We start from the raw sequence: 57671 nt of genomic DNA, 5'->3' as shown, positions 1-57671 counted from the left end.
CATGCCACAAGGCCGTTGTATTCTTCTAGTACCGCTTGACCTGTTAGGATGTCGCTCATGTGAATATCAGTTGCTTCGAAGCCTGCACGGTCGAATGCTGCTGCCATTTCAACGTGAGAGTTAACACCCTGCTCACGTAGAATCGCCATCTTAGGCTTAGCACCTGTGTTGATGAACGGTGCTGCGATGTCTTCGTTTACGTCAAAGCTCAGTTTCACGTTCAGACCTGGGTCCGAGTTGTCTTTCTTCGCTTCGTGTTCTTGGTCAGCACATACTGGGTTATCACGCAGACCTTGCATCTTGTGCGTTGTCTCAGCCCAGATAGTACGTAGTTCAGTACGGTTACGTTCAATCACTACAGACTCGCCAGACTTAATCACTAGTTCATCTGATGCTTCCCCTTCACCAACAACGCTGCCAATCACATGAGAACATGCTTCTAGACCGTTAGCTGCAAGAGTAGAAAGTACTGCGTCTAGGTCGTCGTTACGGACTTGGATTACTGCACCTAGCTCTTCGTTGAACAGTGCTGCTAGCGTGTCTTCACCTAACGCTTCAATGTTTGCATTAACACCACAGTGACCTGCGAATGCCATTTCTGCTAGCGTTACGAATAGACCACCATCGCCTTTATCGTGGTAAGCGACAACTTGGTCGTTCGCTACAAGTGCTTGAACGCCTTCGTAGAAACCTTTTAGTTGCGCTGCGTTGTCTACGTCTGCTGGCTTGTCACCAAGCTGCTTGTAAACCTGTGCAAGTGCTGTTGCACCCATACGGTTTTTGCCGTTACCTAGGTCGATAAGAACTAGGCTTGTATTACCTTTGTCAGTGCGAAGCTGAGGAGTAATCGTCTTACGAACATCTTCAACACGTGCAAACGCAGTGATAACAAGAGATAGCGGAGACGTTACTTCTTTCTGCTCGCCATTCTCTTCCCACTTAGTCTTCATCGACATTGAGTCTTTACCCACTGGGATAGTTAGACCCAGAGCTGGACATAGTTCTTCACCAACCGCTTTAACCGCTTCGTAAAGACCTGCATCTTCACCTGGGTGACCTGCTGGAGACATCCAGTTAGCCGACAGTTTAATGTGTTTGATATCGCCGATGTTGGTCGCTGCGATGTTAGTAATTGCTTCACCAACCGCTAGACGAGCCGATGCGCCGAAGTCTAGAAGTGCCACTGGCGTACGCTCACCAAGAGACATAGCCTCACCGTGGTAAGAGTCGTAGCTTGCCGCTGTTACTGCGCAGTTAGCAACAGGAACCTGCCATGGACCAACCATTTGGTCACGAGCTACAAGGCCTGTTACCGAGCGGTCACCGATGGTGATAAGGAATGTTTTCTCAGCGACTGTTGGCAAGCGAAGAACACGGTCAACCGCTTCGTTCATCTCGATGCCAGAACGGTCAATCGCAGGGTTGTTAGCTTTTAGCGTTTTCGCGTCACGGTGCATCTTAGGTGTTTTACCTAATAGGATGTCCATTGGCATGTCGATTGGCGTGTTGTCGAAGTGTGAATCTTCTAATTTCAGATCACGTTCTTCAGTTGCTTTACCAACCACTGCGTACGGTGCACGTTCACGCTTACAAATCGCGTCGAACGTTGCCATGTCTTTATCAGCAACCGCCATTACATAACGCTCTTGAGATTCGTTACACCAGATCTCAAGTGGGCTCATGCCCGGCTCATCGTTTGGCACGTCACGTAGATTAAAGATACCGCCACGCTCGCCATCGTCGACTAGCTCAGGAAGAGCATTCGAGATACCGCCCGCGCCCACATCGTGGATAAATGCGATTGGGTTCGCATCACCAAGCTGCCAACAACGGTCGATAACTTCCTGACAACGACGCTCCATCTCTGGGTTTTCACGTTGTACAGAAGCGAAATCAAGATCTTCAGAAGAAGAACCAGAATCCATTGAAGATGCCGCACCGCCGCCAAGGCCGATGTTCATCGCAGGACCACCTAGAACGATTAGGCTTGCACCTACCGGGATCTCTTTCTTCTGAACGTGCTCATCACGGATGTTGCCAAGACCACCAGCTAGCATGATTGGTTTGTGGTAACCACGCACTTCTTCACCTGCGTGAGAGTTTACTTTCTCTTCGTAAGTACGGAAGTAGCCAAGTAGGTTTGGACGACCAAATTCGTTGTTGAATGCCGCGCCACCAAGAGGACCTTCAAGCATGATATCCAGAGCAGTAACGATACGGCTTGGCTTACCAAAGTCAGTTTCCCAAGGTTGAACGAAGTTCGGGATCTTAAGGTTAGATACAGAGAAAGCAACAAGACCCGCTTTTGGCTTACCACCAATACCGGTTGCCCCTTCATCACGGATTTCACCGCCTGAACCTGTCGATGCGCCTGGCCACGGTGAGATTGCCGTTGGGTGGTTGTGCGTTTCAACTTTCATCAAGATGTGTGTTTTTTCTTGGTGGTAGCTGTACTGGCGAGTTTCTGGATCTGGGAAGAAACGACCAACTTCAGAACCTGTCATTACCGCTGCGTTATCTTTATAAGCAGACAGAACATGTTCTGGTGTCGTTTCAAAGGTGTTCTTAATCATCTTGAACAATGATTTTTCTTGCTTAACGCCATCGATAGTCCAATCAGCGTTAAAGATCTTATGACGACAGTGCTCTGAGTTCGCTTGTGCAAACATCATTAGTTCGATGTCCGTCGGGTTACGACCTAGCTTCTCAGTGAAGCTTTCAAGAAGGTAATCAATCTCATCTTCTGCAAGTGCAAGACCTAGGGTAACGTTTGCTTTTTCAAGCGCTTTACGTCCACCAGTTAGTAGGTCAACTTCCGCATAAGGAGCAGGCTCAGCAACGGTAAATAGTGCCGCCGCTGATTCGAAGTCAGTGAAAACCACTTCCATCATACGGTCGTGCAGGATTGCTTTCAGCTCAACAAGTTGAAGTTCAGAAAGTTCAGCAGAGGTTTCAATGTAGAAAGCAGTACCGCGCTCTAGACGTGACACTTTAGCCAGTCCGCAGTTGTGTGCGATATCTGTTGATTTTGAAGACCAAGGCGAGATAGTGCCTGGGCGTGGCGTTGCAAGCAGCAGTAAACCTTCAGGTTCATGCTCTTCAATCGTTGGACCGTAAGTCAGTAGCTTTTCTAGCTTCTCAACTTCAGACTCATCTAGGTCTGCCGTTAGATCAGCAAAGTGGGCAAACTCAGCGTAAATACCTGTTACAGGTAAGCTTAATTCACGACAAAGCTCTAAAAGCTTGTTAACACGAAACTCAGATAGAGCTGGGGAGCCACGCAAAATTCTCATGTGCTTACGTCTCTTATGCAGTTGATTAAGGTAGTATTGGAATAAATTCAGTGGGTTAAAGGAAAAACCTAACTGTTTTCTTCGAAGCTATTCCCGAAGGTTTAAAAACCTATGCCGATCCCACCTCTTCAATGCGAGAGCATTATAAAGCATTTCTTTTTGTGACGTAACACCAAAAGCAACCGTTTGCGTGATTTTTTTTATCTTTCTGCGTAAATGGTACTTTTGCTGCATTTATCACCACTTTTACAACTGTTTAATTAAACCTGCTTTGCCAGCCTTGCGGGGTTTGGTATAAAGGAGCTTCCACTTTTCGAGATTTCATTTTGATGCCTAAATTTACGCTCATCTTTTCGTCTAAGTTCCTTCTGCTCGCCATCGCCCTATTTGGGTTGGCTGGATGCCAGATTGAATCTGAACCTAAAAGTGTCCTTGAGCAGATACGAGATCGTGGCGTTCTTCGTGTCGGCACCCTAAATAACCAACTCTCTTATTACATCGGTCCTGATGGTCCTGCTGGCTTGGATTACGAATTAGCTCGTGAATTTGCGCAGGAGCTTGGTGTAAAGCTTGAGGTTAAACCCGCTTACCGTTTGTCTGGCTTGTTCCCTGCACTGCAGAAAGGCGAAATCGATCTTATCGCGACCGGCTTAACGCAAAACAACAAACTGACACGAGCTTATCGCGCCGCACCTGCTTATTACTACGTAAGCCAACAGGTCGTATACAAAAAAGGCCAGTGGCGACCGAGAAACCTTGAACAACTGATCAATTTCGAGAATGAGCGTCAGGTTGACTTTGTTAAAGCACAAACTGAATCAGAAGAGGCGGCGTCTACTGACACATTAACGCCATCTTTGGTTGTGGTGAAAGACTCACACTTTGAGCCAACACTAAAGCAGCTGCAGAAAACGCACGATGACTTCATCTATGACGCGGTTGGCAATGCAGACATCAATGACCTGCTAAAAGAAGTATCAACAGGCGAACGTTTATTCACAGTAGCCGACTCTATCGAGCTATCACTGGCGCAACGTTTGTACCCAGATGTTGCCTTGGCATTTGAGCTGACAGAAGACCAACCTATTTCTTGGTACCTAAATAGATCGGAAGATGAAAGCCTGTATGCTTTGCTGATTGAGTTCTTCGGTAACCTAAAACAGTCTGGTGAACTGGCTTCACTAGAAGAGAAATACATCGGCCACATCGGCACTTTTGACTACGTTGATACTCGTGCCTTTATCCGCGCTCTGGACAGCAAGTTGCCAAAATGGTCGCCGCTATTTCAAAGGTACTCTCAAGAATTTGATTGGCGCTTGATTGCCGCTTTGGCCTACCAAGAATCACACTGGAACCCTGTTGCGCGCTCACCAACGGGTGTTCGTGGCATGATGATGTTGACACTGCCCACCGCGAAGAGTGTTGGGGTAACCAACCGTCTCGACCCGAACCAGTCGGTACAAGGCGGTGTTGAGTACCTGCGTCGTATCGTGAACCGAGTACCAGATTCAATCACTCAACACGAAAAGATCTGGTTTGCACTTGCTTCATACAATGTCGGTTACGGGCACATGATGGACGCGCGTCGCCTCACGAAGGCACAAGGAGGAGATCCTGATGCTTGGGGCGATGTGAAAGACAGATTACCTCTGTTAAGACAGAAGAAGTACTACAGCCAAACTCGATATGGGTATGCGCGTGGTGATGAAGCGAGAAACTACGTTGAAAACATTCGCCGTTATTACCAAAGCATTATTGGCCATGTAAATAAGCGCAATAAAGAACAAGAAGCGACCCTTGAAGGTTTGGTGGTGATCCCACCTTTAGAAACCTCAGGTGCTGAATCGAGTATCAGCGCAGCTCAGTCGACAGTAAGCAGTTCTGAGCCTTCACAGTAAAACCCAAAAGAGCAATGCCATCTAGCATTGCTCTTTTTTATTGTCTTTTTTCGACTCTTCTTTCGTCACTAAGGGATAAGGGAAGCAGGCAAGAAAATGATGATGAGATCTAGAGCGTCATATTGCAGTAACAATCGAACCTTATAACGGCACACCACAATCAAGATTATGCTCTGTTGCACTGCAATGCTGGCTTTAGACTAGAACTGCTCTTCTATTTAAGCCAAGCGTGCGACAGGCCAAACAAACGAATAACACTATAATTAAATCGTTAGTCCAAACTAAAAAGTCAGACGACAAATAGGAAATCATTGAAATGATGAAGAAACTGAAATCGAAACGCCTTGATAAGACCGTTGCTGCAAACCGTCGTAAGCGTATGCTTTCAAATAATAAGAAGAAGATCATTTGGCGCAATCGCGCTTTCATGCAGATGATTGCTGAGTAAATGTAGTTACTCAGTCAGTTTGCTTGGCACTCTTGCGATAGAGAGTGCCGAAAGTACGCTGCTATTTCTTATTGCCAGCCTTCATCTCTGCTTCTAAACGCTGCTCTTCCAACAGACGTTCTTGCTTTCGCTTCTCTTTTATCTCTTTTCTACGACGCTTGAAAAACGCTTGTAATTGCTCACGGCACTCTTCCTCTAACAAACCATGTTCAACGTCGGCATAGTGGTATGAGGCTTGGCTTTCAAACAAGTTCAATACTGTACCTGCAGCGCCCGCTTTTAAGTCTGGAGCACCAAACACAATGCGCTTTACTCGGCTGTGTAGCAACGCGCCTGCGCACATTGGGCAAGGCTCTAGCGTGACATATAAAGTGGTATCGAGTAGCCGATAGTTTTCTAAGGTTTGACCGGCTTTACGCAAGGTTTCAATTTCTGCGTGTGCCGTTGCATCGTGGCTGCCAATCGAACGGTTCCATCCTTCAGAGATAATCTGCCCATCTTTCACTAATACCGCACCCACTGGAACCTCTCCCTCGCTCTCTGCTTGCTTAGCTACCTCAATGGCGCGTCGCATGAAGATTTCATCTTGAGGGGTGAATTGATGGTCTGACAAAGGGAACTCCAGAAAACAAAGGATAAAAACGAAAATAGGTATGCGGTGAAGCATACCTAATCTTCGTGATAATGAACAATAAAGAGGTTAAGACAACAAGAGACAATGAACCATTGCCGCTTGCTGGTTGGTCGAACTGTTAGCTATTAGCGTCTTCTGTGTCACCGGCTATTGGCGTCGCTTTGATGCTCACAATACGGTTATTCTCAACAGAGATAATTTCAAACTGCCACTGCTGGTATTGAACAACTTCGCCTGCATCCGGTAAGCGCCCTATTAACCAAGTCACAAGGCCATTCAACGTTTGGAAGCTCTCGCTTTCGCCCTCAAAATCCGATAGCTCTAAACGGTTCTTCAGTTCACTGATCGGAATCAGTCCATCCACCAACAAACCGTCTTCCACTTGCTCGGTCCAAAGATCGTTCGGATTATTCGATAGCTCGCCAGCAATCGCCTCAAGAATATCGTAATGAGTCACAAGACCTTGAACATCGCCATACTCGTCGACAATGAATGCCATCTCGGTGCCCGACTCTTTAAAGTAGCCAAGTAGACGCAGAGCTTTCATCGATTCTGGAACATAGATCGGCGAGCGAGACAGCCCCATGATCACTTGAATGCTTAGATTGCCCGCCTGATTCAGCAAGGCTTTGGCTGACACTGTACCCACCACTTTATTGAGGTGATCTTGGCACAATGGAAACACACTGTGTTTTGATGAACGCAGTTTCTTTAATATCTGCTCAACGGGTTGGTCGACATCCAGAAAGTCGATGTCTCGACGCGGAGTCATCAATGAGCTCACAAGACGATCATCAAGCTGCAAGATATTACGAATCATCTCTTGTTCGCCGCGTTCAATCACACCCGATTCTGAGCCCTCTTTCACAAGTGCATGGATATCATCTTCGGTAACGCTATCTTCTTCACCGCCTCGGCCCATCAACTTAAGAATACCTTCCGTTGAAGCCGACAACGCAAACACAAACGGCGTCGCGATTTTAGATAACCAGAAGATTGGCAGCGCGACTAACACAGCAATGTTTTCAGCTTGAGACTGAGCAAAACGCTTTGGTACCAACTCACCGACAACGATAGCGAAATAAGTAATACCTACCACCACAACCGCAGTAGACAAGATGTTCGCTTGTGTTGGGTCTAGTCCCCACAGTTCAAGTTGAACGGCTAGTGGAGCCGATAGCGTCGCCTCACCCACAATCCCGCTGAGTAGGCCGATTACCGTGATACCGATTTGGATTGTAGAGAGGAAGCGGGTTGGGTTTTCTTTGAGATCAAGAGCAACCTGAGCGGAGCGGTGTTTTTCGGCTAAGCGTTTCAGCCGACTATTTTTTGCTGCTACCAATGCAATCTCAGACATGGCAAACAGACCATTTAAAACAATTAACCCTACTAAAAGCAGAATTTTCATGTGGCTTGGATTTCCTAAATTTACCGGCCAACAATTAGCCGTAATCCGGAGTATAAGCTGAGTGCCTTTATTTGGGATATAGAAAGTTTTGAATATAAAAATTTTTGGATATAGAAAGTTTTGGATATAAAAACCTTGGATATAAAAAACGGAAAAAATAGCGAAAAAAAGCCCGCACATTTCGGTGCGGGCTTAGCAATGAATAAAGCTTAGTTTTGCTTAGTTCAATCTTACATTGTGTAAGTGTAAGGTGCTTGGATACCTAGTGGGATACCAAGAGCCCAGTAAGCTAGCAAGAAGATAGACCAACCGATTAACATCGCAATCGAGAATGGCATCATTAGAGAAGCTAGAGTACCGATACCTGTCGACTTAACATAGCGCTGACAGTAAACAACAACCAGTGGGAAGAACACCATTAGTGGAGAGATGATGTTAGACACTGAGTCACCTACACGGTAAGCCGCTTGAGATAGCTCAGGAGAGATACCCACAACCATTAGCATTGGAACTAGGATAGGACCAATCAGTGCCCACTTAGCTGAAGCAGAACCAACAAGAAGGTTAACTGCAGCCGTTAGTAGAATCATACCAACAACCGTTGCTTCACCTGGAAGGTCCATCGCTTTCAAGCCTTCAGCACCGTAAAGTGCCAGCATAGTACCGATGTTTGATTGAGCGAATGCAGATAGGAACTGAGCACAGAAGAACGACATTACAATGTATGCGCCCATCGTTGCCATCGTCTCAGACATTGCTTTGATAACATCATTACTATTCTTGAATGTACCCGCTACACGGCCGTAGACGATACCCGGAATAATAAACAGGATGAAGATCAGAGGAACGATAGACTTCATTACTGGTGCTGAGAACGCCGTTAATTCGCCTTCAGGTGAACGAAGTGCTGAGTTTTCAGGCATTAGAGCCGCGATAAGCAGACCAATACCGGCAACCATTGCCCAACCAGCGAATTTGAATGCTTTAGATTCAATGGCTGTGAACGTACCTAGATCAGGTGCTTGTTCTGCATCTTCATCTACAGGCGTATTAGCAAGACGAGGCTCGATAATTTTCTCTGTAACGTACCAACCAATTGCCACAATTAGAATTGAAGACAAACCAGTAAAGAAGATGTTCGCTAGAGGGTTGATCACATATGCAGGGTCAAGAACGTTTGCCGCTGTTTGAGTGAAACCAGCTAGTAGCGGATCAATACCTGAAGGGATAAAGTTCGCTGAGAAACCACCTGATACACCAGCAAACGCTGCTGCAATACCCGCTAGAGGGTGACGACCCGCAGCGTGGAAGATGATACCGCCAAGAGGGATTACTAGAACGTAACCTGCATCAGCTGCTGTGTGAGACACGATAGCAACAAGAATTAGCATTGGCGTTAGTAGCTTAGCTGGCGTGAAGTTAAGCATCTTCTTAAGGCCAGTCGTAATGAAGCCTGAAGAATCTGCAACGCCAACACCTAGCATAGCAACAAGTACGATGCCTAGAGGTGCGAAGCCTGTGAACGTGGTAACCATATTCGCTAGGAAGCTAGCAAGCGCTTCACCAGTTAGTAGGTTGTTTACTTCTAGAGCAGCACCCGTTTGAGGGTTGATAAGGTCGAATGAAAGGTTCGACAAAAGTGCAGATGCTACCCATACAATAACTAGAGCCCAGAAGAACAGGATTGCTGGATCTGGAATTTTGTTGCCGGCGCGTTCAATGAAGTTTAGAAAGCGGTCCATACCACTGATCTTCTCAGTCGATGGTGCTTTTTTTACGGCTTGGTTACTCATTGTAACTCCATATGTGATGTTGTTTTGTTTAGGCCTAATATAAGTTTTGACCACGGCCTATTGGTACAGCACATATTCTATTAAAGTCGTTGTTAAAAAGCACAAGATTCCACCTAATTTTCCATAAATGGAGACATATTTTGCAAAAATACCATACAACCACAACAATATAAAAACATAAAAAACACCATTCCATATACAGAGTTTTAACTAGCACGTAAACAATGTCCGAGGAGTGAAAATTATCAGTAAAAGGGGTAGCATGAGCCTTGGCATGCAGTAAACGTTTGCTTGAGGGTCAATCAAACTCACTGTATTTGGAAATCATAGTATGTAATTCGATAACTCGATTACTACCAAACCGGTCTTCCCATGAGCTTGTTATCTGAACGGTCTTCAGCGCTCCAGATAAACTGTTCGTCACTGTCCAATTAAGTTGATATTTAACATGCGAATGATCCATACCATCAACAATATCCGTAGCAAAATCCGCAGGCGTTATACTCGATAAAGCGGCAGATGCACCACGAGTTCTAAACCATTCCAGCTTATTTTCAGCCAAATGCAGAGCTTCTACACTATGAATAGCAAAGTCAGATTTTTGCTCAACATACGTTTGTAATTTAATTAGCCCTAGAGAACCAACACCGATCAACAAAAACGAAATAAGCACTTCGATTAGGCTAAAACCTTTCTGTTTACAAATCATTCCATGAACCTTTTTGCCATTGAATTTGCGTAAATTCTTTTCTTGAATTATCGACCACATCTTTATTAAATCTAAAATCCAGTGAATCAAAGAACACAGCGGCTTGGTTCGGTGCATCAAAGTACTGTCCGCCAGATACCGTAAATGCACCGTGTTGATAGTAAGAGGTGATAGTTCGGTAGCTTTCTTCAATAACACTCGGGACATGATTCAGATGAATATTGGCATCATAAGACACCCAATCGGCAGGGGTAGGTGAATAATCAACATTAAGGTGAAATAGTACACCTTTAAGATGATTTGAAGTCGCCCCTGTAGAAGGTTTTCCCATAACAGACATCAGCCCATCATGAATTAAAATTGTAACTCCATTAGTTGAGGCTGTAGCATCAACTAAATCATTGTATTGCGCTTTAGTGATTTCACAGCCTCCTTCAACCCATAAATGATGATTGCCTGCATTAATCAGTGTTGCCAGAACTTGCCCACAATTAGCTAGTATTTTGGGTGTCCCACTCCCATTAATCACCGAAAATGTCCCTTCATCTCTTATATCGTTATGCTTTTCAACTGGAACACCGAAAAAAGACTCAAAAGGTTGTACGCTTGAATCTAAGACAAAATCATTGCCATCTCCATTGGACAAATGATCATTACCTGTAACATTAGAGCAATCAGCCCCTGATGGATTTTGAAAACCGGCATATGGAGGTACACCATGTACCACCCCTTTATTATCCATAGATGAATAGTGATAGCGGCTACGATATCGAAGCGCAACACACTCCCAACCATCACTACTTAAAACACCAGGATCTGGTGTTGAAAATGTGGTACTTGAATGAAAATAAACATCGGCACTCGACTGTATAGCACCAGAACTAAGTGAACCTCCAAATACGATATTTTTCTTCAAATGAGAATGCCCACTCGCAGACGATATTTGATAACCTGTTAGAATTGCATTGAAAACAGGGGTGACTTGATTCTTCATTGAGCACACTGTAATTGTAGGAGGAAGATTCCCTTCATTTTTAAACTGAGTGAAACCACACTCTAGACCACCTTCAGCCTCCCATTGCTGCTTGCGCGCTTCGACCTCATTTTGAGATCTTTTTATTTGATAAAAAACTGAACGATAACTACCAAAAGTCAACATTAACGCCGTAACTAGTAATACACTTGTTGTAAGTAAAACAACCGCACCTTGTTGATTTTTATTCATCGCCAATTCCTATTTTTTACAATCACACTTGATGAATAATTAACGGACGTATCTCCTACTAATTCAGCAGAAATAGTAATGGTTGCCATGCCTGAACTAACACCTTGAGCTTCAACACTTGATTGATTGACATTGAAATCAATCACTCGTATTTGATTCGGCTCAAAAATTGAAGAACATCCACTAGTAGCCGCTGATACCGTTTTTACGATACTGGAGGGACTATCACAAACTTTGACTAAGCCGGAATCAAATACAAAAGCAACATTTCGAATCTCTGATTGATGAGCATATGCAAATGCGACCATTTTGGAGTCTGGTGATATATATAAGGTATTTGTGGCTCCTGATAATTTTAGAGACACACCAGTCCCTCCATCGTAGCCTGCTCGCTGGATATCCTCTTTAAAGTATTGAAGAGTGCCTGAAACTTGTTGTAATAATAGTAATTCTTTACTTCTCTCGGATGCGATGTTTTGTCCCGATATAAATACCGCCCCCACACTTCCAATAACTACAATTCCCAAAATAGAAGAGATCATTAATTCAACTAATGTTGCACCGAATTGCTGCCTCTTAAGTGCAGGTCTGATAACCATAAAAGTCTCCTCCCACACCACAGATTCTCATTCTTCCAGAAGTACTATATGTTATAAGCTTTAAAGGCTTAGAGTTCATATCAAATAAGAGATGCCCATCTTTAGCTTTACCGTTTACTCCACTAAATTTAATTTGTTCAGAACTGTAGTTAACGGTGAAATCTATGTTTCGAAATGAAACTCCTTCCATTGTAAGGATTGCCGTACCGGTATTCGGAACATCGAATTCAGTCAATTCAATTTTCCAATCACCGGTGTCATTTGAGTTACCATTCATTAGAAAATGAGCCCAAAGATCAGTATTTCTCATAACTGCCTCAGATTTCGCCTGCATCATAAAACCATTCAGCTCGGTAGCTAGCCGTTGCATTTTCACTGTTTCCGAGACCGAACTAAAACTCGGGGCAGCCGCAGCTATCAGTATCGACAGCACCGATACCGTTACTAACAGCTCTAATAAAGTAAACCCGCGAGTCATTTCCCAAATTCCTATGTAACTCAATGCGCAACTGCATTTAATCTTGCACCGATGCTACCACCAGAGAAAAATGGGCAGAGATATGAAAGGAAACTACTCGCGATGATTCGAAGAAATATATGCAACAACAACAACTTAAGCATTAGAGGAATGACATTGATCGAATTATTGATCGCTGTCGCCATCGTGGGGATACTCGGCGCCATTGCGTATCCAAGTTATACCAACCATGTTATCAAGGCACATCGAGTTACAGCGATGGCCGACTTAACCAAGATGCAACTGGAGATAGAAACTCTATACACAGGGAACTATGCGTCGGCAGCGGAGAATATTATTTCAGGAGGGACATGCTTGTTTTGCGATACCGATACTAGCCGATACACGCTAACGATCTCTGCGAGTAGCACCACCTATTCAATTCAAGCGGAACCGCTTTCGCAGCAAGTAAATGATGAATGTTTTGACTCGAATACCGATAAGTTGGAATTGCACCACTCGGGCATTTCGGAGCCAGAAACGTGTTGGAAGTAACAAGAGCAACCACCAAAGGGCTCTAGAATTTATCTGATAAATCTCGACTTTTTCTTCTCGAGCTTCTTTTTCCCTGATCTACAGATACAAAAAAGCCTGCTAAACGAGCAGGCTTTTCCAACTTTATCAATAACTTAAATCATTAAAAACTCAAGGCATCAATAACCTAAGACATCAATAAATTGATTACTTAGTTAGGTCATCGAAGAAGTTTTTAACGCCGCTAAAGAAACCTTCAGACTTTGGCTTATGCTTGCTTGCCGCTTCACCACCACAGGTTTCTTCGAATTCACGCAGTAATTCTTTCTGGCGAGCGCTTAGCTTAACTGGAGTCTCAACCACTAGCTTAACGATTAGATCACCCACACCGCCACCACGAACGCCTTTCACGCCCTTGCCACGCATACGGAACATACGGCCCGTTTGTGTCTCTTCTGGTACCTTAAGGTTTACACGACCATCCAGTGTTGGAACTTCAACTTCACCGCCTAGAGCAGCCATAGAGAAGCTTACTGGTACTTCGCAGTAAAGGTTGTTGCCGTCACGTTCGAAGATGTTGTGCTCTTTTACGTGTACTTGTACGTACAGATCGCCAGCTGGAGCGCCTTGCTCTCCCGCTTCGCCTTCGCCTGATAGACGAATACGATCGCCAGTATCAACACCAGCAGGGATCTTAACGTTAAGTGTTTTCGTCTTCTGTTTGCGACCTTGACCATGACATGAGTTACATGGGTCTTTGATGATCTTGCCTTTACCGTTACAAGTAGGACAAGTCTGTTGAACCGCAAAGAAACCTTGGCGCATTTGTACTTGGCCGTGGCCATGACAAGTGCCACACGTTTGTGCAGAAGAACCCGCTTTCGCGCCGCTGCCGTCACAAGTATCACACTCTACAAGTGTTGGTACTTCGATTTCTTTAGAAACACCACGAACCGCTTCTTCTAGAGAAAGTTCCATGTTGTAACGTAGATCTGAACCACGTTGTGCACGCTGTTGACCGCCACCACGACGACCGCCGCCGAAGATGTCGCCAAATACGTCACCGAAGATATCGCCGAAGTCACCTTGGCCACCGCCGCCGAAACCACCGCCGCCGCCCATGCCACCTTGTTCAAAGGCTGCATGACCGTATTGGTCGTAAGCTGCTTTCTTTTGAGAATCGGTTAGGATCTCGTACGCTACTTTTACTTCTTTAAACTTATCTGCTGCGGTCTCATCACCCTGGTTACGGTCCGGGTGGAATTTCATCGCTAAGCGTTTGTACGCTTTTTTAATATCGCGCTCTGATGCATCGCGGCTTACGCCTAATACTTCGTAAAAATCACGTTTTGACATGTTCTAGGTCACCAAAATAATTGCTACTACCGAATGATCACTTCAGTAGTCTGTGTATCAATCTAGATAAAAGTTCTGCCGGCTGAAATGCCGAATAAAGCTATTATCTAGATCGACAAGTCTAAATACAAATTTACGGGCGTGAGAGTTACCTCTGACGCCCGCAATAATAAGTCTTTGAGACAAATTTCTAAGCAGATAGCTTGAGTCCTAAGTGGAAGCGCGGAGCCTACGTTAGTAGGTGGACACTTCCGATAACGAAATCAGGCTACTCTGCGACGAAATTATTTTTTGTCTTCTTTAACTTCTTCAAACTCAGCGTCTACAACATCGTCGTCTTGCTTAGGTTGTTCACCAGCGTCAGCACCAGCTTGTTCAGCTTGAGCTTTCTGTTGAGCAATTTCCATTAGCTTTTGAGCTGCTTGCATCAGTTCTTGAACTTTAGCGTCGATAGCTTCTTTATCGTTACCAGACTTAACTTCTTCTAGTGCAGTGATAGCCGCTTCGATTTTAGCTTTCTCGTCTGCAGGTAGAGCTTCACCAGCTTCTTCTACTTGCTTCTTAGTGCCGTGAATCATTTGGTCAGCTTGGTTACGTGCAGTTACTAGCTCTTCGAACTTTTTGTCCGCTTCTTTGTTAGCTTCTGCTTCTTGTACCATTGCTTCGATCTCTTCCTCAGACAGGCCGCCTGATGCTTGGATAGTGATCTTCTGCTCTTTACCTGTTGCTTTATCTTTAGCAGATACGTTCAGGATACCATCAGCATCTAGGTCGAATGTTACTTCGATTTGTGGCATGCCACGTGGTGCTGGTTGGATACCTTCTAGGTTAAACTGACCAAGAGACTTGTTGTAAGTCGCTTGCTTACGCTCACCTTGAAGAACGTGGATAGTTACTGCGTTTTGGTTGTCTTCAGCTGTAGAGAACACTTGATCCGCTTTAGTAGGGATAGTTGTGTTTTTCTCGATAAGCTTAGTCATCACGCCGCCCATCGTTTCGATACCGAAAGATAGAGGAGTAACGTCTAGTAGTAGAACGTCTTTAACGTCACCCGCTAGTACACCACCTTGAACAGCAGCACCCATTGCAACAGCTTCGTCAGGGTTCACGTCTTTACGTGGCTCTTTACCGAAGAATTCAGTTACTTTAGCTTGAACCATAGGCATACGAGTTTGACCACCAACTAGGATAACGTCAGTGATTTCGCCTACAGATAGGTCAGCATCCGCTAGAGCAACTTTTAGTGGCTCAAGAGAACGTTGAACTAGGTCTTCAACTAGAGACTCAAGCTTCGCACGAGTCACTTTGATGTTCATGTGCTTAGGACCAGTCGCATCAGCAGTAACGTAAGGTAGGTTTACGTCAGTTTGAGTAGTAGAAGAAAGCTCGATTTTCGCTTTTTCTGCTGCTTCTTTAACACGCTGCATTGCTAGTGGATCAGCTTTAAGGTCGATACCTTGCTCTTTCTTGAACTCATCTACTAGGTAGTTGATCATGCGGTTATCGAAATCTTCACCACCAAGGTGAGTGTCACCGTTAGTTGAAAGAACTTCGAAAGTCTTCTCGCCTTCTACTTCATCGATTTCGATGATAGAGATATCGAATGTACCACCACCAAGGTCGTATACAGCGATAGTGCGATCACCACCTTGCTTGTCTAGGCCGTAAGCTAGAGCAGCAGCAGTTGGTTCGTTGATGATACGTTTAACATCTAGACCAGCGATACGGCCAGCATCTTTCGTTGCTTGACGTTGAGCATCGTTGAAGTAAGCAGGAACAGTTACTACTGCGCCAGTTACTTCTTCGCCTAGGAAGTCTTCAGCTGTTTTCTTCATTTTCTTAAGAACTTCAGCAGATACTTGAGGAGCAGCCATTTTTTGGCCTTGCGCTTCAACCCATGCATCACCGTTGTCAGCCTTAACAATGTTGAAAGGCATGATTTCGATATCGCGTTGAACTTCTTCATCTTCAAAACGACGACCGATTAGACGCTTAATTGCGTATAGCGTGTTTTGAGGGTTAGTAACTGCTTGACGTTTCGCAGGTTGACCAACTAGCGTCTCGCCGTCAGTGTATGCGATTACCGATGCTGTTGTGCGTTCGCCTTCAGCATTTTCTAGTACGCGTGGTTTGTCGCCGTCTAAAACAGCAACACAAGAGTTAGTAGTACCTAAATCAATACCAATGATTCGACCCATCAGGCTATCTCCGAAATATAATCTATATTAGTTTTTTGCTATACCCACATATGTGGGGGGCGGTAATCAGGGATTCAACCCTAATACACAAAATTAAAGTGCAAATGTAATTTGCTTTCGTATGCACCATAGATAAGGGCTGCAAACTGGTTTTCAAGGGAATAAGTAAAAAAAATCTATTTTTTCCCGTATCTTTTTACATAAAGGTAAAAAGTGACCGATCCCTTGCCAATTAAGGCTCCAATATTGAGAAACTCTCGCATTTGTCGCCACATTGAAACCTCAACCCTATTCCAGATGCCATAAAAAAAGACCTTCATGTGGAAGGTCTTTTTCAAATAGATATTAATCAGTTAAATATTGTTCAAATGGTGACTGATTCAGCCATATTATTGGTTGAGCACTAACTGGTAGAAGCTCGCTTGAGTGTAATCACCCGCTTCCATACCACGCCATTCACAGGCTGAGCTCGACTTCTTAGTGTTGCATTGATTGTATGCGCCCGCCTTGAAGTACATCCAGTCCTGTCCATAACCAAGGTCGATATCATGCCCCTGATACTTACCCTTAGCCAAATCAACATCATACGTCTTCACAATAGGATCGGCTGAGTTTGGATTCTTAGTAAAGGTTAAGTGCATGATGTTATCTTTGATATTCACATCGTATGAGAACACTTCACCTAGCTTGATGCCATCAGCAGGGTCCGAGCTGCCTTTTTTCAGATTGTATTGACCAAATACATCATGGCGAATGTCTTTACGAAGTTTCTTTCCGTTTTCATCCTTCGCGTTTTTCATCTCTGTCGGCGGGTTTAACTCATAGTTCCACGTTAACGAACCATGCTCATGTTCTGGCAACTTGCGGTAAACAATTTTCAGAGGTTCATTATCCGACCCATGGATTTGACCAATAACCACAGAGAATGCACCGGTTTTCTTATAGTTACCGCTGGTGCTCACCTGATCAACAGAAAGTGTTGCCGTCATCTGGCCACCGATAGAGCCAAACTCTTCCGCGTTCTTATGGCTTGAAATCGCGAAGTTGTTGCTCGGCGCAGAGTAGCTATCCGCTAGCATCGCTCTTAGCTCACTACGCGTGTTTTTACTGTTTGGCGTCGTTGGAGCTGTATTCGGAGCCACAAACACCATCGCACCAGACTCGGCATCCGTGTAGAACCATTTAGGGTGAACGTAAGGCGTGTCTACATTCGACAGTTCCTTTTTACCAATCTCCAGCGTTTTACCTTTTCTAGACCCTTCAGTCGTCAGCTCCGGTAAGTTAATTTTCCATTTAGATAAATCGAAGTTTTGTGCTGGTGCTTTTGCAGGGTCAAGATTGAACTGTTGACCAATATCGTGATTAGAAGCAAGAGCGGGAGCGGCTAAAAGGCTGGCAGTCAGTAGGCTAAGGTAAGACAGCTTCATTATTGGGTTTCCTTTATGTCGTCATAATGTAGGTTGTCAGAACAATATAATAATATTGTATTATTATATGTGATCTATATTAAAGATTGAAAACTGATGACCCATTCAGCGCGAGTAAAAAGAAAAAATGAGACTTAACACCAATCAAAGATCTTTTTAGCTAAGTTATCAGATAGCCCAAAGCACTTATCATCAGAAACAAAAAAGCCCCGCTCTCATTGAGCGGGGCTTCTAATTATCGAATCTTAATTAAGAATTATGCTTCTGCTTTCTTTAGCTCAGCTTCTTCGTTAGCTTCAACGCCAATTTCGTTTTCAGATTTAGCAACGATAGTGTTCACCGCTGTGTCACCCACTACGTTTGAAGAAGTACAGAACATGTCACAGATACGGTCAACAGCAGCAACAATCGCTAGACCTTCTGGTGGTAAACCTAGTTGGTGCAATAGAACACCTACCATCACAACACCGCCACCAGGAACACCACCAGCACCGATAGACAGTAGCAGGATAGTTATACCAAGAGTGAAGATATCAGCAGTATTGATTGGCTGACCAAACGCGTTTGCTACGAACATAGTTGCGAGTGCAATGTAGATAGATACACCAGACATGTTCATTGTTGCACCCAGTGGTACACCGAAACCTGCTACTGACTTAGATACGTTTAGTTTGTCAGTAAGAGTACGCATTGTTACTGGGATTGTTGCGTTCGAACTTGCTGTAGATAGTGAGAATAGAACTTGCTCACGAGTTGCACGTAGGAACTGCTTTGGAGAAATACCAGTGAATGAACCAACCATCATTGGATAGAAGAAGAAAATCCAGAACACAAGCATTGCAACCACAAGCGCCACATAGCCAGCAACTGACATTAGCGTGTCTGCATCCAGTGTTGCGCCCAGTTGAATCATCAGAGCAAATACACCGTAAGGCGCCAAGCTCATTACTAGGCCGATAAGCTTCATCATGATTTCGTTAGCCATCTTGAATGTCTTGATAGCTGGGCCACCACGAGAATCAAGCGCTTGAATAGCAAGACCTGTCAAAATTGCCATGAAGATGATTTGTAGCATGTCGCCGCTTGCGAACGCTTCTACAGGGTTGCTAGGAACGATGTTAACAACAAGAGAGAAGATGTCTGGTGTTTCAGTTGTTGTAAGCGCAATTGTCTCAGAAACCGTACCCGCAAGGTTCGCACCTGCACCTGGTTGGAAAATAAGACCAATCGTTAGCGCTGCTGAAATCGCGATGATGGTGTTAATAATGTAAAGACCAAAGGTTTTACCACCAAGACGACCAAATGAACGAATATCTTTTAGCTCAACGATACCGCAAACAATAGATACGTATACAAGAGGTACTACAAGCAACTTGATAAGTGATACGAACATACCACCAGCACCTTCAGCTGCGCCGAGTAGGTACGTATCAAAAATAGCAATGCCGCTGAATAGGTACTGAATAGCAGTACCAATAATAAGGCCGGCAAACAAGCCTACAAAAATCTTACTTGAGAGCGATTTATCCATCGTTCTTCTCCAGTTTGTTGTGTTTAAAAATTGTACTTTTATAGTTATATATGCGACCCAAATCGCTATATTGCAGTGGATTTTACATACAAAGGTAACAATTAAAAGCATTTATTTACAAAAACATTACAAGTGTGACATCAAAACATTTCTTCATTAACAACCAGTTTCATAATATAAAACTCTAAATTACTGTTCTGGATAAAATAAAAAGAACGACATTCTTAATGCGATTTTGGTGACTATTCACGTGGACTCTCAGGCTATAGACATAAAAAAAGAGAGGCATATGCCTCTCTTTTCATTTCACGTAAACCAGTGATTTATTTTGCCGCCACGACTTATTCAGTCAATGCGCCAGTCAATCAGTTGGTAACGTAATAAGTCATTACTTAGCAACCATAACCATCGCTGGGCGAACCACACGACCGTTTAGTTCGTAGCCTTTTTGCATCACAAACATAACCGTGTTTGACTCGTGGTCTGGGCTTTCTTGGATAGACATTGCTTGGTGGAATTCAGGGTTGAACGCTTCACCTTCAGGGTTGATCTCTTTAAGACCAAACTTAGCAACTGTATCTACGAACGTCTTGTGCGTTAGCTCAACACCTTCAAACAGTGGCTTAACCACCTCGTTTTCAGCGTCTGCCGCTTGCATTGCACGCTCTAGGTTGTCGATTACAGGAAGCAGACCTTCAGCAAACTTGTTCAAAGCGAATTTACGCGCTTTATCAATTTCTTGTTCGCTACGGCGACGCATGTTTTCAACTTCAGCTTTCGCGCGAAGAACAGAATCTTGCTGCTCTTTCACTTTAGATTCGCTAGAAAGCAGGGCAGCTTCCAGTTGAGCGATTTTTGCTTCCTGCTCATCAGCAGCGTCTTCATTCAGCTCAGCTTCTTCAACTTTCTCAGCTTCAGCGATGATCTGATCTAGCTCTTCTTCGGTTACTTTGTTTTCTTCGTTGCTCATGATATCTCCAGAATTCGTTTTCAATGCAAGTGACAGGCGTGTTTGCGCCCCAAATTGATATAAAACACTCGCATAGACGTTCAACTTGCCTTTATTATGGGGATGAAGAATTTTGATTCAAGCCTAATTCGTTTGGAAACGTTATGAAAAAGCCATTTGAAGTCATCGCCATTATTGGTAAACCTCGAGATCAGCAAGCAATTCAGACTCATAGAGAGCTCTATCAGTGGTTAAGTGCTGAGGGTTATCAAGTGTTTGTTGATGACAGACTCGCCACTATTTTAGACGACATCCCAAAAGAACATTTTTCTAGCCTGATTGAATTAGGTAAACGCGCCGATCTCGCCATTGTGGTCGGCGGCGACGGAAATATGCTCGGTGCCGCTCGAATCTTGTCACGTTTCGACATTTCAGTGATTGGTGTTAACCGAGGCAACCTTGGTTTCCTAACCGATCTCAACCCTGAAAACTTCCAGAGCGCGTTGACTGATGTTCTCAAAGGCGAGTTCATGGAAGAAGAGCGCTTCTTACTTGAAACGGAAATTCATCGTCACGGCCAGATAAAAAGCCACAATGCGGCACTTAATGAGGCAGTACTGCACCCCGGACAAGTGGCGCACATGATCGAGTTCGAAGTGTATATCGATGATAGCTTCGCCTTCTCACAGCGCTCTGATGGCTTAATCGTCTCAACACCGACAGGTTCTACCGCTTATTCGCTTTCTGGCGGCGGCCCTATCCTGTCATCAAGCCTAAATGCTATCTCACTAGTGCCAATGTTCCCGCACACCCTTTCAAGCCGCCCACTTGTGGTGGATGGAAAGCGTCGTATCAAGCTTATCGTATCGCCTGATAACCGCGGTACACAGGAAGTCAGCTGCGATGGCCAAATCTCGCTACCGGTTTCTCCTGGCGATGAGATCCATATTTACCAAAGCCCGAATGTACTCAAGCTGATCCACCCTAAAGACTACAACTACTACCATGTTCTACGTAACAAACTAGGCTGGTCGAGTAAGCTGTTCTAAAAGAATAAACGCTCCAGTGGTAACCGAAAATTTGAAAGGCTGACGACATTCGTCAGCCTTTTTCATTACCAGTAAAAAGCCCGCCAACTCTCTCTTCGTCTCAATGATTCACACCGTCATTCCCAAGAAGGAGGAACGACTGAGTTGGGAATCTATAGCGGTTTCAGTGATCTACGAACAACCTCAATTCTGATAACAGTCACAAAAAAATTTCACCCACCGACTTTACTGTATAAAGAAACAGTATATACTGAGCTTATATACAGTATTGTTCAGTTATACAGGTAAATAAAAATGCTGGCTCATCTAAGTGTTAATAATTTCGCTATTGTTAAGTCTTTACAGCTAGAACTCTCTAAAGGCATGACAACAATCACCGGAGAAACTGGTGCGGGTAAATCTATCGCTATCGATGCTTTAGGCTTATGTCTTGGGGGAAGATCCGATGCAGGAATGGTTCGACAAGGTGAAGAAAAAACCGAAGTCAGTGCCGCTTTTTTACTTGAGAACAATCTGCATGCTACCCGCTGGTTAGAAGACAACGAGCTGCTTGATGGCGGTGAATGCATATTACGTAGAACCATCTCTAAAGAAGGTCGTTCTCGCGCATTCATTAACGGCAGTCCTGTCCCTCTTTCACAGTTGAAATCGCTTGGGCAGCTGTTGATCAACATTCATGGTCAACATGCGCATCATCAGTTGATGAAGAGCGATTACCAAATGGCCATGCTTGATCAATACGCAGGCCACTTGAACCTGTTGAAATCGACACGTAATGCTTACCAAGCCTGGCGACAAGCCGATAACCACTTGAAAGAGTTACGTGAAAATAGCCAGCAAAATCAAGCTCAAAAACAACTTCTTGAATACCAAATCAAAGAGTTAAATGAGCTGTCTATTGGGGAGGAAGAATATGAAGACCTCGAACAAGAGCATAAGCGCCTCTCCAATAGCGGAGAACTGGCCACAACCTGTCAGCAAGCTATCGAGCTTATTTATGAAGGCGAAGAAGTTAATGCGCTTGGTATTCTGCAATCGGCCAATAACTCCTTAATTCAGCTAGCTGAGCTAGATGAAAGATTAGCCGAGTTACCAAACTTGCTTTCCGAAGCCATTATTCAGATTGAAGAAACCAACAACGAGTTAAGAACATACCTAGACAGCATTGATGTTGATCCCGGTCGTATGGCTTACGTTGAGGAGCGTTTCTCTAAAGTGATGTCGATGTCTCGTAAACACCACGTGTTACCTGAAGAGCTGTATAAGCACCATCAAGACTTACTACAACAAGTTGAAGCGCTTGATTGCTCTGATGAAAAATTAGAAGAACTGGCAAACGAGGTGGAAAACCAATACCAATCGTTCGTTGCTAAATCAGAGAAGCTTCATAAATCTCGAACTCGTTACGCAAAAGAGCTCAACAAGCTGATCACGCAAAGCATGCACGAACTGAGCATGGAAAAAGCGCAGTTTGCCATTGAAGTGAACAACACCAACACACACCCTTCTCCATTGGGTATGGATAACGTGACCTTCATTGTTTCGACCAACCCAGGCCAACCGATGCAGCCGATTGCGAAAGTGGCCTCTGGTGGTGAGTTATCACGAATCTCATTAGCGATTCAGGTGATCACAGCGCAAAAAGTGGATACACCAAGCCTGATTTTCGATGAAGTCGATGTGGGTATCAGTGGACCAACCGCTGCGGTTGTCGGAAAAATGCTACGTAAGCTGGGCGAATCGACACAAGTTATGTGCGTGACTCACTTACCTCAAGTTGCCGGTTGCGGTCACCAACAACTTTTTGTAGCGAAGAACACTAAATCAGGTAAAACCGAGACTCAAATGCACACGCTTGATGAGCAACAACGCGTTTCAGAGCTTGCTCGACTGCTTGGTGGCAGCCAGATTACCGAATCGACGCTTGCCAACGCAAAAGAGTTATTAATCGCAGCTTAGGTTACATATTCGGCAACTTTCTGATAATTTACCGAAAATTCTTGGCAATTTTGCAACTTAATTCAAAATTGCCAGTCATAACAAGCTCAAAGCGCAAGGAGCTTTTTACTTCTTGCTGGAGCTTGTTTATTATCAGGCAGTATTTTAGCGAAGAAAGATCTCAAACTATGCGAATTAAAAAGTGGTTAGTTGCAGTTCCACTTGCACTAACAATGTTGACCGGTTGCTCTCTATTAGAGAAGTTGGTTTATCGAATTGACATCAATCAGGGTAACTATGTTGAACAGGAAGCTGTCGATCAGCTCAAGTTTGGCATGACAAAAACACAAGTTCGTTACGTTATGGGCTCACCTATGCTTATCGAAAATGGCTACCCAGATACGTGGTACTACATTTACCACCACACAAAAGGCCATGAAGACTCGATTCAAAAAAATCTTGTTGTTAACTTTGATGCAACAGGCACCTTAGTGACGATCAATGGTGATTTTGAAGCCAGTGATGAATTCTTCGAAAGCCTTCGCTAGCTTTCAACTAACAAAGCTTTCCAGTCAAAAGCAAGAATCGCAAAAGCCTGCTCATATGAGCAGGCTTTTTAATATCTGCTAACAAATGAGACTGTAGACTGTATTGTCTAACAAACAGATGAAAAAAAGCTCGCTAATGCGAGCTTCTTTATCATTCAAATTTGTTTGGTATTACGATTTAGCCGCCGCTTTCGCTTGTTCAGCACGCTTACGGCGAATTTCTTTTGGATCGGCTAACAGTGCTCGATAAATTTCGATACGATCTTTATCTCGAACGGTTGCATCTAACTTAACGTTGCGGCTGTATACGCCAACTTTATTTTTCGCCAAGTCGATTTCTGGATACAACTCTAAAACACCAGACTGCGCAATAATCTCTTCAACGGTCGCGTTCTTATTTACCACTAAGGTAAATACACGCTGCTCATGTGGAAGCGCAAACACAACTTCTACGTGGATCATATCTGATTCAATAGTCATGGCTTAGTAAACCTGTTTCGCTCGTTGAGTAAAAGCACTGACCATATTGCTTGTCAGTTCATTGAAAATCTTGCCAAATGCCATTTCAATCATTCGACTAGAAAATTCAAACTCTAGTTTAAGTTCAACCTTACATGCTTGGTCGTCTAGAGGAGTGAAATACCAGCCCCCCTCCAGCTTCTTAAACGGGCCATCTACCAGCTCCATTAGAATTTCAGCACCATCCGCCATTCGATTCGACGTAGTGAATGTTTTACTGATACCAGCTTTAGAGACATCAACCGAAGCCACCATCGCGGAATCTGAAGATTCGATCACACGAGAACCAGAACATCCTGGCAAAAACTCAGGATAACGAGCAACATCATTGACCAAGCTGAACATCTGGTCGGCACTAAAAGACACTAATGCTGAACGAGTAACCTTTGGCATATAGACTCCTGTTAAAGACAGCGTTACATTAACACAAACTGCAATTTTAATTGTATTGGGCCAGAGCGCAAATAAAAAGGATTCCCCATCTAGGGCGCATTCCGTATAATGAGGCCATTATGGCAAAGAATAAATCAAAATCAAAAGCCGGTAGTAATACCATTGCGCTTAATAAGAAAGCTCGCCACGAATATTTCATCGATGATGAGATAGAAGCGGGGCTTGAGCTACAAGGCTGGGAAGTAAAATCCCTACGTGAAGGCAAAACCAATATCGCAGAAAGCTACGTATACATCCGAGATGGCGAAGCATTCATCAGTGGTATGACGATTACTCCGCTAACTCAAGCGAGTACTCATATCGTGGCGAACCCAACACGTATCCGTAAACTATTAATGTCGAGAAAAGAACTCGACAACCTTATCGGTCGTATTAACCGTGAAGGCATGACGCTTGTCGCAACCGCACTTTACTGGTCTCGCTCTTGGGCGAAGATTAAAGTTGGCGTAGCGAAAGGTAAAAAGCTGCACGATAAACGTACTGATATGAAAGAAAAAGATTGGGCGAGAGATAAAGCACGAATTATGAAGAGTAATTTGCGTTAATTTTAAGCACTTAAACGCACAGTGCTAGACAGGGTAAGCTTTTCTGGTACTATGCAAATAACACTTGGGGCTGATTTAGGATTCGACAGGAATTTTGAAGTCTGAGGTGCATGCCGTGGGGCGGTTGGCCACGTTAAAAGCCGCAAAAAAATAGTCGCAAACGACGAAAACTACGCACTAGCAGCTTAATAACCTGCTCAGAGCTCTCTTACCCTAGCTTCCGCTCGTAAGACGGGGACCAATAAGAGATCAAACCCAAACTAGCTAGCGTGGCTTCTCCCACCTGAGAGGAAAAGCGCGAATTATAATTCAGGTTAGCCTTTAACTAGCGTGTCGGTTCGCAGGTTGCTGGTGAAATTAAAGATCGACTAAGCATGTAGTACCAATGATGAATGATTTTTGGACGCGGGTTCAACTCCCGCCAGCTCCACCAAACGTTTGGAAACAGCGTATTTTCAATGGGTTAACGCCTTTTGGGAATGCGCTGTTTTTGTATTAGTGCCTCACAAAAATGCCACAGGTTATTTTAACTAATAGTCTTCATCCACTCCTTCGCTACATCAATTTGCTCTAACAATGGTTGCATCAACCAATCAATACTCGAAAAATAAGTAGTTCGAACAAGACCTGATTGAAAAAGTGCGGTAATAACTAGTATCACCGTAAGTCTCCTCATCCAAACAGCATTACTCTCAGCTCTGTCTTCTCGTGCTTTTTCTTCCTTTAGATGCTCTAACGTTACTAGTAACTTGCCTTTAGCAATAAAATTAAAGCTATCTTTAGCCCTCAACTCCCCAGACTCTACAAGCGATTCAAGTATACGTTGGATTCTATCGACCCTGACCTTACGCTTACTGTTAAAGATAGACATGTATCCGTACAACTCATCACTAACTGCTCGAGCTGATAGTTCTTTATGTGGGTTGTCTTCTGTCATTCTATCAAGCGTTTCAAGTACCTTGATTCTATTCGGTCTTTTCAGCGGTTTCTTACTATGGAAAAACTTAGGGACACGGTACTTAGCTAGTGCATAGAATGATGCTAACTTGTAATACCTAGTACATTCATACCATAAGAACTCTCGCTTCGTGTAATAAGTATGGTCAACCAAACCATGGTAATGCTTAATCTCAAACACAAGAGAACTCAGTTCATCCAGACTAAACTCAACTGGTACGTTGTACTCTTGGTCTTCCTCACTCCACGCTAATACATGTAAGGAATTATCATCAACACTATCCCCAATGTAATTAACTTCCCCTTGCTTTATACGAACAGAGTAACAGTCTACCTCTGCTCCCTCACTGCCGCTTCTCGGTACTAGCCTAAGTTTTGGTACTTCAAGCACGCTCTTGAGCTTTGTGATAAACAACTTGTCCAGCATTGAACTATCCCTAGTCTTTGATACTCAAGGCATTATACCATCATTGCCCATCAAGTAATCTATACAGCGTAGCCCTACCTATCCCTAATTCTTTAGCTGCCTGAGCTTTAGGTACACCGTTATCCAATAGCTTCTGCACATCCTCTTTCGTCACCTGTGCTTTCGGTCTACCTATGTGTTTACCAGCTGCCTTCGCTGCTGCTATCCCCTCAGCCTGACGCTCTTTAATCAATTCCCTTTCCATCTGTGCCACTGCTGCGAGTATCCCTAGTACACCTTTCTGCGCTGCACTCATTACACCATCGAATCTCATTCCTTCCTTGTGGAACTGTACCGATACACCTTTCTGGTTCATCTGCTCCACCAGCCCTACAGCATCACCTGCACCGCTACGACAGATACGGTCTAGGCTGTGAACATGCAGCACATCACCATCCCTGACATAATCCAAGCACGCCTGTAGCTGTGGTCTGTCTACTGTCTTAGCTGATACCTTTTCCTCGAACACCTTATCCAGTTTCACATCTGCTAACTGTCTGCTGGTGGACTGCTCTGCTGTACTAACTCGAATGTAACCTACGTTCGCCATGCTTACTCCTAGTGTCTCAAAACCTCTTAACACTTACAGGATTACATGTATCAAAACTCTAAGTCAATGCTTTTGAGACAACCTTAGATACAGTCTCATAAAGTATAGTTTTTTATATATCCAGAGTCGCTCTATGAAACTTACCGCACTGCTTAAAAAGCACCTGAGCTAGGACTTTTTACCTCTAAATAAAACCAGGCAATAACAAGTTAAAAATAAAAACCATCATGCCACGCAAAAACAAGAACATAACACCACCAAACAAGCCAAAAACCAACTTAAAATTGACATTATATGCTTAATTAGTGATATTTTATGCCAATCTTAATTATAGCTAAAAACTGACAATGAGCACGACAACCACAACATCGGATACCATCCAAAATAAGACATGGAAAATGCCAGATACTCTGGTGCTAATTTTCTTTATCGCGTTGCTTGCGACTGCAATGACATATGTCATACCTGCAGGCATGTTTGAAACACAAGACATCAGCTATGTTTCTGATGGTGCAGAGAAAACTCGTACCGTTCTAGATCCAGCTTCATTTGCCTATCACACCGACCCCCAAGGCAACCCGATTTACAATACTGTCGGACTATTCGCCAGCGGTGGTGATATCGGCTTAATGAACTTCGTATTTGAAGGTTTAGTGTCTGGATCTAAGTGGGGTTCAGCAATCGGCGTTATCATGTTTATGCTTGTGATTGGCGGTGCTTTCGGCATTGTGATGCGCACAGGTACTATTGATAACGGTATCTTGCGTCTCATAGACAAAACCAAGGGCAGTCAATCTCTTTTCATTCCAGTATTATTTGCACTGTTCTCGCTCGGTGGGGCTGTATTTGGTATGGGTGAAGAAGCCGTCGCCTTTGCCATTATTATCGTGCCGCTAATGGTACGTATTGGCTATGATGGTATTACTACGGTAATGGTGACGTACGTAGCGACTCAGATTGGTTTTGCTGCTTCTTGGATGAACCCATTTTCTGTTGCTGTTGCCCAAGGCATTGCTGGTGTACCTGTCTTATCTGGGGCATCGGTGCGTATCGCTCTATGGGTTTTCTTCACCGCGCTCGGCATCGCTTTTACGATGTGGTATGCGAATTCGGTAAAGAAAGACCCTTCGAAATCTTACAGTAAAGCTGGTGATGTTTACTTCAAGAAGCAACAAGGAGACTTGACTCAATCACGTTGGAATATCGGCGATACGTTGGTGATTCTCACCGTGATAGCGAGCATGACCTGGGTTATTTGGGGTGTAGTGGTTCACGCATGGTACATTCCTGAAATTGCCTCTCAGTTTTTCACTATGGGATTTGTTGCTGGCTTAATCGGTGTTATTTTCCGATTAAATGATATGACCATCAACGACATGGCCGATTCATTTAAGGAAGGCGCAAGTGTGATGCTAGCGCCCGCTATTCTTGTGGGTAGTGCTAAAGGTATCTTGCTGATTTTAGGCGGCGGCAGCGATGCAACCGAGCCAAGCGTACTGAATTCAATCTTAAGCAGTGCGGGCGGTGTGATTAGTGCATTGCCAGAAGCGATGGCTGCTTGGCTGATGTTCGCCTTCCAAGCTATTTTCAACTTCTTTGTAACGTCAGGATCAGGGCAGGCAGCTCTAACGATGCCATTAATGGCGCCACTCGCCGATTTAGCAGGTGTGACTCGTCAAGTCGCGGTTTTAGCATTCCAGCTAGGTGATGGCTTTACCAATATCATCGTCCCAACATCAGCTTCTTTGATGGCAACACTAGGTGTATGCCGCATTGACTGGGGTGATTGGGCAAAATTCTGCTGGCGCTTTATCGTGCTGCTATTCTGCTTGTCGAGCGTTATTATTGTTGCGGCTCACCTGCTGGGTTTTGCATAACAGCGCCTTTCAATATTTACGTGTATCTCAATGGGCAGTTTACTGCCCATTTTTAATCACAGCTTTCAATAACAATCATCCAACACAGACTCAGAATAGATTGTGAACCAGAGACAAAGGAAACTAGTGTGAGAAAAACTACTTATACCAATGATGTTCTAAATGGACACCCTGTAATATCTCAACTCAATGTTGATGACTTACCGATGGGATGCCATCGTTTCTGGTTTGAGGCACAAACTAACGGTGTTGGTCAAAATCATCATTTACCTGTGGTCGTCTATCGCGGTGAGCAAAGTCAAAATGCTCGCAAAATAATGGTAACGGCAGGCGTTCATGGTGATGAATTAAATGGAGTTATTACCGCACAGAAGGTCATTCAAAAGCTCGTAAACGAGGAGATACACGGCACAGTCATCATTATTCCGATGATTAATGTGTCAGGTATGTTGATGCACAGCCGAGATTTTATTTCATCGGATCCGGATGCATCCCCAGCAAACCTTAACCGTATATTCCCTGGAAACCCGAACGGTGATGCCTCACAACGTTTTACACATTCAATTTGGCAGAACCTACTCAGCCATAATGCGGATCTTGCTATCGATCTGCATACTCAAACTCGCGGAGCAGAGTATCCTTTGTATGTCTTTGCCGATTATCGAATCCCCGCAGCAATCAAAATGGCTCGATTGATCAATCCTGACTGTATTTTTGATGATCCAGGTGATGATGGCGTTTTAGAAACGCAGCTCAATAAAAGTGGTACGCCCGCTATCACCGTCGAGGTTGGTTCTGGAAAGGTTTTACAACCCGACCTCATTGAGCGTTCAGTGAATGGCGTGATGAATATCCTGCACTCGGAAAATATCATCTCTACAAAGATAGATCAGCCTCACTATGCCTGCTTTGAAGGCAAAGAAACGGTGACCATTAGAGCCAATGTCGGTGGTTTCGCTCTCCCTCAAGTTAAGGTCAGTGAATCAGTACAATCAAAACAATTGATTTCAATTCAATATGATAGTTTTGGTTCTGAGAAACAACGTTATTACGCCCCTGCTGATGGCTATGTACTCAGTGTCAATCAAGATCCGATGCGTGAACCGGGCGCTTTGTTAGTCAGACTATTGAAGTAACACGTCACTTCATCAAATGGCTCTTTACTGATGGCATTTGAGTCGTTAACCCATATTGTGAAAAGGGGATAACTCGGCAGAGCTATCCCCTTATTATTACTTATAAATATTAATCACTTACTGTGATCGGTATGACTATGATTAGTATTACTGCTGAGAAAGCCCAGTACCACTGCGCCAACCATGACTGCACAAACAATGGCAAATAGACGTGTCATTTGTGCCGAGAGGGACGCAGATCCTGGGTGGCTGATGATCTGATAAGCCAAGGTCGTAAAATTAGTAAACAAGAGCTGATAAATCGTCAGATTCGCCTGCCGCCTGATAGCAAAACACGCAAGTTGCAAACCACACACCAAACTCACGCCATAAATAACCAAGATTGGAGCGCCTGACACCATCATGATCATCACAGGTAACGTAAACAGAATGCCAACGCCAGTGGTGACAAGCTTGTTTCGGCTGAATGTACGGTGGTCGTGATTCGATGGGCTTTTCAACATACTGCCAAGCGTAATCGCAATCAACATCGTTTGTGACACCGAATTTCCTACCAAAATCGCCAGCACAACCACAACCGCGGTCGCTTTAAATGCAACCATGATATAGTCACCAGTAGTGGGCGCATCGGAAACGGCCGCAGTCGGAAGGACATTCACTTCATCCCCCGGGAACAACCAGAACCCCAAGTAAGTGACGATCAAAGCTATCACCAGCTTTTCAAAGAACAATAGGGGCAATCCCGCCATTGGGAGATGCATCTGCTTGTTGACCACCACCATCACGATGACCACGATAATGGTCAGTGTCGCGATGATATCTTTTGTATTCTGATGGCTACGCTGATAACTCCAGAACAGCAATAGCCAGCAATAGAGGACAAAACCGGTTGGCGAGTCGACCAATACACTACCAAAAAACACCACACCAAAGCTGATTAAGATTAATGCAACAATCACCTTTAATATTAAATTAATCGGTGGTTTGGATGGCATCAATGTCATGAACATCACAACAAATATGGGCGACAAAACAGCGAGCATCTGCCCACTTTGTTGATGGTAGAACAACAGCGAAAGCGGCAGTAACACCAATCGAATAATGGAGTTAGCTGAGCTATGAAACATAAGTCCACACGCTTAGAATTCTCATCCAAAGCTGAGCAAGCCACTCACCTGGGGTACTTTGCTCTGTCATGACAGCCACTGTGGCTTGTGAACCAAAACGAATGTTGCTTGGAACCTCACCATGATCAAACACAATATTGACTGGGTAGCGCTGCGCGGCAATAGAATTGGTGTCTGAATTTAAAAAGCCAGTCTCTTGGTCAGTGCTATTGCTGCCACCCGTTCCCCAACCAATGCTATCAACCGTGCCGTATAGCACTCGCCCCGGTAACGCATCCAATACGATCTCAACTCTTTGCCCGACTTGTATATGCTCTAGCGAGTTTTCTCTGTATAACGCAGATATCCACACCTCTCGCGGATCAACAAAGGTCAAAACAGGTGAGCCTGCGGTTGCTCGCTGGCCTACCGTCAGTTGTAGGTTACTCACCACGCCATGAGAAGGAGCCATCACTTGGGTTTTCTGTAAGTTGAGCTGAGCCTGCTCAAGGGCTGCAATCGCCGCCAACACTTGTGGATTATCACTCCCTTCTGGCCCTAACGCTTGTTTTGCCTGAACCAAAGAGGCTTCTGCGGCTTTCAATGACGCTTCAGCACGATCACGATTCTCTATGGCGTTGTCTAATTCAGAGCGGCTAACCAGCCCTTTACTGGCGAGTTCACTCACTCGACTCGCTTGCTCTCGAGAATTATCCCGAGCCGCAACCGCCTCGGTCACTTTCGCTTGTGCAACGTTAACCGCCGCTGTGCTTGCGCCAATATTTTGGCCTACTTGAGCAAGATTCGCTTCAGCGGAACGCAAACTGATCTGATAGTTTCGAGCATCAATTTCAAACAACACTTGGTTCGTTTCAACGACCTGATTATTTTCAGTTTGCACAGACGTGATATTGCCAGAAACTTCAGGAGCAATACGCACAATATAAGAGTGAACACGGGCGATCCCCGTCATTGGTGTGACGCGGTCGGCCCACAAACTGTAAAGCCACACTACTAAAATAACCGAAATAATAATTAAACTAAGCTTACGCGAAGATTTTTCTGCTTTTGACATGCTCTCTCTCTCGATCCGACAGCACGATTTACTCGCCTGCCGAATACGATGTTTTAAAAATTAAAGTGAATTCCACTTCATTGTAGTCTAGTCGATCTGTCTCTTGAGTAAAAACAAACGATTACTTGAAATATTGTCACGGCAACAATCATCAATTAACAATCAACAAAAAGCCACACATCCCATTAATGAAATGTGTGGCTGTTTAGATCTGTTCTGCTACGAACTTAGATAAGTTTAGGGGTTACTCCATATCACCTAACAAGTAATCTTCATCGCTGCTCACTACTGCGCCGTGCTTCAAGAAGTTCTTACCTAGGATCATGCTGTATTCGAAGCGAGAACGGTCTTGAAGGTTTACCCTCACCTCTTTCTCTAGGTCTCCGAGCTTAACCTTCATTTCTACCACAGGGCGAATGTTCACCTTCTCGCCTTTCTTGGCTTTGATACGCATTACATCAATCACTGGCTTGGTGAAATCTTGCTTATCGCCTTGGTTGTTTTGATAGGTAAAGCTCACCATGTCTTGGCCATCTTTCTTAAATCGTTTGATGTTGACTGCATTCATTGAGCTGACATCCGCGCCAGTATCCAACTTGGCAGGGAACGTCATGCCGTTGACTTCAACAACTTCGATGTGCCCAACTTTAAATAAAGGCTCCGATTTCAAAAGGTAGTCAGATCGAGTATTCACATACACCCCATCTTTCGCCATCTTTTTGCCTAACACGAAGTAGGACTCTTTCTCGTTGCTATTAAGTACGTCGATAGCAAATTCTTGTTGGCGAACTTTACCAGCACCTAAAAATTCACCACTTACAACTGGGCGAACGTCATCCCCAACTCGAAGCTTTTTGATTATTTTCTTAATGACTTTCTGTTGCTCACCATTCGCATCAATAAGGAAGAATTCAACGGACGCGTCTTTGCCCTTCCCTGTCATTTCAAAACTATCGACTTTGAGTAAAGGGGTATTTACGGTGAATGAAGCAACTGCCTTCATAGGAAACCCATCTAAAGTGATATCTTCTTCCGGTGAGATGATCAGTGGCTCACTTTTTTTCGCGACATCGCTGAAACTCTCGGAGCCTTCAGAGAGAATATTTTCAGCGTTGGTATCAATCATGAAAAGTTCGCTAGCGGTGCTGGTTCCAAACCTCAACTGCGACTCACTACTCGAGCGCTCACGTAGGTACACCAGAACGTCTTTAGTCGTGTTTTCATCGAGTTGAACAGGCACATACACCAAAGGTCTCTTCTTACCGCTCACGCTTAACATACGAACCAACGGCAATGTCATCTCTTTTTGCTTGCCGTCGTTGTCGAACATATCAAACGTCACTTCACTGTTCTTCTTATCTATATCGATGTCTTTTGCATGAAGGATGCTGTAGCGATTTTTTAATGAGAAGGTCGCGTTCATCGCCATTCCAGAGATAGACACCACCTCTTTTCGGCCAACAACGGTCGCGTTCTCTTGCTCTTGTAAATAGTCATAACCTGCAAACACCAGCGCGTTATCCGCAAGGAAGGTTTTACCAATCAGCACTGGCGCAGAGAAGTGGCTTCTGTCGGTCAGGTTAACGTCGGTTTTTAGCTCTTGGTCTGCAATGGTGAGCGACATTTTTACGGTAGGGCGAAGCAAAGGCGTGCTGCTGGTGCGGCTGCGTATCATGCTGACACGCTCTAAAGGCGCTTCGATTAATACCATGTCTCCCGTCCGCGGGTTTTGAACCTTAAAAGACACCACAGCCTCATATTTCGCAAAGGTACTGCCATCCCAATCATCGTAATCAACATCGGAATTGTTCAACAGGTCTTCGGTTAACGCCGCCATCAACTCTTTGTCTTTGAGGTTTTGGTAGTCGGGATTAGAGCTCTTCACATGAATGTCTTCAGCATGCATAGAAGTGGTTTCCGCACCGGTATCAATTTTACCAATGAAAGGAACGTCTTTTAGCCCTTTAACGCTTGATAGGTACACGTTCTCAGTGCGACCTAGTACCGACTTACCATCGAGTTCGTAAGTGGGATTTTGAGTGGTAGGTGAAGTGTCAGTAGCCAAAGTGTATTGTGAAAAAAGTAGAGTGCTTAAAAGAGTTAGAGCCAAAGGTATCTTTTTCATTAGTTGGTCCGTTGTGATCAGTTCACTAATAATACTGGCGTTTGCGCGAAGAGTTCCCCCACCAGCAATGGTTCTCACATAACGTTAACGCTATGAGTTTTTAAATGACAAACCGATGACTTTGCGCTGCATTCGCTTATCGATTATTGACTAATGGATACCCAATAACCTTTTCAATGCTCGGTGTTCTATTGAAGAAATGAATACAAAAAAGGCCAACGACGAGCGCTGACCTTAGCTATTCAAAACACACCTGAAGCGAGTTTAACTTGCTAAAACACAAACGGTTCTAGATAAACATAGCACTAAAAAGTCCCGACTGTTTTCTTTGCACAGATAGCTCGAGCTTTTTCTGCGTCCTCACCTTTATTTTTGAGATAGCACTGTCGATAAGATTTGACGTAGCGCTCAAATAACACCTCGGCTTCAGGTTGTGGTTTAGAGAGCAGTTGGTTAACGAACTTTCTTGATCCAACCTCAAAATGCTGAGTATCGATTGGGCTATTCCAATCCCCTCCCCAGATCATAAATCCGTGATGGGCAAACAGCTCCACCACATCTTCAGCCATGCCGCGGCGTTCAATTTCATCACGAGCACGAAAACGAGTACGGTTCACATAACGAGTCGCAGATTGTGAAGGCTTTACCGTGATTCTTCCGTTGCTATCAAACTCTAAGAAAGGGTTTTGAACTGGGTTGATGTCGATTGCCACACCATAGGCATGTTTCGACCAACCTCCTCCGCCTGTAATAGGACGAGCGTTAAAGGCGCTGCTGTTGTTCGCATCCATTGAGGCGCTATCATCACCTCTGAATTCACGCATTAGGCGAGCGGAATGAAGAGGAAAATTGCGCTGTTTAAGCTCTGAAAAGATTTCTTCAACAGCAGGCGCAATAACATCAAGCACGATCATATTGCCCTGTTGCGTTTCCCCTTTGAAATTAATGAAGTCGAAATCCACTTTGGATAGTCGCTCACAACCAACAGGTGCACCACGACTCAAGACATTGTTCTTTTTCATCATGTCGCATTGCCATTGAGATATAGGGGCGACTTGGGCATAACTCGCAACACTGAGCACAGTGGCCAGACAGCCGACAATAAAACGTTTCATATCAAAAACTCAAAATAGTAAGAGTGAAAAGTAGCAGAAGTTGGAAAATAGCATATTAAGCCAAGTGGAGCGCACGCTTTGTTAGCGCGTTTTGTCCCAATAGACAATCTCTCGAACTCGTCCGTTCTGGTCGATATCCGCTTTTCCACCAACATCAGAAGGCTCAGGTAAGGTCGATAATTGCGGAGCGTAATAGGCAACTAACATAAGTACGAACGCATCGTAAATATCGTCTATCGCCACATCTTTACGCTTGGTGTTTGAAATGGCCAACGACAAGCCGTCACACCATTGAGGGGCGAGTTGCTGAATAATAGAAAGCCGTTCTTCTTTGCCTTCTGGCTTTTGTTTTGAAAAGGTCAGAGGTTCGCCTTTCAATGCTGCAAACACCACCTCAGGATGTGATTCCCTTATCGAAAGGCTTGGGTGAGATTCAATGAGCTCATCAAGCTCGCGGATCTTGGGCACAATTCCCCAAGCCTGTTTAGAAAACTTCTTATCAAGCTGCTCCACATTGGCATCACACGCCGCAATGTAATCAGTTTGATAAACCGCCTCTCGGCACGGAACAGGAAACACCGAAGAACCACGCTTGCTGGTTAGAAAACGCCTTGCTGCTTTGTCACACAAACGATCTGGAGTTTGTGCATCACTAAAACCAATAGGCATATCGATAAGCGCCGTTGAACCGATAAGATCACTCGCTAGCTCATCGAGGGTGTTTACCACTTTAAACGCAGGTATCTCATTGTCAGAGACAATCCAAGCGATCCAACCCGACTTGCAGCCATCAATTCCGATGTATTTCATTATGTTCTCGATGATTAGTTTGTTGAGGGTTATTTGGGATAACTAGCCCACTTAATGATCAGTGCCACTCACTAATCAGCAGTCTGCTTTTTACACCACGTACCTGCAAGCCCATTGCATCGAACACCTCTTCAAAGTCTCGACACTGCGCAGGGATGTTAGGTAACGAAAGCGCGGCTTCTGAAAAGAATTGTTGTTCAAAATGAGCCGAATCGTTCCAAGCGAGTTGCCACCACTCTAGAATCCTCGACTTAGACGAGCGCAGCTTTTCAGCCGTAGGAACTTTATCACTTTTACTTAAGTTCTCTTTGCTTGTAGTAGGAAAGAGGTTCCACTTATCGTTGTTTGGCCAGTAAGCGAAAGGCAAACAGTGATCAACGTGATACTCATTTTTTAATGATTTTCCACTCCACACGCTGACGATGTCGGCACGATCAGATCTAAGTTGCTCGACACGTTTACGCACATCGCGAGTATCATGGTTTTGATCGATCCATACCAAGCAGTCGTGATAAGTCTGTAGTGAAATGCTTCGCTGTCGGTTCAACTCGAAACGCTGCATCTCCATGACCCATTGATTCACCACCAGCGGTTCAATCCACGAGTGGTAGATTCTAAAGCACTCCCACAGGCTTTCATCGAGAGTAAAATAACCAAAACTTTCTAAGAACTCACTATCAATGACCAGTGATTCTCGGCTCTTCCGTCGTTTGTGAGGTGGGTATATATCGAATAGTCGGTTGTCTTTCGAGCCTTGATAAATGAAAGTCACAGGTCCTGATTTAATGGTACTGATCGTTTGTGAAAATAGCTTTTGTAGAGCCTTGGCTTCATCGCCGAGAAACATAGCGCCTATCGCTAGATCATCAGCACTTAAGTGTTTGAGTTTATTCCAACCATCCTCTTTTACAAACCCAAGTCCCTTCGTTGTGTTGCTATTTTGCTGAATCCCAGCGCCTTCTATGTCTATATCAATCAGTCGCTTAAACTGCCTAACCCAATACAGAGCAACCAAGCCCACTGGTAGAGAAATTTTTCCATCAGTTCGATCAATCACAGCGCCTGAATGCGCATCAGCAATTCGCAGTAATGTTCTCAACAAAGCCAACTTGTATGTGGCCGACTTGTTGTCATTCACAATAATGTGGCGCACCTTGTTCAAATCACCGGAGCCATCGTCTGGCAATGTCATCACCACGGTTTGCCACCACACTTCACTGCGGTTCAATGTGTCTTGGCTATCATCGACATGACGAACCAACAAAGCGCTGTTTTTTGACAAACGCTCGAGCTCTTCAACCGAGACTTCATAGCCTTGTCGACTGTCTATAAATTCCCCATGACGCAGAGTGATCACCAGCTTGCCATTTGGAGCTAGCAAGTTAGACAACTTTCTAAATGCTCGTTCTCGATGAGACGGGGCTAAGTGCATCCAAACCGCACTCACCAATATCAGGTCAAAACGCATTCCGAGGTTTTCAGTGCGGCTAAGCGAAGGCAGTGAATCATCAATCCAGGTAACACTTGGGCCTGTATATTTCGAGCCTTGTTCGCGTAATGAAGCACTTGGTTCTATCGCAATAACATCAGCTCCGGCTTTGTGCATCCATAGCACATCACGACCGCTCCCAGCACCGACATCTAATACTTTATCGCCCTCTAAAGGCCAATAAGCTTGCCAGCTTTTATGCACCGTCTCGAACGTCACTGAGTTGTACTGCTGGCAAAGTGTGTGAGCATTTTTATCGTAAAAAGGAATCGATGAGGACATATGCGCTATTGGAGTAAGGAGTCTATCTCAATAGTAATGGGGAGCTTAGGCGATTGCTAGCAGCTCATGCAAGTTCAGCCACACCGAGCAATATTTATCGTTAGTGACTGTTTTATATCAATATCCACCTAATGAGTGCATCAGGCGAATCAGTCTCGTCAGCAAAACAAAAACAAACAAGGTGCAAGCTGACGTGCGAACAGAGATAATTGTTTGAAGATGATTAACTCGCCTCAAGCACCAAACCGATAGAAAACTAATGAACACATACTCGCACATAGATACCCCATTCAATCTGCGCCACACCTGTTGGTTTTGTGGTGAGCCTTCCAGTAACCTTGTTGAATTCCCTAAGACAGCGCAGGCTGTTGCCAAGATAGGCCATTCACCGATAGCACTGCCGGCTTGTAATGAGTGTGCGAGAATTAACTATTCAAAGAATCTAACCTCAATTTGGTCAGTGCGCGATCAGATAAAACACACTCTGATAGACAAGTACGCTAAGCACCTTGGCATCGGTGAGAACTGGACGGAGCAAGAGCTTATTGATTCTGATTTCTCGGGTTCGACGCTCGGTGGGTTTGGGCGCAGCGCTTGGAAGATGTATCAAATCGCCAAACAACGCGTCGATTATAAAGGCTGGCCTTTGTCGGTTGATGACATCCCACTTGAGGTATACGACGAAACCAGTGGCTTTGAGTTTGACGGTACTCGTTATGCCTCAATCAATTCATGTATCGACTATTTCACCAAGGCAGCAGGCGTAGACAAAGAGCTGTTGTCGCAGCTTGTCGACATCGTTTCATCAGAAAGGTTTAGCTACGCACTGCGAATCACCAAGCTGAACAAGAATGTCTCTAATACCAAGCGCTCGGAGATCGTCGAAGAGGTACTACAACAAGAGTCTGAACAAGAAGAGATACTGCTTGAGCAAGCTAATTCAATGTTTAACCCAAACGTCGAAGAGGTGAATATTTCAGGCTCAATAGCGCCTGTATTTGCCATTCAGTGGGCGCTGGCTAACAAGGTTAAAGATTTAGCCCACCTTTGTGCTCTCGAAGATGAGTATTTTGACTATTTCGAGCACCTCGGCGGCCCTGCAGCTTTCATGTCCTATAACGGCCTACAACTCTATTTAGAGTCGCGTCAAGATCCTGAATGGGTAGAAGAGTTGGATCCAAATAAACAGTATTGGTGAACATGCCTCGCTACTGGTGAACACGTGTAAGCTCGATAACCGTGTCAAACACCCATTGTTAGTCCTTGTTTTATATAAAGATCTAAAAACAGAACCCTATAACAGTTAATTGTTGCAATTCGGTTAAATAGAGTGAAAACTTCAAGCATCTAAAACTATTTAATCACTGCCATCTGCGGTGAGTAAGGAGTGAATTGTGCTTGCTGTTCTTCGTATTATTTTGGCTACGGTGTTTATTATTTTCACCACTCTATGTGCTTTTGTTTACTGCTTGTTTAGCCCCAAGAACCCCAAGCATGTGTACGTTTTCTGTCGTTGGTTCAACCAACTCCAAAAGATCATCGGTGTAAAACTGGTGCAGCGCGGCCTAGACAATGCCCCAACACCAGAAAACAGCGTCTACATCTCTAACCACCAAAGCATATTGGACTTTGTGACCGATCCAGGAATGCTAAGACCGCGCACCGTTTCATTGGGCAAGCGCGATTTGTTGTACGTGCCTTTCTTTGGCCTGCTGTATTGGATCACCGGTAACATCATGATTAACCGCGAAGATAAGTCCAAAGCACGCGATACCATCAAGCAAGTGGCGGAAGCGATTCATCAGAGAGATCTGTCTGTTTGGGTTTACCCGGAAGGAACCCGTAGTAAAGGGCGTGGACTATTGCCATTCAAAACGGGCGCTTTCCGAATGGCAATCGAAGCTGGTGTGCCTATCACCCCGATGTGTACCAGCACCACGCACAATAAGATCGACTTGAATCGAGCCAATAATGGCATTGTGATCACCGAGATGCTGGAACCTATCGATGTATCCGGATACAAGCTTAGCGACGCAAGAGAGCTGGCCAATCGCTGTCACGCACTCATGGCAGAGAAAATAGCAGAGCTTGATGCCGAAGTGGCTCGTTTAGAGGCGCAGCAAAAACCAGAGTTGGATTCAGACCGTTCTTCTACGAACTAACTCGCAACGAAACCACTGAGTCATCGCTCAGTTACTTAAAAAGACACTCAACGATCGCAACTCTCATTGTTCTTGTTTTACTTGCTGGCGCTTATCCGCAAAATAAAAACAGGCGTTAACGGCTTTATAGAGCAATGGGAGCAAACGATGGAAGTGATTCACCATGGTGGCAAACATACTGTCACAGGATCTTGTCACGAGCTAAGAGATTCAAGCCAAGCGGTGCTCATCGATTGTGGCCTTTTTCAAGGTTTAGATCTTCAAGGTAAAAAGCTTCAAGGTGCGGACACTCGCCCTCTTGATATTGAATTTGAAACATCCCACCTCAACGCTCTGCTGCTGACCCATACTCACATTGATCATATTGGCCGATTACCTTGGTTACTCGCCAGTGGGTTTAACCAACCGATTTATTGCACGCAAGCCACCGCTGAACTTGCCCCTTTAATGATTGAGGATGGCTTAAAGCTGCAAGGACTCAGCAATAAACAGTCGAAGCTGATACTCAAAAAGATTCATTCGTTAATTGCTCCCAAGCCTTACGGGGAATGGTTTCCAATCACGTCTAAACAGCAAAACAACGGAAAGGATCATGATAGGCCAAATACTCTGTATGCTCGCTTTCAACCTGCGGGGCACATCTTAGGTTCTGCCTATATCGAGATTAAGTTACCCAACCAAGAGGTGGTAGTCTTCTCTGGCGATTTGGGCCCAAGTAACACACCACTACTGCCCGATCCTAAGCCACCACGACAAGCCGACTATCTGTTTATCGAATCCACTTATGGCACCAGTACTCATGATGATATCGCTACGCGAGCTGAGCGCCTCAAAGCAATAATTGATCGTTCACTGCTCGACGGTGGCGTTATTCTAATTCCGGCATTTAGTATCGGCAGAACGCAGGAATTGCTTTTTGATATCGAACACCTGATCTTTGAGCATCAACTCAGTAGCGATATTCCTATTATTCTCGATTCTCCGATGGCTCAAAAAGTGACGCGTTCATACCGACGTTTTAAAGAGTTGTGGGGACAAGAAGCAAAGCAGCGTCTTGAACTGAAACGCCACCCACTCGCTTTTGAGCAATGCATTACTGTCGATGGACATAGAATGCACAAGAAAATCGTCAATCGCCTCAAGTTGACAGGTGAACCTGCGATTGTGGTCGCAGCTTCTGGGATGTGTCAGGGTGGCAGGATAATGAACTACTTATCCGCCTTGCTTCCCGATAAACGAACCGATGTAATTTTAGCTGGCTATCAAGCTCACGGAACGCTCGGGCGAGAGCTACAACAAGGAGAAAAACAGGTTTCCATCGATAACCAACACGTTGAGGTGAAGGCTCAGATCCATAGTATGTCTGGCTACTCTGCTCATGCTGATAAAGATGATCTCAATCGATTTATAGAAGAAATAACCGTGCCACCCAAAGAGGTACATTTGATTCACGGAGATCCAAACACTCAGTCTGAGTTCGCTCAAGCTTTGGTTGGAAAAGGATTTAAAGTCGTTTAAAACAGGCGATTGATTCACGATTTCTGATTGCGGTAATCCTTACGGAAAGTTCTAAAAATCACTACTGATATTTTAAATAATACCTCCCCTTAAACCTGCCTAATTTCACTATATCGGTGATATATTCTTGCGTCTTTACCGTCGTAATGTGTTAACAGTCATTAGTACTGAACAACGTTTCCTCTCATTTTTCTTCTACTTTCCCTTCTGACACATATTGTGAGTTTCGAAAATTTGTATTAATCACTATTTATTCACTTTACAAACCGACACTAAAAACAACCAATTGCATATCAATTTTAATGAAACGATTATCAAATTAGCACTAAGCGTTAACAAACACTCCCTGTAACATGCTTTATGTCACAGTAATCCTAATAGGCAGTTAAATAATTTAACACTCGGGTTACAAGTGAAGTATTGTGTTGTTCGAAAAACAATCATAAGCAAAACTAACAGGGAAAATACTCATGCAGTCATTCGTTGATTTTTTGAATGGAATAATCTGGAGCCCAGTACTTATCTACCTATGTTTAGGTGCAGGTTTGTTCTACTCCATCATGACTCGATTTGTTCAAATCCGTCACTTCTTTGAAATGTGGCGCTTGCTACTATCGGGTAAAAGCTCATCAAAAGGCATCTCGTCTTTCCAAGCTCTAGCCGTTTCGCTATCTGGCCGTGTAGGTACAGGTAACATTGCTGGTGTTGCTGCCGCTATCGGTTTCGGTGGCCCAGGTGCAGTATTCTGGATGTGGGTTGTAGCCTTCTTTGGCGCCGCGACTGCTTATGCAGAATCTACGCTAGCGCAAATCTACAAAGAAGAAGACGAAGGCCAGTTCCGTGGTGGTCCGGCTTACTACATTGAAAAAGCAATGGGTCAGAAGTGGTACGCATGGATCTTCGCAATCGCGACTATTTTTGCATGTGGTATTTTGCTTCCAGGTGTTCAGTCAAACAGTATTGGTAATGCTGTAGAAGCTGCATTTGGCTCAGGCGACATGATTGAAACAGCTATCGGTACATTCAGTTTCGCTAAAATTTTCACTGGTACTGTTGTTGCTATCATCCTTGCTTTCATCATCTTTGGTGGTGTTAAACGTATTGCGAACTTCACACAAATTGTTGTTCCATTCATGGCATTGGCTTACATCATTATCGCGTTCGTTATCATCTTGCTAAACATCGGCCAAGTGCCAGCTGTTTTCGGAATGATTCTTGGCGATGCATTCACACCTATGGCGGGCTTTGGTGCTGCAATTGGTTGGGGTGTTAAGCGTGGTGTTTACTCAAACGAAGCAGGTCAAGGTACTGGTCCTCACGCGGCAGCAGCGGCAAATGTCGATCACCCAGCTCAGCAAGGTTTGGTACAAGCGTTCTCTATCTACATCGATACTCTTCTAGTATGTTCTGCTACAGCGTTCATGATCATCATCACTGGTGCTTACAACGTTCACGGCGGCGCTGAGGGTGTGTTCCTTGTTCAGAACCTAGCAGCAAACGTTGGTGCGAATGGTCCTGTATTTACACAGCTTGCTATTGAAAGTGCACTACCAGGCATTGGTAAGCCATTCATCGCATTTGCTCTGTTCTTCTTCGCATTTACAACGATTCTTGCTTACTACTACATCGCAGAAACGAATATTGCTTACCTACGTCGTACCATCAAGATCCCTGGCATGATGTTCGTACTTAAGCTTGTTCTTATCACTGCAGTTTTCTATGGCACAGTTAAAACAGCGAACCTTGCATGGGCAATGGGTGATGTTGGTGTTGGCTTGATGGCATGGTTAAACATCGTGGGTATTCTGATCATCTTCTTCATGTCTAAGCCTGCGCTTAAAGCTCTAGCTGACTACGAAGAACAGCAGAAACAAGGCGTCACTGAGTACACGTTCAACCCTGTAAAACTAGGCATTAAAGGTGCTACCTACTGGGAAGAGAAGTACAAGCGTAAAACAGGAAAATCTCCTGAAGCTGAAACTGCAGACACTAAACCTGTAGAGCAACCTTCAGCTTAAACTCGCCTTAACAAATAGATTGCTTTAACAAATAGACCTCTTTAACTGGCTCTATTAATAACGCATAAAAAAGGGGTTAGCCATTTCGGCTAACCCCTTTTGTTTTGTTCATAACCAATAAACAGCTTATAACAAACTAACTGTTCCCGAGTTAGAGCATTAAGCAGCGATTTCTTGTGTTGCCATTTGAGGTGCTTTCTTCTCACCGATAGGCAGTACTGTGCGGCCGTATTCGTTGTTGATTACTTGTGCCATTGCAAAGTAGATAGCTGAAGCGCCACAGAAAATACCTTCAAAACCAGCGATAGTGCCGATTAGTTCGCTGCCAGTGAAATCACGAGCTGCAAGTAGGAAGAACAAGATAGTTAGTGAACCGAATACTACTTGCTTCGCCACTGGGTAGCATAGAGAGCCGATGAACATGAAGCCTGTGAAGATGCCCCATAGTAGTAGGTACCAACCCATGAATGCTGCAGGGCTTGCAGGTAGACCCATGTAAGGCATCACGATTAAACCAACCAAAGACAACCAGAATAGGCCGTAAGAAGTAAACGCAGTTGTACCGAACGTGTCACCACGTTTGAAACACATTGTGCCCACGATAACTTGGCTCAAACCACCGTAAAAAATACCCATAGCAAGAATCATTGAATCGATTGGAAAGAAACCTGCGTTGTGGATATTAAGAAGAATAGTGGTCATACCGAAACCCATTAAGCCTAGTGGCGCTGGGTTAGCTAGTTTGGTCGACATTGCGAATTTACCTTATTAAAGTGGTTGATTAAAAAAAAGCGATAAAAATTATCAGAAAATTTTAATCTATAAACCGTACAACTAGGTAATCCAGTTATCGAAAACTAAGATTGTGTAAATGATCTTATGGAAAATTAGTTTCATAACAACGCTAATTAATTCATAGAACCTATAAGTAAACAAATTCCCTGTCACGTATCGACTCATTTGATCGTCATTCCAGAATCGAGGGACGAGATATCTGGAATCTCCTTTTAGACATAAGCACCGACGATAAACGCCAGAGACTCCCTACCACGTTCGTTCCTCACTGTAGGGAATGACGGAGGTTTGCTTAGATGCGGGTAACGAGATACGGGATGCGAAAAGGGCGTTCAGATTGAGCAAGCGAGAAACTAAATTGCAAACACGAGTAATAATAGGGCGAGCTTTTCGTTACTTGTTTACTCCATTAAATCTCGTATCTACTTGGACAGATTAAATTACGCTTGTTGTGGTTTAGATTCAGACACTTGAGATTGAACGTCTGAAGAAGCGTTTTTACTCGCATCGCGCTTGGCTAACAACGTCACGACAATCAACTGAGCAACAAGAGCACCTAATACAACCAATGCACTTCCCGTAAAGCCTGCGACTACAAAACTAATCAGAGCAATAGAGCCGTTCATCAATGCGTAAGGTAGCTGCGTCTTAAAGTGTTCAAACTGATCACACCCAGCCCCGGTTGAAGAAAGAATCGTGGTTTCAGAGATCGGTGAGCAGTGATCACCAAACAAGCCACCCGATAACACGGCACCAATCGCGACGAGAAGCGGAGCATCTATCGCAATCGCGGTTGGAATAACTAAAGGCATCATTATCGCGAAGGTTCCCCACGATGAGCCCGTTGCGAATGAGATAATGGCAGACAGCAAGAACGCGACCGCAGGTACTAACCAGTAAGGGAAACCGCTCTGTGCTTGCTCAGCAATATAAGCCGCTGCACCCAACTCTTTACCAACGGTGCTTAATGCCCAAGCCAATACCAAGATGATCGCGACTGGCATCATGTTTCCCATGCCTTTTAAGTACACAGAAACACCATCAGACAACTTTCTTACACCGTAGTAAGCCATTAACGAAATTAATGTAATCGCCGCAAAGAAATAAGCCGATGATAACGCCGCTCTAAATGATGAACCTGCGACCTTTTGGAACGGGAAGCCTTGTGGAACCAACATGGCACACAACACCACCAGCATCACTAACAATGGTGCCCAGACAAAAGATGCCTTTGCATTTTTATGCGAGAACGGATTTAGTGATTCGTTATTCACGCCAGAGTTAATTCCCGCCTGGCAATCACGCTCGGCTTTTGCCATTGGCCCAAAGTCTAAACCTTTAACGGACACAAGCGGAACGATGAAAATCGCAAGAAATGCGTAGAACTGAAAAGGAATCGCACCGATGAAGGCATCCCAATCGGACATGTTGACATTCAACGCCGTGAACTCTTTCTGAATAAGGCTCATGATGTAAACACCCCATCCAATGAAAGGGATAAGAATAGCAACGGGCGACGAGGTTGAATCAATGATGAATGCTAGCTTCTGTCTAGAAAGTTTCAGTTTATCGAAAAGGGGACGAAAAACAGGGCCAACAATTAAAGGGGTGCCTAAGTCTGAGAAAAATATAACGATTCCACCCAACCATGCTGACAATTGAGCTTGGCATTTATTGCTTACCCACTGAGTCACTCGCTTTGCAAACGCGACGCCACCACCGGACTTTTCCATCAATGCGACAAAGCCACCGATGAATACCAACAGCATGATCACACCAGCGTTATAGCTGTCGGTAAGTTGAGGGACTAGGTAACCTTTCACCATGGTACCAAACGTATCAAGCGGGTTAAGTTCGCTAAACATGCCAGTCAGCATTGCAACACCACTCAGCACACCAGCAAAAAGGCCTATCACCACATTCCTTGTCGCCAATGACAACACCAAAGTAATCACAATGGGGATGAGTGACGTGATATCTGTCTGTTCCATAGGTACACCTTAACCCTAAAATAAGAGAATAAATATAAATTAAATTTGAATATAAATTCACAAGTATCATTTGTACAGAACTTTATCCTCTAACTGGATAATTAGTCTTTAAATGCGCTTCAACATAGCCAAATAGACCAATCACCCTGCTTAAATAGCCAAGTTCGAAACGGAAAAAAGCCGAAAGTAGAAACTTCGGCTTTTGATTATTTATATCGCTATGGTCGTACTACTGAGCTCGTAACTTAGGCCACCTCTTCAGTATTCAGACTATCAATTACAGCTGATTTCATCCCAGAACCAATTCGATTGAACTGGGCTTTCCCAAACACCTGGGCCGTTTTTAGCCACGAAGCACTTACCGTTATGCGTCACTTTATCGCCATTACTCACTTGGCTAACACCGGCTTGCCACGTAATAAATTCAGATGGATCGACAACCACTGGCGGTTCTGTCACAGGTGGTTCAACGGGTGCAGGGTCTACTGGTTCTGGATCGACAGGGGCAGGATCAACAGGCGTTGGATCTGTCACAACTGGTGGTGTTGGCTCGCCCGCTACTAGTTTCCAAGGGCCACCATTGGCAGGGTCATCCCCTTGTGTCCACCATTTCGCTTCGTAGGTTGCGCCATTATGAGTCACTTGGTCACCCGCGTTGTAAACCTTGCTCGCACTCCAACCATTACCACCGGGATTGGTTCCTGGATCTACCGGATCCAGCTTATCGACCACTTTCACTTCAGGCCAACTCGCATGTGACCCATAAAAATTGGTCACACACTTCTCGTAATCGCCAGCCACCAACGCAGAATAAGCCGTTTGGAAACCAACAAGCTCACACTCAAATGAGTAACCTTCTGGGCGGTCAGCGTAGTATTTCCAGTTACCATCCCAGTTGGTGTACAACACATCGGTTGCTCCGTTGAGATTCAAGCTTCCGTAAGGCGTTTGCTGCCAACATGTATTGGCTTCATCGGCTTCTACTGGAATTTCATAGTGCGCTGCTAACCCTTCCCAGTAACGAATACGGTTAACGGGTTGGCCTTTGTCTTTGTTCTGCTCGCCACATTCAATACCACCATTGATCACGTTGATCGTGGTACCAAAGCCATAACCAATACCCGCATCCAATTCGCGTTGAGAGGGCGTCCAAGTACGGTCAATAACATGCAGCATGGCTGGTTTAGGTGCTTGAGGGGTAAGGAAGAACCAGATAGCAGAAGCCAAGTTCAACCATGAATCAGCAACCAAACCTGGGTTATTCAATAGAACCGTTGCATCGCCATCGAACATCACTTCCGAGAACGCGCCGTAGTTAAAATGGTAAGAAAGCTGTTTAGCACCACGTCCGAAGTAGCCCTGTCCCGCAGCACATGGCCAACGGGCATTCTGCCAATCGTTCTGACCACAACCGGTGGTGTAACCTTCTTGGCCTTCAGACCAACCCATTTCGCGAACATGCACCAGCGCTTGCTGCCACTCTTCTAGAGCTAATGGATTATCAGAGGTGTTGTCTATCGCGATATGCCCACCCGTCTCTTGTGAAAAGTGAGCAAAGGCCGTGATGATGGATTTTTTACAGATAGCATCAGAATCACGGCCATCGGTGTACTCTCCACAGAAGGCTGGGAATTTGCCAATTGCACGTAAGAAGCGAGTGTAGGTGTATTCTGGCGCTGCCATCTGAGTGAGGAAGTTCCATTCCGATTGAGGGAACACGCGCTCTACACGCTTTACGTTTTCAGGGTTGGAGGGGGAACCGGGTTCAATCGCTTCAACGATTGTATTCGGGCGAGTTTGAAGGGCCTGTGACCAGATCGCATACATAGGATCGGATGTTTTCGCTTGTTCAGCAGCTTGTAGAGCCGACTTTTCAACAAGGTAACCATTCGGGTTTTGCGGATCAGGTTGAATGTTCAAAGACGCATGACTTTGCGCTGCTAATGTGCAGCCCAGTACTGTCGCCAAATATTTGATTTTTAACATGATGGATTCTCTTATCTGTCCTTAATAAGTCCATCAAAGAGTATGCTTCACATGTGGAATGGCCTAGCTGTAGCTGTGTGAATTTATAAAAAGTGCGAGTGATCTTTTTGATACATGGCTCAGCACAACAAAGCGTCTCATGGTTTCTTGAGCTGATATCTAGTTTCCAACTCATTTGGTTTCTAGTTATTGTTCATTTGATTTCGAGGTATTGCTCATAAGCCTTTAATGTAATGAATCAATATAATCAATCGAAAAGAAAAAAGCCCCGAACTGAGTTCGAGGCTTAAGATCTTAATCAAAGCTGGTTAAATCTCTAAGAGATTATTCCCACTCGATAGTTGCTGGTGGCTTACCAGAAATATCGTAAACAACACGTGAAATGCCGTTAACTTCGTTGATAATACGGTTAGAAACCTTACCTAGGAAGTCGTATGGTAGGTTTGCCCAGTGAGCAGTCATGAAGTCGATAGTTTCTACGGCACGTAGAGATACAACCCAATCGTACTTACGGCCATCGCCCATTACGCCAACTGAACGTACTGGTAGGAATACCGTGAATGCTTGAGATACTTTGTGGTAAAGGTCAGCAGCGTGAAGCTCTTCAATGAAAATAGCATCTGCGCGACGCAGTAGATCACAGTACTCTTTCTTCACTTCGCCAAGTACACGAACACCTAGACCAGGACCCGGGAATGGGTGGCGGTAAAGCATGTTGTATGGAAGACCAAGCTCAAGGCCGATCTTACGTACTTCATCTTTAAACAGCTCACGTAGAGGTTCAACAAGACCCATTTCCATATCATCAGGAAGGCCACCAACGTTGTGGTGAGATTTGATTACGTGTGCTTTACCTGTCTTAGATGCTGCAGACTCGATTACGTCTGGGTAGATAGTACCCTGAGCAAGCCATTTAGCATTAGATAGTTTCTTAGACTCTTCATCGAAGATATCTACGAATACGTGACCGATGATTTTACGCTTAGCTTCTGGTTCAGCTTCGCCTTCCAGAGCTTTAAGGAAACGATCTTCTGCATCGACTTTGATGATGTTTAGGCCGAACTGGTCACCAAACATATCCATAACTTGCTCAGCTTCGTTTAGACGAAGAAGGCCGTTATCAACAAATACACATGTTAGTTTGTCGCCGATAGCGCGGTGAGCAAGCATCGCAACTACAGATGAATCAACACCACCAGAAAGACCAAGGATAACTTCGTCGTCACCTACTTGTTCTTTAATACGTGCAACTGCATCTTCAATGATTGAAGCTGAAGTCCACAGACCTTCACAACCACATACGTTAAGAACGAAGTTCTCAAGCATTTTCAGGCCGTTTTTAGTGTGTGTTACTTCTGGGTGGAATTGAACACCGAAGTACTTCTTCTCTTCGTTTGCCATTGCAGCGTATGGGCAAGTGTCTGTTTCAGCGATCTTTGTGAAATCAGCTGGAATCTCAACTACTTTGTCGCCGTGGCTCATCCAAACATCTTGAGTAGACTCAAGGTCAGCGAAAAGTGCAGATTCACCAGTTACTTGTACAGCAGCGTAGCCGAACTCGCGTTCAGTAGACGTTGCTACTTTACCGCCAAGTTGCTCAGCCATAGTTTGCATGCCGTAGCAGATACCGAATACAGGAACACCTGAATCAAATACGTACTGAGGTGCACGTGGAGAGTTCTCTTCCGTTACACTTTCAGGGCCACCAGATAGGATGATACCGTCTGGATTGAATTCACGAATATCCGCTTCTTCTACGTCCCAGCTCCAAAGTTCACAGTAAACACCGATCTCACGAATACGACGAGCTACTAGCTGTGTGTATTGAGAACCGAAGTCCAGAATTAGAATACGTTGGTCATGAATATTTTTAGTCATTGTAAGCAGTCTTATTGGCTATGTGATAAAACGGAGGAGAGTTTACTCACCTCTGATTAACTCTTCAAGAAATAAAGCAAACGTTTTCGTTAGATATCTTTAACCACGTGTTTTGAGAAAATCGGACTTTTAACAAAACAGGCGGTAGATATAATACCAATCACAGTAAGTAAGTGTTCAGGAATAGCGTAGGAAAAAAGCCTGAGAACAAGGCTGCTCTATTCGACAAAGAGTTCTGATAAGTAGTTATTCTACAATCAAAAATTCTAACGAAGTTATCGAGGTTTTTAACAAGCTAGGATGACCAGTTATTTACTACGATTGGTATATTAATGTGCCGACTAAATCAGCACATTATTCAAACGTTTGGACGTATTATTAACCTAAACGGTAGTTAGGTGCTTCTTTCGTGATTTGAACATCGTGTACGTGAGATTCTTTCATGCCCGCACCAGAGATACGAACAAACTCAGCTTTAGTACGCATGTCTTCAACAGTTGCAGAACCCGTTAGGCCCATGCTTGAGCGTAGACCGCCCATCTGTTGGTGAACGATCTCTTTTAGACGACCTTTGTATGCGATACGACCTTCAATACCTTCTGGAACAAGCTTGTCTGCAGCGTTGTCAGATTGGAAGTAACGGTCAGAAGAGCCTTGAGACATAGCGCCAAGAGAACCCATACCACGGTAAGACTTGTAAGAACGACCGTTGTAAAGGATAACTTCACCCGGTGCTTCTTCAGTACCAGCGAACATTGAACCAACCATCACACAAGATGCGCCAGCAACGATAGCTTTACAGATATCGCCAGAGAAGCGGATACCGCCATCTGCGATTACTGGAATACCGTATTCGTTTGCAACTTCCGCTGCGTCTGCGATTGCTGTTACTTGAGGAACACCAACACCAGTAACGATACGAGTCGTACAGATTGAACCTGGGCCGATACCAACTTTAACTGCACTAACACCCGCTTCGATAAGAGCACGTGCGCCAGCACCAGTTGCTACGTTACCACCGATGATTTGTAGATCAGGGTATGCAGCGCGAGTTTCGCGGATACGGTTAAGTACGCCTTCAGAGTGACCGTGTGAAGAGTCGATAAGTAGAACGTCTACGCCAGCTTCAACTAGAGCAGCAACACGCTCTTCGTTACCAGCACCAGCACCAACAGCTGCACCTACACGTAGGCTGCCGCGCTCATCTTTACATGCGTTTGGTTTACGTTCTGCTTTGTGGAAATCTTTTGCAGTGATCATTCCAGTCAGTTGGAAGTCATCATTTACAACAAGAACTTTTTCAACACGCGCTTCGTGCATTTTCTCTTGAACTTCTTCACGAGTTGCACCTTCTTTAACAGAAGCAAGGCGAGCTTTAGGCGTCATTACTACATCAACTTTCTTAGAAAGGTCAGTAACAAAGCGAACGTCACGGCCAGTAATGATACCAACCAATTCGTTTGTTTCAGTAACAACAGGGAAACCGGCGAAGCCGTGTTTTTGAGTAAGGGCTACAACATCAGCGATTGTCGCGTCAGGGCTTACAGTTACTGGGTGAGAAACCACACCAGCTTCGTAAATTTTAACCTGGCGAACCATTTCAGCTTGCTGCTCGATTGACATATTCTTATGAATAAAGCCAATACCACCTTCTTGCGCAAGGGCAATTGCTAGGCGTGCTTCCGTAACAGTATCCATCGATGCAGAGATCATTGGGATGTTTAAAGAAATGTTTTTCGTTAACTGAGTGCGAAGATCAGCTGTGTTCGGAAGAACGGTTGAGTGTGCTGGGACGAGTAAAACGTCATCAAAAGTTAAAGCTTCTTTTGCGATTCGTAGCATTTGCAATATCTCACAACAAAGGTGTTAAAAGGAGTAAACCCAACTTTATCGTTTCGCATAATAAAGTGATTTGGATTTGATATTGCAGACGGATTATACGCACGGCGAAATCGCTTGGCTACACATTTTTGTATTTTTAATTTGCATTTACCCCCTTGCTATGTATTATATTGCCGCTATCTTCCATACTCACGCCCTGTGAGATTCCAAGAAAGACCTTCCTTCAAGGAAAGATAGTGCTTCTATGACTAATCCAAACATCTTTACTGTTTCTCGCCTCAACTCAGAGGTTCGTCTCCTATTAGAAAACGAAATGGGAATAGTCTGGCTCGTTGGTGAAATCTCAAACTTCTCTGCACCTGTCTCTGGTCACTGGTACCTCACGCTAAAAGACTCTCGCGCTCAAGTTAAATGCGCCATGTTTCGTGGCAATAACCGCCGTGTGACCTTTAAGCCTCAGAACGGCAATCAAGTTTTAGTCAAAGCTCGCCTATCTCTTTACGAGCCACGCGGTGACTACCAACTGATCATCGAAAGCATGCAGCCAGAGGGTGACGGTAAGCTTCAGCAAGAGTTTGAAAAACTGAAGATGAGCCTTGCCGCAGAAGGCCTGTTTGCTCAATCGAGTAAGCAACCACTTCCTGAACACCCAAAGCGCGTTGGCGTTATCACCTCAAAAACGGGCGCTGCGCTGTTTGATATTCTTGATGTACTGAAAAGACGCGATCCTTCGCTACCGGTTGTGGTTTACCCGACCATGGTTCAAGGCGAAGAGGCGGCGATTCAGATTGCCCAAGCGATTGGACGCGCTAACGAACGCAATGAATGTGATGTGTTAATCGTCGGCCGTGGTGGCGGCTCACTGGAAGACCTATGGTGCTTCAATAACGAGATCGTAGCTCGCACAATCGCAGCAAGCCAAATCCCGATTATCAGCGCCGTTGGCCACGAAGTGGATGTCACTATCGCTGATTTCGTTGCCGATATGCGTGCCCCAACGCCATCAGCTGCCGCAGAATTGGTTAGCCGTGATAACAGTCATAAAGAACAAGCTTTCGCGTCTAAACGTGCTCGCTTAGTCAGTGCGATTCGTCATGTGTTAATCAAACAGGCGCAATCCACTCAAACGTTGAAATACCGCTTAGAGAAGCAACACCCTAGCTACCAACTTCAAAAGCAGAGTCAGCAGCTTGATGACCTAGATATGCGTTTGCGTCGTGGTATGACTCAATACCTAAAACAGCATGCACAGCGTGTTGAACGTAAACAGCACCAGCTTCAATTGAACTCGCCAGTGAAACGCCTTGGCGAACAGAAACTGCATCTGCAACGTTCAGAGCAAAAGCTATTGGATGCAATGGACAAGACATTACTAACCACTCGCCACCAGCTCGCTATGGCTGCAGAGAAGTTAGAGACCGTTAGTCCACTGGCAACCCTAAAGCGTGGCTACAGCATTACTCATTCAGAATCGAGCAAGACGGTATCATCGATTAACGATGTCGAAGTCGGTGAAGTGATCACCACTCAAGTTGAAGACGGTGTGATTGAGTCGCAAGTGACCACAAGAGTGACTAAGAGCGAGCTTTAAGTTCGACCTAACGTTTCAAACCAGAAAGCCCTATCGATAATCGACAGGGCTTTTTAGTATCTAACGCTTTCAAAAAACTAACCTATTCCAACCCTACTCAGTAGTAGAAGGCTCCTTCATGGTTAGCATCCCTTCAGTCACAATAAAGTTGATGATGAAGTCTAGCCCTTGGCTCTCTTTGAGGTTGGTGAACACGTATGGCTTGGTTGGACGCATGCGTTGTGTGTCTTGCTCCATCACCTCAAGTGACGCACCCACATATGGTGCTAAATCGATCTTATTGATAACCAGCAGATCAGAACGCGTAATACCCGGTCCGCCTTTACGTGGGATCTTCTCCCCTTCCGCTACATCAATCACGTAGATGGTAAGATCGGCTAATTCAGGGCTGAACGTCGCACTCAAGTTATCACCGCCACTTTCGACGAATACCACATCGAGGTTCTTATGCAGCTTGGCAAGCTCTTCTACCGCAGCTAAGTTCATCGACGCATCTTCACGGATCGCCGTGTGCGGACAGCCACCCGTTTCAACACCAATAATACGATCTGGTTCTAGAGCCTCTGCTCGCGTAAGTATCTTGGCATCTTCTTGAGTGTAGATGTCGTTGGTTACCACTGCGATATTGAGCTTGTCGCGAATCGCTTTACAAAGCACTTCTAATAGCGCTGTTTTACCAGACCCTACCGGGCCGCCAATACCAATTCGAAGTGGTTGCTTATAACTTTCCATTGTCTACTTCCTTATATTCTTTTTGCTACATCGTTCGCGCTAACCGCTACGAACGAAATAGTCGTGTGTATTGTGTTTCGTGCAATGAACTCGCTAATGCCATCGAAGGCGAAAAGCTGCCTATCATCCAATCTTCTATCGTGCGGGCCTTTTCGATCACCTCAGGAAAGGTGTTGGTGATATTAATCAATGCCAACTGACCATCGGTTTGACCTAAAGGCACTAACTTGACCCCTGCGGTAACGATGTTTTCAAGCCAACTCCATAAATAACCCTGCTTGAGGCTCTCTAAATCAATACCCCAATGCTGAGCCGCCATACACATGCCCAACAATTGGTTTGGATGACTATCAACAGAATCCACCAGCGAAATATCGATATCCAAGCGCTTCAACAAGGTGTTCAATGCATGCCCACGCTGCTTTTCTTCCGCTCGCAATTCACTGGTTTCACGGCTTGAGTACAGGTAATTACACCAGTGCTCAATCTCATCGAGTTCACCCTTTTCTAGAGCGTGGTAAAGACGCTCTAATATAGGCAATTCCAAGGTCGCGACACTGGAGTTGACGATGGTGTTGAGCCACTGTTCCATGCTGTTGCGATCGGTCACCCAACCCGCTTCAACCGCTAACTCTAAACCCTGCGAGTAAGTGAACCCACCAATCGGCAATGACGGACTGATCAATTGAAACAGGCGATAGATGGCGACATTTTCTGTTGTGGTCATAACCGTGCCCTCAGTCTTCTAGAATCAAATAAGTTCGAGAGCTTACGCGCCTAACAGTAATAGTGCGCTTGCTGAAGCCACACCAACCGACATCCATTTTGAGTAAACCGCGCGGCCAACAAAAGCACCGATAACCATCAAAGCCAAAGCAGTGATGCTCATGCCAGTTGCAAACTGAGTTAGGTTACTTGCCGCTTCAACGCCATGCGCATAACCATGGAAAAACAACATGCCAATCGAAGCCGCTAATACACTGTTCACTCGCTTAGTCGATGGTGAGAACACGTGCCATAAACATAAGCTGACAACGAATAGAGAAGCGATGATTGCTGGTTCAACAATCACAGAGAAGCCTAGGGCTTGGCCTGCGATAAGCCCTACCACCAAAGACACCAATCCGCCGCCAATCAGAGCGGCTTTTGTCTTGGTGGAGAATAAAAGTGCGCCAATTAACAGACCAAAAGCGATCAACATGATCAGGTGATCCATACCTGTCACAGGGTGAGTTAAGCCAGACATAAATGAGTGAGACTCATGAACTGAGTGCGCTCCATGTCCTGGGTGAGCGAAAGCCAATGTTGATGTTGTTAGAGAAGCTATTGTGAAAGTACATAAGCCAGCAGCTGTTTTAAAGTTCATCGCGAGTTCCTTGCTTTATACCAATCGTAGTAAATAATTGCTCACCCTAGCTTGCTAAAATGCTCGATAACTGCGTTATAATTTTTGATTGTAGAATAACTACTTATCGAAAAATTATGCCTTGTTCTCAAGCCTTTTTTCTGCGCTATTGTTGATCACTTACTTACTGTGATTGGTATTATTGTTATTAATATCGTTGTTATATAAATCGTTTAGTGAGTCATCAATGACTCGATTAATGATGGTGATGATGTCCACCAGAGCGACCGCCATAAGCACCGCCTTCTGGTTCAAACGGTTGTTTTTCGGTCGTCACTATCGCGCCCAAACCTTCAACCATTTCATCTAAAACATGGTCGTGTTGATAACGAACCCAACCCGCTTCCACTTGCAGCGGAACATGACGGTTACCAAGGTGATACGCCACTCGCGTTAACAGGAGCAAGTCTTCACAGTAAACAGTCGAAACGGTTTCTGGTGCCGCTTTCACTTCCACTACCAAGCCACATTCACTCGACAGTTGTTCGCCACCACGCAAGATATGACCTCGCGGTAGAAACAGGCCGGCATTACGTCCGTCATCTAACATCACCTTAAGACGGCTTTTGATTCGGCTATCGATCGGCAGGCTTAAGTAGCCATCCGGTGCATTTTGCATTTGAGTATTCAGTTGAGTCAGTTCAATCATTGCTATTACCTCAATCTCCTTGTGAGATTTATAACGTTTAAATTAGGAGCCTTCAGCCTAAAAGCCCTTAGCTAAGAGCTAGAACAAGAGCCTTCAGCTCAGCGCTAAAATAAAAGCCTTCTGCCGAGCTATTAGAATAAAAAATATCTCTGAGCCATTGGCAGCTCTTCTGCAGGCTCACATGTCAGCAGTTCCCCATCGGCGCGTACTTGATACGTCTGAGAATCCACCTCAATTTTTGGCATCCAATCATTGAGCTTCATGTCGGCTTTACTGATATTTCGGCAGTTGCTCACTACACCAATCAAACTCTGCAAACCCAATTGCTTATCGATGTTCTGCGCTTTGGCTTCTTTAGAGACAAACAACATCGATGTGTTCTGACACGCCTTGCCATAGCTACCAAACATCGAGCGATAGTGAACTGGCTGAGGTGTTGGGATTGAAGCGTTTGGGTCACCCATCGGCGCCATGGCGATCATGCCGCCTTTCAAAATCACGCTTGGTTTCACGCCAAAGAAGGCTGGCTTCCATAGAACTAGGTCAGCTAATTTCCCGGCTTCGATCGAACCGATTTCATGAGACATACCATGAGTGATCGCAGG

The 57671-nt window shown here is 44.7% G+C and carries 47 protein-coding genes and 1 other RNA gene (2 of these 48 cut by a window edge); 15 read left to right on the top strand and 33 right to left on the bottom strand.

Annotated features, from left to right (window positions below; translation table 11 throughout):
- Positions 1-3293, bottom strand: the 5' portion of a protein-coding gene (purL, locus tag AB4133_RS13190; RefSeq protein WP_017068539.1) for a phosphoribosylformylglycinamidine synthase. The gene continues 616 nt to the left of window position 1, outside the view; only the first 3293 of its 3909 coding nucleotides appear in the window; it begins with the start codon at positions 3291-3293; its stop codon lies beyond the left edge, outside the window.
- A gap of 329 nt (positions 3294-3622) precedes the next feature.
- Between purL and mltF the strand changes: the two genes are divergently transcribed.
- The gene (gene mltF / locus AB4133_RS13185) at positions 3623-5191 is read left to right on the top strand and encodes a membrane-bound lytic murein transglycosylase MltF (protein WP_102394075.1); all 1569 of its coding nucleotides are present in this window, start codon (positions 3623-3625) and stop codon (positions 5189-5191) included.
- Positions 5192-5507: 316 nt separating this feature from the next.
- On the top strand, positions 5508-5639 hold the full coding sequence (locus AB4133_RS13180) for a hypothetical protein (protein WP_017059878.1): 132 nt from the start codon (positions 5508-5510) through the stop codon (positions 5637-5639).
- 61 nt (positions 5640-5700) lie between these two features.
- Here AB4133_RS13180 and tadA read toward each other — a convergent pair whose 3' ends face one another.
- The 7 genes from tadA to AB4133_RS13145 all read right to left on the bottom strand — a co-directional run bounded on the left by tadA (position 5701) and on the right by AB4133_RS13145 (position 12485).
- On the bottom strand, positions 5701-6306 hold the full coding sequence (gene tadA, locus AB4133_RS13175) for a tRNA adenosine(34) deaminase TadA (protein ID WP_032545688.1): 606 nt from the start codon (positions 6304-6306) through the stop codon (positions 5701-5703).
- Positions 6307-6391: 85 nt separating this feature from the next.
- Entirely contained in the window at positions 6392-7681 is a 1290-nt protein-coding gene (locus AB4133_RS13170; RefSeq protein WP_017059876.1) for a hemolysin family protein, read from the bottom strand.
- A 230-nt stretch (positions 7682-7911) separates the two neighbouring features.
- Positions 7912-9474 (bottom strand): AbgT family transporter, encoded by a 1563-nt coding sequence (locus AB4133_RS13165; protein ID WP_017059875.1) that lies wholly within the window; start codon positions 9472-9474, stop codon positions 7912-7914.
- 298 nt (positions 9475-9772) lie between these two features.
- The gene (locus tag AB4133_RS13160) at positions 9773-10183 is read right to left on the bottom strand and encodes a prepilin-type N-terminal cleavage/methylation domain-containing protein (protein ID WP_017087723.1); all 411 of its coding nucleotides are present in this window, start codon (positions 10181-10183) and stop codon (positions 9773-9775) included.
- Positions 10173-11408: a hypothetical protein gene (locus AB4133_RS13155; protein WP_136982762.1), complete on the bottom strand. Its 1236-nt coding sequence runs from the start codon at positions 11406-11408 to the stop codon at positions 10173-10175. The genes AB4133_RS13160 and AB4133_RS13155 overlap by 11 nt, the downstream gene beginning before the upstream one ends.
- Positions 11405-12007 carry a PilW family protein gene (locus AB4133_RS13150; RefSeq protein WP_372054415.1) on the bottom strand — a complete coding sequence of 201 codons (603 nt, stop codon included), beginning with the start codon at positions 12005-12007 and terminating at the stop codon, positions 11405-11407. The genes AB4133_RS13155 and AB4133_RS13150 overlap by 4 nt, the downstream gene beginning before the upstream one ends.
- Positions 11985-12485 (bottom strand): Tfp pilus assembly protein FimT/FimU, encoded by a 501-nt coding sequence (locus AB4133_RS13145; protein WP_372224711.1) that lies wholly within the window; start codon positions 12483-12485, stop codon positions 11985-11987. The genes AB4133_RS13150 and AB4133_RS13145 overlap by 23 nt, the downstream gene beginning before the upstream one ends.
- A 102-nt stretch (positions 12486-12587) precedes the next feature.
- Here AB4133_RS13145 and AB4133_RS13140 point away from each other — a divergent pair, with 102 nt between their 5' ends.
- The gene (locus tag AB4133_RS13140) at positions 12588-13019 is read left to right on the top strand and encodes a type IV pilin protein (RefSeq protein ID WP_372224709.1); all 432 of its coding nucleotides are present in this window, start codon (positions 12588-12590) and stop codon (positions 13017-13019) included.
- 186 nt (positions 13020-13205) lie between these two features.
- Here AB4133_RS13140 and dnaJ read toward each other — a convergent pair whose 3' ends face one another.
- The 5 genes from dnaJ to grpE form a co-directional block, all read right to left on the bottom strand.
- Positions 13206-14354 (bottom strand): molecular chaperone DnaJ, encoded by a 1149-nt coding sequence (gene dnaJ, locus AB4133_RS13135; protein WP_017059869.1) that lies wholly within the window; start codon positions 14352-14354, stop codon positions 13206-13208.
- A gap of 284 nt (positions 14355-14638) precedes the next feature.
- Positions 14639-16552 (bottom strand): molecular chaperone DnaK, encoded by a 1914-nt coding sequence (gene dnaK, locus AB4133_RS13130; protein WP_017059868.1) that lies wholly within the window; start codon positions 16550-16552, stop codon positions 14639-14641.
- Between the two features lie 389 nt (positions 16553-16941).
- Positions 16942-17979: a polysaccharide lyase family 7 protein gene (locus AB4133_RS13125; protein WP_017059866.1), complete on the bottom strand. Its 1038-nt coding sequence runs from the start codon at positions 17977-17979 to the stop codon at positions 16942-16944.
- Between the two features lie 256 nt (positions 17980-18235).
- Entirely contained in the window at positions 18236-19510 is a 1275-nt protein-coding gene (locus AB4133_RS13120) for a dicarboxylate/amino acid:cation symporter (protein WP_372224707.1), read from the bottom strand.
- A 388-nt stretch (positions 19511-19898) separates the two neighbouring features.
- A complete protein-coding gene (gene grpE, locus AB4133_RS13115; RefSeq protein WP_019823922.1) occupies positions 19899-20480 on the bottom strand; it encodes a nucleotide exchange factor GrpE in 582 nt (193 codons plus the stop codon).
- A 143-nt stretch (positions 20481-20623) separates the two neighbouring features.
- On the opposite strand from grpE, the gene nadK reads away from it, so the two are divergent.
- From nadK to bamE, 3 genes are all read left to right on the top strand, one after another.
- Positions 20624-21508, top strand: a complete 885-nt coding sequence (nadK, locus tag AB4133_RS13110) for an NAD(+) kinase (protein ID WP_017066747.1) — start codon at positions 20624-20626, stop codon at positions 21506-21508.
- Between the two features lie 294 nt (positions 21509-21802).
- Positions 21803-23467, top strand: a complete 1665-nt coding sequence (gene recN / locus AB4133_RS13105; protein ID WP_017098044.1) for a DNA repair protein RecN — start codon at positions 21803-21805, stop codon at positions 23465-23467.
- A gap of 167 nt (positions 23468-23634) precedes the next feature.
- Positions 23635-23994 carry an outer membrane protein assembly factor BamE gene (gene bamE, locus AB4133_RS13100; RefSeq protein WP_010438918.1) on the top strand — a complete coding sequence of 120 codons (360 nt, stop codon included), beginning with the start codon at positions 23635-23637 and terminating at the stop codon, positions 23992-23994.
- A gap of 171 nt (positions 23995-24165) precedes the next feature.
- On the opposite strand, the gene AB4133_RS13095 is transcribed toward bamE, so the two are convergent.
- Together AB4133_RS13095 and AB4133_RS13090 are read right to left on the bottom strand one after the other, a co-directional pair.
- Entirely contained in the window at positions 24166-24474 is a 309-nt protein-coding gene (locus AB4133_RS13095; RefSeq protein WP_016796754.1) for an RnfH family protein, read from the bottom strand.
- A 3-nt stretch (positions 24475-24477) separates the two neighbouring features.
- Positions 24478-24906, bottom strand: a complete 429-nt coding sequence (locus AB4133_RS13090; protein ID WP_010438915.1) for an SRPBCC family protein — start codon at positions 24904-24906, stop codon at positions 24478-24480.
- A gap of 119 nt (positions 24907-25025) precedes the next feature.
- Here AB4133_RS13090 and smpB point away from each other — a divergent pair, with 119 nt between their 5' ends.
- Together smpB and ssrA are read left to right on the top strand one after the other, a co-directional pair.
- Positions 25026-25511, top strand: a complete 486-nt coding sequence (smpB, locus tag AB4133_RS13085; RefSeq protein WP_004735156.1) for an SsrA-binding protein SmpB — start codon at positions 25026-25028, stop codon at positions 25509-25511.
- A 66-nt stretch (positions 25512-25577) separates the two neighbouring features.
- Positions 25578-25944: a transfer-messenger RNA gene (ssrA, locus tag AB4133_RS13080) on the top strand.
- 93 nt (positions 25945-26037) lie between these two features.
- On the opposite strand, the gene AB4133_RS13075 is transcribed toward ssrA, so the two are convergent.
- Positions 26038-26895: a hypothetical protein gene (locus AB4133_RS13075; RefSeq protein ID WP_017059746.1), complete on the bottom strand. Its 858-nt coding sequence runs from the start codon at positions 26893-26895 to the stop codon at positions 26038-26040.
- A gap of 40 nt (positions 26896-26935) precedes the next feature.
- Entirely contained in the window at positions 26936-27484 is a 549-nt protein-coding gene (locus AB4133_RS13070; protein WP_017059745.1) for a recombinase family protein, read from the bottom strand.
- Between the two features lie 398 nt (positions 27485-27882).
- Between AB4133_RS13070 and yfcC the strand changes: the two genes are divergently transcribed.
- Both yfcC and AB4133_RS13060 read left to right on the top strand, forming a co-directional pair.
- A complete protein-coding gene (gene yfcC, locus AB4133_RS13065) occupies positions 27883-29361 on the top strand; it encodes a putative basic amino acid antiporter YfcC (protein WP_017071864.1) in 1479 nt (492 codons plus the stop codon).
- Positions 29362-29489: 128 nt separating this feature from the next.
- Entirely contained in the window at positions 29490-30497 is a 1008-nt protein-coding gene (locus AB4133_RS13060) for a succinylglutamate desuccinylase/aspartoacylase family protein (protein ID WP_017059743.1), read from the top strand.
- Between the two features lie 113 nt (positions 30498-30610).
- On the opposite strand, the gene AB4133_RS13055 is transcribed toward AB4133_RS13060, so the two are convergent.
- From AB4133_RS13055 to AB4133_RS13030, 6 genes are all read right to left on the bottom strand, one after another.
- Positions 30611-31624 (bottom strand): DUF2955 domain-containing protein, encoded by a 1014-nt coding sequence (locus AB4133_RS13055; protein ID WP_017059742.1) that lies wholly within the window; start codon positions 31622-31624, stop codon positions 30611-30613.
- Positions 31614-32678, bottom strand: coding sequence for an HlyD family secretion protein (locus tag AB4133_RS13050; RefSeq protein ID WP_017059741.1), 1065 nt, complete (start codon positions 32676-32678; stop codon positions 31614-31616). The genes AB4133_RS13055 and AB4133_RS13050 overlap by 11 nt, the downstream gene beginning before the upstream one ends.
- 244 nt (positions 32679-32922) lie before the next feature.
- Positions 32923-34803: an ATP-dependent zinc protease gene (locus tag AB4133_RS13045; protein ID WP_372224704.1), complete on the bottom strand. Its 1881-nt coding sequence runs from the start codon at positions 34801-34803 to the stop codon at positions 32923-32925.
- Positions 34804-35108: 305 nt separating this feature from the next.
- Positions 35109-35918 (bottom strand): M15 family metallopeptidase, encoded by an 810-nt coding sequence (locus AB4133_RS13040; protein ID WP_372224702.1) that lies wholly within the window; start codon positions 35916-35918, stop codon positions 35109-35111.
- 81 nt (positions 35919-35999) lie between these two features.
- Positions 36000-36728, bottom strand: coding sequence for a DUF429 domain-containing protein (locus tag AB4133_RS13035; RefSeq protein ID WP_372224700.1), 729 nt, complete (start codon positions 36726-36728; stop codon positions 36000-36002).
- Between the two features lie 58 nt (positions 36729-36786).
- Positions 36787-38499, bottom strand: coding sequence for a class I SAM-dependent methyltransferase (locus AB4133_RS13030; RefSeq protein ID WP_372128776.1), 1713 nt, complete (start codon positions 38497-38499; stop codon positions 36787-36789).
- Positions 38500-38758: 259 nt separating this feature from the next.
- Here AB4133_RS13030 and AB4133_RS13025 point away from each other — a divergent pair, with 259 nt between their 5' ends.
- The 4 genes from AB4133_RS13025 to AB4133_RS13010 all read left to right on the top strand — a co-directional run bounded on the left by AB4133_RS13025 (position 38759) and on the right by AB4133_RS13010 (position 44197).
- Complete coding sequence (locus AB4133_RS13025; protein WP_136974081.1) at positions 38759-39697, top strand: hypothetical protein; 939 nt, start codon at positions 38759-38761, stop codon at positions 39695-39697.
- Positions 39698-39893: 196 nt separating this feature from the next.
- A complete protein-coding gene (locus AB4133_RS13020) occupies positions 39894-40661 on the top strand; it encodes a 1-acylglycerol-3-phosphate O-acyltransferase (protein ID WP_017065917.1) in 768 nt (255 codons plus the stop codon).
- Between the two features lie 147 nt (positions 40662-40808).
- Positions 40809-42179, top strand: a complete 1371-nt coding sequence (locus AB4133_RS13015; RefSeq protein ID WP_372224698.1) for an MBL fold metallo-hydrolase — start codon at positions 40809-40811, stop codon at positions 42177-42179.
- Between the two features lie 470 nt (positions 42180-42649).
- The gene (locus AB4133_RS13010; RefSeq protein ID WP_372224696.1) at positions 42650-44197 is read left to right on the top strand and encodes an alanine/glycine:cation symporter family protein; all 1548 of its coding nucleotides are present in this window, start codon (positions 42650-42652) and stop codon (positions 44195-44197) included.
- Between the two features lie 159 nt (positions 44198-44356).
- On the opposite strand, the gene AB4133_RS13005 is transcribed toward AB4133_RS13010, so the two are convergent.
- The 5 genes from AB4133_RS13005 to guaB all read right to left on the bottom strand — a co-directional run bounded on the left by AB4133_RS13005 (position 44357) and on the right by guaB (position 52689).
- Entirely contained in the window at positions 44357-44950 is a 594-nt protein-coding gene (locus AB4133_RS13005) for an acetate uptake transporter (protein ID WP_010440610.1), read from the bottom strand.
- Between the two features lie 482 nt (positions 44951-45432).
- Positions 45433-46983: a Na+/H+ antiporter NhaC family protein gene (locus tag AB4133_RS13000; protein ID WP_137001226.1), complete on the bottom strand. Its 1551-nt coding sequence runs from the start codon at positions 46981-46983 to the stop codon at positions 45433-45435.
- 273 nt (positions 46984-47256) lie between these two features.
- On the bottom strand, positions 47257-48969 hold the full coding sequence (locus AB4133_RS12995) for a glycoside hydrolase family 19 protein (RefSeq protein WP_372224694.1): 1713 nt from the start codon (positions 48967-48969) through the stop codon (positions 47257-47259).
- Positions 48970-49293: 324 nt separating this feature from the next.
- Positions 49294-50847: a glutamine-hydrolyzing GMP synthase gene (gene guaA, locus AB4133_RS12990; protein WP_372224692.1), complete on the bottom strand. Its 1554-nt coding sequence runs from the start codon at positions 50845-50847 to the stop codon at positions 49294-49296.
- Between the two features lie 378 nt (positions 50848-51225).
- Positions 51226-52689 (bottom strand): IMP dehydrogenase, encoded by a 1464-nt coding sequence (gene guaB / locus AB4133_RS12985; protein ID WP_017062496.1) that lies wholly within the window; start codon positions 52687-52689, stop codon positions 51226-51228.
- A 244-nt stretch (positions 52690-52933) separates the two neighbouring features.
- On the opposite strand from guaB, the gene xseA reads away from it, so the two are divergent.
- Positions 52934-54280 carry an exodeoxyribonuclease VII large subunit gene (gene xseA / locus AB4133_RS12980; RefSeq protein ID WP_372224690.1) on the top strand — a complete coding sequence of 449 codons (1347 nt, stop codon included), beginning with the start codon at positions 52934-52936 and terminating at the stop codon, positions 54278-54280.
- Between the two features lie 93 nt (positions 54281-54373).
- Here the strand turns inward: xseA and ureG are convergent, their stop codons facing one another.
- From ureG to ureC, 5 genes are all read right to left on the bottom strand, one after another.
- Positions 54374-55012 (bottom strand): urease accessory protein UreG, encoded by a 639-nt coding sequence (ureG, locus tag AB4133_RS12975; protein WP_017062498.1) that lies wholly within the window; start codon positions 55010-55012, stop codon positions 54374-54376.
- A gap of 46 nt (positions 55013-55058) precedes the next feature.
- Positions 55059-55739 (bottom strand): urease accessory protein UreF, encoded by a 681-nt coding sequence (locus AB4133_RS12970; protein ID WP_229647779.1) that lies wholly within the window; start codon positions 55737-55739, stop codon positions 55059-55061.
- Positions 55740-55781: 42 nt separating this feature from the next.
- The gene (locus AB4133_RS12965; RefSeq protein ID WP_017069300.1) at positions 55782-56378 is read right to left on the bottom strand and encodes a HupE/UreJ family protein; all 597 of its coding nucleotides are present in this window, start codon (positions 56376-56378) and stop codon (positions 55782-55784) included.
- Positions 56379-56613: 235 nt separating this feature from the next.
- On the bottom strand, positions 56614-57066 hold the full coding sequence (gene ureE / locus AB4133_RS12960; RefSeq protein ID WP_137002166.1) for an urease accessory protein UreE: 453 nt from the start codon (positions 57064-57066) through the stop codon (positions 56614-56616).
- 131 nt (positions 57067-57197) lie between these two features.
- A protein-coding gene (gene ureC, locus AB4133_RS12955) for an urease subunit alpha (protein ID WP_372050938.1) crosses the window boundary here: on the bottom strand, positions 57198-57671 show its end. The gene runs 1230 nt beyond the window's last position; only the last 474 of its 1704 coding nucleotides appear in the window; the start codon falls outside the window, past its right edge; it ends in the stop codon at positions 57198-57200.

The sequence above is a fragment of the Vibrio sp. 10N.286.52.F8 genome (assembly GCF_041468745.1).
Taxonomy (GTDB): Bacteria; Pseudomonadota; Gammaproteobacteria; order Enterobacterales; family Vibrionaceae; genus Vibrio; species Vibrio crassostreae_C.
The sequence above is the reverse complement of the archived record's forward strand: the minus strand, read 5'-3'. Positions and strand labels throughout refer to the sequence as shown.

Coding starts and splice junctions, on each gene's coding strand:
- AB4133_RS13025 (WP_136974081.1), top strand. CDS start 38,759: ATGAACACATACTCGCACATAGATACCCCATTCAATCTGCGCCACACC.
- dnaK (WP_017059868.1), bottom strand. CDS start 16,552: ATGGGTCGAATCATTGGTATTGATTTAGGTACTACTAACTCTTGTGTT.
- AB4133_RS13150 (WP_372054415.1), bottom strand. CDS start 12,007: ATGGTTATCAGACCTGCACTTAAGAGGCAGCAATTCGGTGCAACATTA.
- guaA (WP_372224692.1), bottom strand. CDS start 50,847: ATGACTAAAAATATTCATGACCAACGTATTCTAATTCTGGACTTCGGT.
- AB4133_RS13120 (WP_372224707.1), bottom strand. CDS start 19,510: ATGGATAAATCGCTCTCAAGTAAGATTTTTGTAGGCTTGTTTGCCGGC.
- AB4133_RS13165 (WP_017059875.1), bottom strand. CDS start 9,474: ATGAGTAACCAAGCCGTAAAAAAAGCACCATCGACTGAGAAGATCAGT.
- AB4133_RS13170 (WP_017059876.1), bottom strand. CDS start 7,681: ATGAAAATTCTGCTTTTAGTAGGGTTAATTGTTTTAAATGGTCTGTTT.
- AB4133_RS13125 (WP_017059866.1), bottom strand. CDS start 17,979: ATGAAGCTGTCTTACCTTAGCCTACTGACTGCCAGCCTTTTAGCCGCT.
- AB4133_RS12995 (WP_372224694.1), bottom strand. CDS start 48,969: ATGTTAAAAATCAAATATTTGGCGACAGTACTGGGCTGCACATTAGCA.
- AB4133_RS13180 (WP_017059878.1), top strand. CDS start 5,508: ATGATGAAGAAACTGAAATCGAAACGCCTTGATAAGACCGTTGCTGCA.
- nadK (WP_017066747.1), top strand. CDS start 20,624: ATGAAAAAGCCATTTGAAGTCATCGCCATTATTGGTAAACCTCGAGAT.
- AB4133_RS13095 (WP_016796754.1), bottom strand. CDS start 24,474: ATGACTATTGAATCAGATATGATCCACGTAGAAGTTGTGTTTGCGCTT.
- AB4133_RS13160 (WP_017087723.1), bottom strand. CDS start 10,183: ATGATTTGTAAACAGAAAGGTTTTAGCCTAATCGAAGTGCTTATTTCG.
- AB4133_RS13000 (WP_137001226.1), bottom strand. CDS start 46,983: ATGGAACAGACAGATATCACGTCACTCATCCCCATTGTGATTACTTTG.
- AB4133_RS13140 (WP_372224709.1), top strand. CDS start 12,588: ATGATTCGAAGAAATATATGCAACAACAACAACTTAAGCATTAGAGGA.
- AB4133_RS13015 (WP_372224698.1), top strand. CDS start 40,809: ATGGAAGTGATTCACCATGGTGGCAAACATACTGTCACAGGATCTTGT.
- AB4133_RS13075 (WP_017059746.1), bottom strand. CDS start 26,895: ATGCTGGACAAGTTGTTTATCACAAAGCTCAAGAGCGTGCTTGAAGTA.
- xseA (WP_372224690.1), top strand. CDS start 52,934: ATGACTAATCCAAACATCTTTACTGTTTCTCGCCTCAACTCAGAGGTT.
- AB4133_RS13035 (WP_372224700.1), bottom strand. CDS start 36,728: ATGAAATACATCGGAATTGATGGCTGCAAGTCGGGTTGGATCGCTTGG.
- AB4133_RS12970 (WP_229647779.1), bottom strand. CDS start 55,739: ATGACCACAACAGAAAATGTCGCCATCTATCGCCTGTTTCAATTGATC.
- AB4133_RS13030 (WP_372128776.1), bottom strand. CDS start 38,499: ATGTCCTCATCGATTCCTTTTTACGATAAAAATGCTCACACACTTTGC.
- AB4133_RS13045 (WP_372224704.1), bottom strand. CDS start 34,803: ATGAAAAAGATACCTTTGGCTCTAACTCTTTTAAGCACTCTACTTTTT.
- mltF (WP_102394075.1), top strand. CDS start 3,623: ATGCCTAAATTTACGCTCATCTTTTCGTCTAAGTTCCTTCTGCTCGCC.
- AB4133_RS13055 (WP_017059742.1), bottom strand. CDS start 31,624: ATGTTTCATAGCTCAGCTAACTCCATTATTCGATTGGTGTTACTGCCG.
- tadA (WP_032545688.1), bottom strand. CDS start 6,306: ATGCTTCACCGCATACCTATTTTCGTTTTTATCCTTTGTTTTCTGGAG.
- grpE (WP_019823922.1), bottom strand. CDS start 20,480: ATGAGCAACGAAGAAAACAAAGTAACCGAAGAAGAGCTAGATCAGATC.
- dnaJ (WP_017059869.1), bottom strand. CDS start 14,354: ATGTCAAAACGTGATTTTTACGAAGTATTAGGCGTAAGCCGCGATGCA.
- AB4133_RS13145 (WP_372224711.1), bottom strand. CDS start 12,485: ATGACTCGCGGGTTTACTTTATTAGAGCTGTTAGTAACGGTATCGGTG.
- ureG (WP_017062498.1), bottom strand. CDS start 55,012: ATGGAAAGTTATAAGCAACCACTTCGAATTGGTATTGGCGGCCCGGTA.
- ureE (WP_137002166.1), bottom strand. CDS start 57,066: ATGATTGAACTGACTCAACTGAATACTCAAATGCAAAATGCACCGGAT.
- AB4133_RS12965 (WP_017069300.1), bottom strand. CDS start 56,378: ATGAACTTTAAAACAGCTGCTGGCTTATGTACTTTCACAATAGCTTCT.
- bamE (WP_010438918.1), top strand. CDS start 23,635: ATGCGAATTAAAAAGTGGTTAGTTGCAGTTCCACTTGCACTAACAATG.
- AB4133_RS13040 (WP_372224702.1), bottom strand. CDS start 35,918: ATGAAACGTTTTATTGTCGGCTGTCTGGCCACTGTGCTCAGTGTTGCG.
- AB4133_RS13005 (WP_010440610.1), bottom strand. CDS start 44,950: ATGTCGACCAAACTAGCTAACCCAGCGCCACTAGGCTTAATGGGTTTC.
- AB4133_RS13010 (WP_372224696.1), top strand. CDS start 42,650: ATGCAGTCATTCGTTGATTTTTTGAATGGAATAATCTGGAGCCCAGTA.
- AB4133_RS13070 (WP_017059745.1), bottom strand. CDS start 27,484: ATGGCGAACGTAGGTTACATTCGAGTTAGTACAGCAGAGCAGTCCACC.
- smpB (WP_004735156.1), top strand. CDS start 25,026: ATGGCAAAGAATAAATCAAAATCAAAAGCCGGTAGTAATACCATTGCG.
- guaB (WP_017062496.1), bottom strand. CDS start 52,689: ATGCTACGAATCGCAAAAGAAGCTTTAACTTTTGATGACGTTTTACTC.
- AB4133_RS13090 (WP_010438915.1), bottom strand. CDS start 24,906: ATGCCAAAGGTTACTCGTTCAGCATTAGTGTCTTTTAGTGCCGACCAG.
- AB4133_RS13050 (WP_017059741.1), bottom strand. CDS start 32,678: ATGTCAAAAGCAGAAAAATCTTCGCGTAAGCTTAGTTTAATTATTATT.
- yfcC (WP_017071864.1), top strand. CDS start 27,883: ATGCCAGATACTCTGGTGCTAATTTTCTTTATCGCGTTGCTTGCGACT.
- recN (WP_017098044.1), top strand. CDS start 21,803: ATGCTGGCTCATCTAAGTGTTAATAATTTCGCTATTGTTAAGTCTTTA.
- AB4133_RS13155 (WP_136982762.1), bottom strand. CDS start 11,408: ATGAATAAAAATCAACAAGGTGCGGTTGTTTTACTTACAACAAGTGTA.